Annotated in this window: 42 protein-coding genes (2 of these 42 cut by a window edge); 24 read left to right on the plus strand and 18 right to left on the minus strand. The window is 66.7% G+C overall.

The genetic code is table 11. From position 1 onward, the window contains the following. Positions 1–48, plus strand: partial view of a dienelactone hydrolase family protein gene (locus J0A90_RS15170; protein WP_207031317.1) — the 3' portion only. Its footprint begins 759 nt before the window's first position; the window shows 48 of its 807 coding nt (coding positions 760–807); the start codon falls outside the window, past its left edge; its stop codon occupies positions 46–48. Between the two features lie 72 nt (positions 49–120). Here J0A90_RS15170 and pncB read toward each other — a convergent pair whose 3' ends face one another. Together pncB and J0A90_RS15180 are read right to left on the minus strand one after the other, a co-directional pair. Beyond that, positions 121–1,293 carry a nicotinate phosphoribosyltransferase gene (pncB, locus tag J0A90_RS15175; protein WP_207031315.1) on the minus strand — a complete coding sequence of 391 codons (1,173 nt, stop codon included), beginning with the start codon at positions 1,291–1,293 and terminating at the stop codon, positions 121–123. 62 nt (positions 1,294–1,355) lie between these two features. Then, positions 1,356–1,640 (minus strand): DUF4190 domain-containing protein, encoded by a 285-nt coding sequence (locus tag J0A90_RS15180; protein WP_233076833.1) that lies wholly within the window; start codon positions 1,638–1,640, stop codon positions 1,356–1,358. Positions 1,641–1,804: 164 nt separating this feature from the next. Here J0A90_RS15180 and J0A90_RS15185 point away from each other — a divergent pair, with 164 nt between their 5' ends. Beyond that, the gene (locus J0A90_RS15185) at positions 1,805–3,010 is read left to right on the plus strand and encodes a GNAT family N-acetyltransferase (protein WP_207031306.1); all 1,206 of its coding nucleotides are present in this window, start codon (positions 1,805–1,807) and stop codon (positions 3,008–3,010) included. A 58-nt stretch (positions 3,011–3,068) separates the two neighbouring features. Next, positions 3,069–4,913 carry a monovalent cation:proton antiporter-2 (CPA2) family protein gene (locus tag J0A90_RS15190; protein ID WP_207031304.1) on the plus strand — a complete coding sequence of 615 codons (1,845 nt, stop codon included), beginning with the start codon at positions 3,069–3,071 and terminating at the stop codon, positions 4,911–4,913. Between the two features lie 81 nt (positions 4,914–4,994). Here J0A90_RS15190 and J0A90_RS15195 read toward each other — a convergent pair whose 3' ends face one another. Then, positions 4,995–5,621 carry a TetR family transcriptional regulator gene (locus J0A90_RS15195; protein WP_207031301.1) on the minus strand — a complete coding sequence of 209 codons (627 nt, stop codon included), beginning with the start codon at positions 5,619–5,621 and terminating at the stop codon, positions 4,995–4,997. Positions 5,622–5,802: 181 nt separating this feature from the next. On the opposite strand from J0A90_RS15195, the gene J0A90_RS15200 reads away from it, so the two are divergent. From J0A90_RS15200 to glgB, 10 genes are all read left to right on the plus strand, one after another. Then, positions 5,803–7,098: an efflux RND transporter periplasmic adaptor subunit gene (locus J0A90_RS15200; RefSeq protein ID WP_233076834.1), complete on the plus strand. Its 1,296-nt coding sequence runs from the start codon at positions 5,803–5,805 to the stop codon at positions 7,096–7,098. After that, a complete protein-coding gene (locus J0A90_RS15205) occupies positions 7,098–10,277 on the plus strand; it encodes an efflux RND transporter permease subunit (RefSeq protein ID WP_233076835.1) in 3,180 nt (1,059 codons plus the stop codon). The genes J0A90_RS15200 and J0A90_RS15205 overlap by 1 nt, the downstream gene beginning before the upstream one ends. 509 nt (positions 10,278–10,786) lie before the next feature. Then, the gene (glgA, locus tag J0A90_RS15210; RefSeq protein ID WP_233076836.1) at positions 10,787–12,280 is read left to right on the plus strand and encodes a glycogen synthase GlgA; all 1,494 of its coding nucleotides are present in this window, start codon (positions 10,787–10,789) and stop codon (positions 12,278–12,280) included. Further along, entirely contained in the window at positions 12,277–13,566 is a 1,290-nt protein-coding gene (locus J0A90_RS15215) for an alpha amylase C-terminal domain-containing protein (RefSeq protein WP_207031297.1), read from the plus strand. Before glgA ends, J0A90_RS15215 begins: the two co-directional genes overlap by 4 nt. Continuing rightward, entirely contained in the window at positions 13,563–15,389 is a 1,827-nt protein-coding gene (treZ, locus tag J0A90_RS15220) for a malto-oligosyltrehalose trehalohydrolase (RefSeq protein WP_207031296.1), read from the plus strand. The genes J0A90_RS15215 and treZ overlap by 4 nt, the downstream gene beginning before the upstream one ends. Then, positions 15,386–17,488: a 4-alpha-glucanotransferase gene (malQ, locus tag J0A90_RS15225; protein WP_233076837.1), complete on the plus strand. Its 2,103-nt coding sequence runs from the start codon at positions 15,386–15,388 to the stop codon at positions 17,486–17,488. Before treZ ends, malQ begins: the two co-directional genes overlap by 4 nt. Further along, positions 17,485–20,142: a malto-oligosyltrehalose synthase gene (treY, locus tag J0A90_RS15230; protein ID WP_207031294.1), complete on the plus strand. Its 2,658-nt coding sequence runs from the start codon at positions 17,485–17,487 to the stop codon at positions 20,140–20,142. The genes malQ and treY overlap by 4 nt, the downstream gene beginning before the upstream one ends. A gap of 124 nt (positions 20,143–20,266) precedes the next feature. Continuing rightward, a complete protein-coding gene (locus tag J0A90_RS15235; protein ID WP_207031292.1) occupies positions 20,267–20,698 on the plus strand; it encodes a DUF2934 domain-containing protein in 432 nt (143 codons plus the stop codon). Between the two features lie 117 nt (positions 20,699–20,815). Further along, entirely contained in the window at positions 20,816–23,038 is a 2,223-nt protein-coding gene (gene glgX, locus J0A90_RS15240) for a glycogen debranching protein GlgX (protein ID WP_207031291.1), read from the plus strand. A 45-nt stretch (positions 23,039–23,083) separates the two neighbouring features. Then, positions 23,084–25,306 (plus strand): 1,4-alpha-glucan branching protein GlgB, encoded by a 2,223-nt coding sequence (glgB, locus tag J0A90_RS15245; RefSeq protein ID WP_207031288.1) that lies wholly within the window; start codon positions 23,084–23,086, stop codon positions 25,304–25,306. A 74-nt stretch (positions 25,307–25,380) separates the two neighbouring features. Here glgB and treF read toward each other — a convergent pair whose 3' ends face one another. Together treF and J0A90_RS15255 are read right to left on the minus strand one after the other, a co-directional pair. Next, a complete protein-coding gene (gene treF / locus J0A90_RS15250; RefSeq protein ID WP_207031287.1) occupies positions 25,381–26,940 on the minus strand; it encodes an alpha,alpha-trehalase TreF in 1,560 nt (519 codons plus the stop codon). A gap of 38 nt (positions 26,941–26,978) precedes the next feature. Next, entirely contained in the window at positions 26,979–27,743 is a 765-nt protein-coding gene (locus J0A90_RS15255; protein ID WP_035476059.1) for an SDR family NAD(P)-dependent oxidoreductase, read from the minus strand. Positions 27,744–27,971: 228 nt separating this feature from the next. On the opposite strand from J0A90_RS15255, the gene J0A90_RS18775 reads away from it, so the two are divergent. Together J0A90_RS18775 and J0A90_RS15265 are read left to right on the plus strand one after the other, a co-directional pair. Then, positions 27,972–30,209 (plus strand): mechanosensitive ion channel domain-containing protein, encoded by a 2,238-nt coding sequence (locus J0A90_RS18775; protein WP_207031285.1) that lies wholly within the window; start codon positions 27,972–27,974, stop codon positions 30,207–30,209. A 290-nt stretch (positions 30,210–30,499) separates the two neighbouring features. Next, positions 30,500–30,658: a hypothetical protein gene (locus J0A90_RS15265; RefSeq protein WP_164673677.1), complete on the plus strand. Its 159-nt coding sequence runs from the start codon at positions 30,500–30,502 to the stop codon at positions 30,656–30,658. Positions 30,659–30,992: 334 nt separating this feature from the next. Here the strand turns inward: J0A90_RS15265 and J0A90_RS15270 are convergent, their stop codons facing one another. From J0A90_RS15270 to J0A90_RS15280, 3 genes are all read right to left on the minus strand, one after another. Next, positions 30,993–31,925 (minus strand): LysR substrate-binding domain-containing protein, encoded by a 933-nt coding sequence (locus J0A90_RS15270; RefSeq protein ID WP_207031283.1) that lies wholly within the window; start codon positions 31,923–31,925, stop codon positions 30,993–30,995. Between the two features lie 233 nt (positions 31,926–32,158). After that, positions 32,159–34,183 (minus strand): CocE/NonD family hydrolase, encoded by a 2,025-nt coding sequence (locus tag J0A90_RS15275; protein ID WP_207031281.1) that lies wholly within the window; start codon positions 34,181–34,183, stop codon positions 32,159–32,161. Next, positions 34,180–35,754: a BCCT family transporter gene (locus J0A90_RS15280; RefSeq protein WP_207031279.1), complete on the minus strand. Its 1,575-nt coding sequence runs from the start codon at positions 35,752–35,754 to the stop codon at positions 34,180–34,182. Before J0A90_RS15280 ends, J0A90_RS15275 begins: the two co-directional genes overlap by 4 nt. A gap of 213 nt (positions 35,755–35,967) precedes the next feature. Here J0A90_RS15280 and J0A90_RS15285 point away from each other — a divergent pair, with 213 nt between their 5' ends. After that, on the plus strand, positions 35,968–36,183 hold the full coding sequence (locus J0A90_RS15285) for a DUF3820 family protein (RefSeq protein ID WP_035476064.1): 216 nt from the start codon (positions 35,968–35,970) through the stop codon (positions 36,181–36,183). 241 nt (positions 36,184–36,424) lie between these two features. Here J0A90_RS15285 and J0A90_RS15290 read toward each other — a convergent pair whose 3' ends face one another. The 8 genes from J0A90_RS15290 to J0A90_RS15325 form a co-directional block, all read right to left on the minus strand. Further along, positions 36,425–36,829 (minus strand): hypothetical protein, encoded by a 405-nt coding sequence (locus J0A90_RS15290; RefSeq protein ID WP_207031277.1) that lies wholly within the window; start codon positions 36,827–36,829, stop codon positions 36,425–36,427. Continuing rightward, positions 36,822–37,994 (minus strand): J domain-containing protein, encoded by a 1,173-nt coding sequence (locus tag J0A90_RS15295; protein WP_207031275.1) that lies wholly within the window; start codon positions 37,992–37,994, stop codon positions 36,822–36,824. The genes J0A90_RS15290 and J0A90_RS15295 overlap by 8 nt, the downstream gene beginning before the upstream one ends. Before the next feature lie 116 nt (positions 37,995–38,110). Then, positions 38,111–38,545 carry a cytidine deaminase gene (cdd, locus tag J0A90_RS15300; RefSeq protein WP_233076838.1) on the minus strand — a complete coding sequence of 145 codons (435 nt, stop codon included), beginning with the start codon at positions 38,543–38,545 and terminating at the stop codon, positions 38,111–38,113. Next, positions 38,538–39,269 (minus strand): purine-nucleoside phosphorylase, encoded by a 732-nt coding sequence (deoD, locus tag J0A90_RS15305; RefSeq protein WP_207031271.1) that lies wholly within the window; start codon positions 39,267–39,269, stop codon positions 38,538–38,540. Before deoD ends, cdd begins: the two co-directional genes overlap by 8 nt. A gap of 1 nt (position 39,270) precedes the next feature. Next, positions 39,271–40,512, minus strand: coding sequence for a phosphopentomutase (locus tag J0A90_RS15310; protein ID WP_207031269.1), 1,242 nt, complete (start codon positions 40,510–40,512; stop codon positions 39,271–39,273). Beyond that, complete coding sequence (gene deoA / locus J0A90_RS15315; protein WP_207031267.1) at positions 40,509–41,840, minus strand: thymidine phosphorylase; 1,332 nt, start codon at positions 41,838–41,840, stop codon at positions 40,509–40,511. The genes J0A90_RS15310 and deoA overlap by 4 nt, the downstream gene beginning before the upstream one ends. 73 nt (positions 41,841–41,913) lie before the next feature. Continuing rightward, the gene (gene deoC / locus J0A90_RS15320; protein ID WP_207031265.1) at positions 41,914–42,687 is read right to left on the minus strand and encodes a deoxyribose-phosphate aldolase; all 774 of its coding nucleotides are present in this window, start codon (positions 42,685–42,687) and stop codon (positions 41,914–41,916) included. A gap of 241 nt (positions 42,688–42,928) precedes the next feature. Continuing rightward, entirely contained in the window at positions 42,929–44,200 is a 1,272-nt protein-coding gene (locus J0A90_RS15325) for a NupC/NupG family nucleoside CNT transporter (protein WP_207031263.1), read from the minus strand. Positions 44,201–44,539: 339 nt separating this feature from the next. Here J0A90_RS15325 and J0A90_RS15330 point away from each other — a divergent pair, with 339 nt between their 5' ends. The 7 genes from J0A90_RS15330 to J0A90_RS15360 all read left to right on the plus strand — a co-directional run bounded on the left by J0A90_RS15330 (position 44,540) and on the right by J0A90_RS15360 (position 52,380). Beyond that, on the plus strand, positions 44,540–45,502 hold the full coding sequence (locus J0A90_RS15330; RefSeq protein WP_233076840.1) for a nucleoside-specific channel-forming protein Tsx: 963 nt from the start codon (positions 44,540–44,542) through the stop codon (positions 45,500–45,502). Positions 45,503–45,629: 127 nt separating this feature from the next. Continuing rightward, the gene (locus J0A90_RS15335) at positions 45,630–46,406 is read left to right on the plus strand and encodes a DeoR/GlpR family DNA-binding transcription regulator (protein WP_207031258.1); all 777 of its coding nucleotides are present in this window, start codon (positions 45,630–45,632) and stop codon (positions 46,404–46,406) included. 245 nt (positions 46,407–46,651) lie between these two features. Then, positions 46,652–48,103 carry an NAD-dependent succinate-semialdehyde dehydrogenase gene (locus J0A90_RS15340; RefSeq protein ID WP_207031256.1) on the plus strand — a complete coding sequence of 484 codons (1,452 nt, stop codon included), beginning with the start codon at positions 46,652–46,654 and terminating at the stop codon, positions 48,101–48,103. Next, complete coding sequence (locus tag J0A90_RS15345; protein WP_207031254.1) at positions 48,103–49,680, plus strand: PucR family transcriptional regulator; 1,578 nt, start codon at positions 48,103–48,105, stop codon at positions 49,678–49,680. The genes J0A90_RS15340 and J0A90_RS15345 overlap by 1 nt, the downstream gene beginning before the upstream one ends. 53 nt (positions 49,681–49,733) lie before the next feature. Next, complete coding sequence (locus J0A90_RS15350; protein ID WP_207031252.1) at positions 49,734–50,459, plus strand: haloacid dehalogenase type II; 726 nt, start codon at positions 49,734–49,736, stop codon at positions 50,457–50,459. Positions 50,460–50,620: 161 nt separating this feature from the next. Next, positions 50,621–51,262, plus strand: coding sequence for a LysE family translocator (locus J0A90_RS15355; RefSeq protein WP_207031244.1), 642 nt, complete (start codon positions 50,621–50,623; stop codon positions 51,260–51,262). A gap of 125 nt (positions 51,263–51,387) precedes the next feature. Continuing rightward, positions 51,388–52,380 (plus strand): adenosine deaminase, encoded by a 993-nt coding sequence (locus J0A90_RS15360; RefSeq protein WP_207031241.1) that lies wholly within the window; start codon positions 51,388–51,390, stop codon positions 52,378–52,380. Positions 52,381–52,709: 329 nt separating this feature from the next. Here J0A90_RS15360 and J0A90_RS15365 read toward each other — a convergent pair whose 3' ends face one another. Both J0A90_RS15365 and J0A90_RS15370 read right to left on the minus strand, forming a co-directional pair. Beyond that, positions 52,710–53,828, minus strand: coding sequence for an aminotransferase class V-fold PLP-dependent enzyme (locus tag J0A90_RS15365; protein WP_207031239.1), 1,119 nt, complete (start codon positions 53,826–53,828; stop codon positions 52,710–52,712). A 32-nt stretch (positions 53,829–53,860) separates the two neighbouring features. Continuing rightward, the gene (locus tag J0A90_RS15370) at positions 53,861–55,069 is read right to left on the minus strand and encodes a pyridoxal phosphate-dependent aminotransferase (RefSeq protein WP_207031237.1); all 1,209 of its coding nucleotides are present in this window, start codon (positions 55,067–55,069) and stop codon (positions 53,861–53,863) included. 266 nt (positions 55,070–55,335) lie between these two features. Between J0A90_RS15370 and J0A90_RS15375 the strand changes: the two genes are divergently transcribed. Further along, positions 55,336–57,671 carry part of the coding region annotated (locus J0A90_RS15375; protein ID WP_233076842.1) for an Ig-like domain-containing protein on the plus strand (this coding region is incomplete at its 3' end). 2,633 nt of the annotated region lie beyond the right edge of the window, so 2,336 of the 4,969 annotated nt are shown.

Genomic DNA, 57,671 nt, shown 5'->3' on the forward strand with positions numbered 1-57,671 from the left:
TCCTGGCAGGCGGCGCTGCTGACCTTGGACAAGGCGCTCAACCAGTAGCGTTCGGCGCCCGCGGTGAGTGATCGCGGGCGCTGTCCAAGAATGGCGGCGCCCAAGACGTGCAGGCTCGGCTCAGGTGCGATGATTGAGCGCCAGCACGCGCTGGGCCAGGGCGATCATCTCCGGATCGCCGGTGTGCTTGTCGGGCACGTCCGAGAGCTTGACCACCGGCAGCCAGTGCTGCCCCTCCGGGCGCGCCTCGACCATCTTGATCACCATGTTCATCGGTGTCGCGCCGACGTCGTTGGTGAAGTTGGTGCCGATGCCGAAGGCCATGCCGATGCGGTCCTTGCAGAAGGCGTGGATCCGCTCGACCCGTTCCGGGGTCAAGGCGTCGGAGAAGATGATGGTCTTGCTGCGCGGGTCGATACCCAGGCGCTCGTAGTGGGCGATGGTCTGGGAGGCGAAGTCGATCGGGTCGGCGCTGTCGTGGCGCACGCCGTCGAAGAGCTTGGCGAACTTCTTGTCGAAACTCTCGAAGAACGCCTTCGAGGTGAAGGTATCGGTCAGGGCGATGCCCAGATCGCCGCGATAGACGTCGACCCAGTGCTCCAGCGCCAGGCTGTTGGCCATCTTGAAGCCGAAACGCGCGCCGTGGAACATGAACCACTCGTGGGCGTGGGTGCCGATCGGCTTGACCCCATGGCGCATCGCCAGCATCACGTTGCTGGTCCCGCTGAAGGCGCTGCCGCCGTGGTGGCGCAGCGCGCCTACCACGCGATCCTGGACGTCGAACGAGAAGCGCCGTCGGGTGCCGAATTCGGCGATCTTGAGTCCCAGACGCTGGTACTGCTCGATCTTGCCCCGGGTGCGCGTCTCGACCGTGGCGTCGTCGTCACGCGGCACCTGGCGCAGGCGATACCAGAGCTCGCTGATCAGCGCCATCAGCGGCACTTCCCACAGAATGGTGCGATACCACAGCCCCTCCATGGTCACCGACAGCTCGCTGCCTTGCTGGACGATGGTGACCTCGTCAGGGTTGTAGCGGAAGCCGGCGAGGAAATCGAGATAGGTAGGGTCGAGGTAGGGGCAAGTCTGCTCGAGATAGCGCTTCTCGTCCTCGCTGAGGGTGAGTTCGGCCATGGCGTCGACCGCACCGCGCAGGGCCTCGCCGAAGCCCTCGGGGAAGGCGTGCTCGCCGCGGTTGATGAAGGCGTAGCGCGCCTGCGCATAGGGGAAGCGCTTGATCACGGCGTTCTGCATCGTGATCTTGTAGAAGTCGTTGTCCAGAAGCGAAGTTAGCATGAAGTCTCGTCTACGGCGTGGTCGAGTCGCTGAGCCGGTGCTCTCCGGGTCGCTCGCGGCGATTACATGAAGGCCATGATACCGAACATTGTCGCGACGAAGCCGCCGAACAGCAAAATCCCGGCCAGTGACAGCAGGATCAGCAGATAGCCCAGGATCAGCCCCGCCAGCGCCCAGCTGTCGCCGGACTCCCGGCGCGCGCGGATCTGGCGCCGCGCGAGGTGACCGCAGACCACACCGCCCAGCGCCGCCGGCGGCACCAGGGTGCCGAGCACGCTGAGCGCGAAGGCGACCAGCGCCATCACGTTGGTGGGGCCTGGCGGCGGGGTGGGGTACAGGTCGTTCATGGTATCCATCGTCGTGGCGTCGCTGGCGATGCCCCAGAGTATCGCATGCTTGCCGGACGCTCTCGACGTTTTCGGTGCCGCGCCCCGCGGGCTATCGACTAGGCTGTCAGCGCGGCGCGACGGTGCGAGTGGCGCGGGCGACAAATATTGAGGAGGGAGTCGATATGGCACAGCAGGGAGAGCGTCAGGAAGCCCCGCAGGACGCGCTGCGGGTGACGCGGCTCGACAGCCTGGCGGCGCTGGAGGCGGCCAGCTGGAACGCGGTGGTGGGTACGGGCTACCCGTTCCTGCGCCACGAGTTTCTCGCTGCGCTCGAGGCGTGCGGCTGCGCCTGCACCGAGACCGGCTGGGCGCCGGATCATCTGTTGGTCTATCGCGGCGCGCGGCTGGTGGCGGTGCTGCCGCGCTATGCCAAGTGGCACTCACGCGGCGAGTACGTGTTCGACTGGGCCTGGGCGGATGCCTGGGAGCGCGCCGGCGGCGACTACTACCCCAAGTCGCTGTCGGCGATCCCGTTCACGCCGGCGAGTGGGCCGCGCCTGGGCGTGGTCGCCGATGAGTCGCGCGCTGCGGTGATTGCGGCGCTGGGGCCGGTGCTGCAAGCCAGCGGCATGCAGAGCTGGCATCTGCTGTTCGCCGATGACGCCGAGGTGGCGGCATGGCAGGCGGACTTCGGGGCGCCGCTGCTCGAACGCTGTGCGGTACAGTTCACCTGGCGCGACGCCGGCTATGGGGATTTCGAGGGCTTTCTCGCCCACATGAGCTCGCGCAAGCGCAAGGAGATCCGGCGCGAGCGACGACGTCTGGCGGAGCAGGGCTTCGTGTTCGAGCGCCTCAGCGGCGTGGCGATCGACGAGGCCGCGCTGGACCAGTTCTATCGCTGCTACTGCATGACCTACCTCGAACGTGGCCAGCATCCCTATCTCAATCTCGATTTCTTCACCCGGCTGCGCGACACCCTGGGCGATGCGATGATGCTGGTCAGGGCCAGCATCGATGGCCGTGCGGTGGCCGCGGCGCTCTGCTTCGAGGGCGATGATGCGCTGTACGGCCGCTACTGGGGTAGCGAGGTCGCGGCGGATTTCCTGCACTTCGAGGCCTGCTACTACCAGGGTATCGAGCACTGCCTGGCGCGTGGGCTTTCGCGCTTCGACCCGGGCACCCAGGGCGAACACAAGCTCACCCGCGGCTTCGCCCCGGCGCTGAGCCGTTCGCTGCACTATCTGGAACACGAGGGATTCCGCGAGGCGGTGGCACAGTTCTGCCGCGAGGAGCGCGCCTACGTCGAAGCGTATCTCGAGCAGTGCCGCGGGCGGCTGCCCTTTCGCCAGGCCCCGGCTGCCCTTTCGCCAGACCCCGGCGGGCGATGACGCCGCGGCGAATAACGAAGATTGACGGCGCGCATGCCGTGACGAGGACCGACAAGCAATGGATTTTCTCACTGAAGCCGCCGTGCTGCTGGGCGCCGCGATCATCGCGGTACCGCTGTTCCAGCGCCTGGGGCTGGGCTCGATCCTGGGCTATCTGTGTATCGGGCTGATCGCCGGCCCCTCGGTGAGCGGCTTCATCTCCGAGCCAGAGACGGTGTTGCACTTCTCCGAGTTCGGCGTGGTGATGCTGCTGTTCATCATCGGCCTCGAGCTGGAGCCCAAACGCTTGTGGTCGATACGCAAGCGCCTGTTCGGTCTGGGGTCGCTGCAGCTCGCCGGCTGTGCCGCGCTGCTGACACCCATCGGTCTGCTGCTGGGATTGCCGCCGAGCATCGCGATCTTTCTCGGCCTGACGCTGGCGCTGTCGTCGACCGCCTTCGCGCTGCAGGTGCTCAACGAGCGGCGCCAACTGGCCACCCCCCACGGCCAGAGCGCCTTCGCCATGCTGCTGTTCCAGGATCTGGCGGTGATTCCGCTGCTGGCGCTGCTGCCATTTCTCGCCGGGCGCGTGGATGCCGCGCCGGACGATATCTGGATCATGGCGCGCAGCGTTGCCATCGTGATCGCTGCGATCGTGTTCGGGCGGCTGGTGTTTCCGCGGGTGCTGGCGCTGATCGCGCGCAGCGATATCCATGAGATCTTCACCGCCGCTGCGCTGTTTCTGGTGCTCGGCATGGCGCTGGCGATGGAGTGGGCGGGGCTGTCGATGGCGCTGGGTGCCTTTCTCGGCGGGGTGATGCTGGCGGATACCCCGTATCGCCACGAGCTCGAGGCCAATATCGAGCCGTTCAAGGGGCTGCTGCTGGGGCTGTTCTTCATCGCCGTAGGGATGTCGGTGAATCTCGCGCTGGTGGTCGACAACGTACTGCTGGTGATCGGCCTGGCACTGGCGATGACCCTGGCCAAGATGCTGGTGCTGGCGGTGATCGGGCTGCTGGCGAAGCTGCCGCGCACGGAGATTCCGCGGCTGGCGACGGTGATTGCTCAGGGCGGCGAGTTCGACTTCGTGCTGCTCACCGCCGCCGTTGCCGCCGGGGTGATCGATCAGCGCATCGCCAGCCTGTGCATCGCCGCGGTCACGCTGAGCATGGCGGCGACGCCGTTTCTATATCAACTGGGCGAGAGGCTGGGCGACCGGCTCAAGGAGACGCGCCCCTTCGATACCGACTTCGGTGACGAGACCCCACCGGTGGTGATTGCCGGTCTCGGCCGCTTCGGCCAGATGGTGGGGCGCATGCTCAAGATGCAGGGCATCGCCTTCACCGCGCTCGACCCCAACATCACCCAGGTCGAGTTCATCCGCCGCTTCGGCTCGCGTATCTTCTACGCCGACGCCACGCGCCTGGACCTGCTGCGCGCGGCGGGCATCGACAAGGCGCAGTTACTGGTGATTGCGGTCAATGACGAGCATGCCGCGCTGACCATCGCGCGTTTGGCCAAGACGCACTTTCCCCAACTCAAGGTCTACGCCCGTGCGCGCAACCGCCATCACGCCTGGAAGCTGATGGAGCAGGGCGTGGATGGCGTGGTGCGCGAAACCTTCGCCTCGAGCATGGAGATGAGTGTCGAAGTGCTCAAGGGCATGGGCTACCCGAGCTCCAACGCGATCAATGCGGTGCGTACCTTCCGCGACTTCGACAACCAGCTGCTCAAGGATACCTATACCCATCGCAACGACACCGAGCAGCTGATGGCCACCGAGAAGGCCGCCATGGAGGAGTTGAAGTCGCTGTTTCAGCAGGAGCTCGACCGCGGCCGCGGCAAGGCCGGCGACGAAGAACGAGCCGCCAACGACAGTGAGGAAGACACCGATGACGCAGACACTCGCGCAACGTCTCGTTGAACCGATGACATTGTCTGCGGGCGGGCGCATCGGCTCGGGTTCGGCTAAAGTAGCCGAACGTATCTGGTAGCGTCGCTGCGTTCAGGACTCGTGGGGCAGGCGGGCGATGCGCGCGAAGAAGGTCTCGATCATGCGCGGTCCGATCTCGCCCAGGGCGTACTGGGTCGGATCGCGCAGCCAGTCGTGCATCAGACCGCCGAACATCGATATCAGCATGCGGCAGGCGATCTGCGGGTCGATGCCTTCTCCCAGGCTGCCATCGCGCTGGGCCTGCTCGAGGCGTTCGACCATGGTGTCGTAGCACTCCTGGACCAGCTGGCTCTGCAGTCCCAGCATGTCGATGTCGCCCGAGGATTCGCAGCGGTGGAAGAGAATCGTGTGCACACGCTGGGAGCGCGTGCGTTGCAGCCGTTCCAGTGCGTGCAGGCTGGCCAGGCGCAGGCTGGTCAGGGGTGCGTGCGGGCGCTCGGGGTCTTCGACGTCGTCGAGCAACTGACGCAGCGGCATCTTGACCCGGTCGAGCATGGCGTGGAATAGGTCGGACTTGTTCTTGAAGTGCCAGTAGACGGCACCGCGGGTCATGCCGGCCTGGCGCGCGATCTGCTCGAGCGAGGCGCGCGAGACGCCGCGCTCCAGGAATACGATCTCGGCGGCGTCGAGCAGGGCCTCGCGGGTGGCTTCGGCCTCGGCCTTGGTACGTTTCGGCATGGTGGTGTCGTCATGAGCGTTGATGAAGGCGGCGTGTGGCTCGATCTTTTTCGCGGTGATTTCTGGGTGGCGTCGAGTCCCTGGCGCGAGAATACCCCATTCGTCGGCAAGTTTACATTCATGTATGTATGCCTGTAAGCTCGCAACATTCCCTTAGGTACCCTTTCCAGGACGGAGACTCATGCGCCCTACACTCATGAATCGCCCCATCGGTATCGGTGGCGCGATACTGCTCTCGCTCGTACTGTCCGCCTGCGGCGGTGACGAGTCATCCAGTGCCGGTGACCAGCAGCAGGGGCAGCAGAAGCCGCCGACACAAGCCCAGGTGCTGGAAGTCAAGGCGCGCGATATCGGGCTGTCCAAGACCTATCCGGGCATGATCCGCAGCGATCAGGAGGTCACGGTGATGGGGCGCGTCGAGGGGATTCTCGAGGCGCGTCACTACCAGGAAGGCAGTCTGGTCGAGAAGGGCGACAAGCTCTTCACCATCGAACCCGCCCCCTACAAGGCGACCGTGGAGCAGCGCCAGGCCGACGTGCAGAGCGCTCAGGCCGAGCTCTATCGCGCGCAGCGCGATGCCGAGCGCTACACGCGTCTCTACAAGCAGAACTCGGTCAGCCAGCAGCAGCGCGATCAGTCCCAGGCCGATCTGCGCACCGCCCAGGCGTCGCTGGCCCAGGCCAAGGCGGCGCTGGACAGCGCCCAGATCGACTTGAGTTATACCCAGGTCAATGCCCCGGTCAGCGGCATGATCAGCCTGAGCGAGGTCAATGTGGGCAATCTGGTGCAGCCGCCTCAGCAGCTGGCGACGATCACCCCGCTCAATCCCATCGAGGTGCGCTTCTCGCTGCCCGCCGACGACGCCTTCGCCCTGCGCCGCCAGCGTCAGCACGACGCCGAGGAAGCCGACGCCGCGGTGCTCACGGCGCCGTCAACCGCCTCGGCCACGCGTGAGCCGCTCAAGCTCGCCGGTAAGCTCGACTTCCTCGGCTCGCGGGTCGACGAGAGCACCAGCACCGTCCAGGCCGAAGCCACCTTCCGCAACCAGGATGGTCTGTTCCTGCCCGGCCAGTTCGTGCGCGTCACGCTGCCCAACGTCAAGCGCTACGGCGTCTTTGCGGTGCCCGCGGTGGCGGTGACCGAAGGGCTCAAGGGGCCGCAGGTGTACATTCTCAACGCCGACGGCAAGGCCGAGGCGCGCTTCGTCTCGCTGGGTGAGGTCGCTGGCGACTGGCAGATCATCACCCAGGGGCTCGACAGCGGCGACCGCGTCGTGGTCTCGGGCATCGGCAGCGTCTCGCCCGGTGACAAGATCGACCCGCAGCCGTTCTCCGGCAGCGCGGAGCAGCCCCAGGACAAGGCCGGCGAGAACCCCTCGCAGAAGGCCGATGCCAAGGGTGGCGAGGGCGCCGAAGGAGCCCAGGCCAGTGAGGGCGCCCAGGGCCAGACCGATGGCGGCCAGAACGGAGCCAACTGATGAATTTCTCCAGCGTATTCATCAGGCGCCCGATCTTCGCCACGGTCATCTCGGTCATCATCATCCTGATCGGTCTGATGGCGATGCGGACCCTGCCGATCGAGCAGTACCCGCAGGTGGTGCCACCGACGATCAGCGTCTCGGCGACCTATCCTGGCGCCAGCGCGCAGACGGTCTCCGACACCGTCGCCTCGACCCTGGCGCAGGAGATCAACGGCACCGAGAACATGATCTATCTGACCTCGTCGAGCTCCGACAGCGGTCAGATGTCGATGAGCGTCTACTTCAAGATCGGGACCAACCCGCAGACGGCGCAGATCAACGTCAACAACCGGGTGCAGCAGGCGCTCTCCAAGCTTCCCAGCGAAGTCCAGTCCCAGGGCGTGACGGTGGAGCAGCGCGCCTCCAGCGTGCTGATGTTCGTTGCCGTCACCTCGGCCAGCGACGCCTATGACTCGCTCTACCTGACCAACTACGCCAACATCAACATCACCGATGCGCTCAAGCAGCTGCCGGGGGTGGGGCAGGCCGAGGTACTCGGCAGTCAGGAATTCGCCATGCGTATCTGGCTCGACCCTGACAAGCTGGCGCAGTACGACCTGACGCCGGCCGAGGTGTCGTCGGCGATCCGCGCGCAGAACGCGGTGGTGGCCGCGGGCAAGATCGGCGCCGAGCCGCAGAGCGATCCTTCGCCTTACACTTACACCATCACCACGGAAGGGCGCTTCAGTAGCGTCGATCAGTTCCGCAACATTCTGCTGCGCACCAATCCCGACGGCTCTTCGCTGCGCTTGAGCGATGTCGCCCGGGTCGAGCTGGGCAAGAACACCTACGGCATCCAGGGCTACGTCAACAACAAGCCGATCGCACCCATCGCCATCTACCTCCAGCCCGGGGCCAATGCCCTCGATGTGGCGCGTGAGGTCAAGAGCGAGATGGCGACGCTCAAGCAGCGCTTCCCGCCGGGGCTGGACTACGAGATCCCCTACGACACCACGCTGTTCATCGACGCCTCGGTGAATTCGGTCGAGCACACCTTCATCGAGGCGCTGCTGCTGGTGGCGGTGATCGTGTTCGTGTTCCTGCAGAGCTGGCGCTCGACGCTGGTGGCGATGTCAGTGGTGCCGATCTCGGTGGTGGGTACCTTCGCCGGGATGTATCTGCTCGACTTCTCGATCAACCTGCTGTCGCTGTTCGGGATGATCCTGGCGATCGGGATCGTGGTCGACGACGCCATCGTGGTGATCGAGAACGTCGAACGCATCATGCAGGAGGACGAGGAGGCCACGCCCTTCAGCGCCGCGCTGGAGGCGATGAAAGAGGTCTCCGGCGCGGTCATCGCGACTTCGTTCATCATGACCGCGGTGTTCGTGCCGGTGGGCTTCATGGGCGGTCTGACCGGGCAGATGTATCAGCAGTTCGCGATCACCATCGCCATCTCGGTGGCGATCTCGGCGCTGGTGGCACTGTCGTTCACGCCGGCGATCAGCGCGATCTTCCTGCAGAACCATCAGCGTATTCGCGAATCCAGGATCGTGCGCGCGATCAAGAAGCCCTTCGCGTGGTTCAACAAGGGCTTCGAGAAGGTCACCGACCTGTTCATGGCGATCACCAATTTCCTCATTCATCAGCTGTGGCTGGTGGTGGTTGGGCTGGTCGGGGTCGGCGTGCTGTCGTGGGTGATCTACGCCCAGTTGCCCAGCGGCCTGCTGCCCACCGAGGATCAGGGCGTGGCGCTGGCCTCGGTGTCGCTGCCGGCGGGCTCCTCGATGTCGCGCACCGACGCCTATATCCAGGAACTGAGCACGCGCCTGCGTGAAGAGGTGCCGGGGATCAACTACGTGGTCGGCATCCCTGGGTTCGATATCCTGTCGAGCTCGGCCAACACCGCCAAGGGTACGGTCTTCGTCACCATGAAGCCGTGGTCGCAGCGCGACGTGACTGCGGATCAACTGATCGGCAAGATCATGCAGATCGGGGCCCAGATCCAGGGTGGCCAGACGATGGCCTTCAACATGCCGCCGATCCAGGGGCTATCGCCCACCGGCGGCTTCACCGGCTACCTGCAGTCCTACGGCGGCGACTCGCCGCAGCAGCTGGCGGCGGCGGCCGGCAAGGTCATGCAGGCGGCCAATCAGCGCCCCGAGATCGGCCAGGCGTTCTCGACCCTGGACGTCAACGTGCCGGTCTATCGCGCCACCGTGGATACCGACAAGGTGCGCAGTCTGGGTGTGGATATCTCCGATCTCAACACCACCCTGGCAAGCACCTTCGGTAGCGCCTTCGTCAACTATTTCACGCGGTCCAGCCGTAACTTCCAGGTCTATCTGCAGTCGGAAGATGACTTCCGGCGCAACCCGGAAGACATCAGCAAGGTCTACGTGCGCGGTGGCGATGGCCAGCGGATTCCGCTTTCCGAGCTGGTCACGCTGACCCGCGGAAATGCGCCCACGGTACTCCAGCGCTACAACGTCTACCCGGCGGCCCAGTTCGCCGGTGGGCCGGCGCCGGGCTACAGCTCGGGCCAGGCGGTCCAGGCGATGCAGGAGGTGGTGGCACAGACGCTGGGCTCCGACTACGCCATGGGCTGGTCCGGGGAGGCGTATCAGCAGGCCAACGTGGGCACCGCGGCGACCCTGGCGCTCTCCTTCGGCGTGGTCATGATGTTTTTGATCCTGGCTGCCCAGTACGAGAGCTGGACGCTGCCGCTGGCGGTGGTCTCGGCGGTGCCGTTCGCCTTCATCGGTGCCATCCTGGCGGTGCAGCTCGCGGGTCTCAGCACCAGCGTCTACCTGCAGGTGGGGCTACTCGTGGTGGTGGGGCTGGCGGCCAAGAACGCCATTCTGATCGTCGAGTTCGCCGAGCAGCAGCGCAAGCACGCCGGGCTCTCGGTGATCGAGGCGGCCAAGGTGGCGGCACGCCAGCGTTTCCGCCCCATCGTCATGACCTCGCTGGCGTTCATCGGCGGCACCCTGCCGCTGGCACTCGCCTCCGGGGCCAGTGCGGCGAGTCGGCATCAGATCGGCACACCGGTGGTCGGCGGCATGATCTCGATCACCCTGCTGGCGACGGTGTTCGTGCCGGCGGCCTATGTGCTGATCATGCGCGTGACGCTGTGGCTCAGCGCCAAGCTCAAGCGCCAGCACGAGGACGCTGATGCCGACGAACAGCGCTCTTGAGACAGCGCACGTGAGTCAGCGCGTGTAAGACAGCGCCGGCGCGTTGATTGACGCGCGCGGCGCTGACGATGACGCATTCGCGATCACGTCGAACGCCATATCGACTACCTTGAAATAGAGGCAACCTCACAGTGAGGTTGCCTTTTTTCTTGCGCGCGCCACTGGCGCCGATAACGCTGGCGAAAAGACGTTTTGACGCTCACTGGGGTGCTGCCGTATACCTAGAACAGGTCGCGTCGCACTGGCATCGTCAAGGTGTCACGTCAATGCGCTATTGGTCTGGCTCGCACCTCGCGTGTGAAGGGTTAACACCGGTTATCGCGGTTGGCGGGTGCGAGCGCGCAGGATCAGGGTGCGGCCCAGGTCGTCAATGCAGGCTGACGCAGGTTTTCGGGAGGCTTTACATGGTAAAGGCCGCGGTTCAGGGAAGAAGAGCCCAACACGATGACCCGAATGAGCGGCCACACTTCCGTGACTCCGTGCCGCGGGGGCCCAGTGCGCAGACCCCCTTGCCACGCCTGCGGCCGGCCTCCCCTGGGCGCGACCGGCGCGTGCTGTTCGTCACCACCGAGATCGCCGATTTCATCAAGGCGGGCGGGCTCGGCGATGTCTCCGCGGCGCTGCCGCGTGCGCTGAAGCCGGGGTACGATGTGCGCGTACTGATGCCCGGCTACCGCCAGATTCTGAGCGCCGGCAAGCCTATCGTAAAGGTGGCGCAGCTACCCGCCAGTCACGCACTGCCGGCCTGTGAGATCGGACGCCTGGTGTGCGATGACGGGCTGATCGTCTATCTGGTGCTGTGCCCGTCGCTCTACGATCGGGATGGCAACGCCTACGGTGACGACTTTGGCGTCGGCTGGGCCGATAACGACATCCGCTTCGCGCGTCTGGCCCTGGCCGCCGCCGAGATCGTCAACGATCCCACGCTGCTCGGGTGGCAGGTGGATCTTTTGCATCTCAACGACTGGGCCACCGGGCTCGCTGCCGGTTATGTCCGCTGGCTCGGGCGGCGCTACGTGCCTTCGGTCTACACCATCCACAATCTTGCCTACCAGGGGGTGTTCGGGGCCGATCGTCTGGAGCCCTTGGGCATCCCGCCGAGCGCCTTCCACATCGATGGCGTCGAGTATTACGGCCAGCTCTCGTTCATGAAAACGGGACTCTCCTATGCCTCCCACGTCACCACCGTCAGCAACAACTACGCCCGCGAGATCACCACACCGGAGTTCGGCTGCGGGCTGGATGGGCTGCTCGCCAAGCGCGCCCTCGAGGGGCGTCTCAGCGGCCTGCTCAACGGTATCGACGATCGCTGGGACCCGCGCCACGATACCCATCTGTCGCCCAATTTCGGCATCAACGACTGGCACGGCAAGCGTGCCAACACCCAACGCGTGCGGCGCATGTTCGGCCTCGACCCGAGCGGCGGGCCGCTGTTTGCGGTGGTCTCCCGGCTGGTGGCCCAGAAGGGGCTCGACCTCACCTGCGAGATCGCCGACACCCTGGTCGGCGCCGGCGGGCAGCTGGTGGTGATCGGGCGCGGTGAATATGCCATCGAGCAGTCCCTGGTGGCCCTGGCGGCGCGCTATCCCGGCCAGATCGGGGTCAATATCGGTTTCGACGAGGGCGAGGCGCGCCAGATCTATGCCGGCAGTGACTTCCTGCTGATGCCGTCACGCTTCGAACCCTGCGGTTTGAGCCAGCTCTACGCCCAGCGCTTCGGCTCGCTGCCGATCGCCCACCGTACCGGCGGTCTTGCCGACACCATCCAGGACGGCATCAATGGGCTACTGTTCGACGAGATGACCCTGGAGGCGTATCGCGTCACGCTGCGTCGCGCCTTCGATCTGTTCCATGCCACTGACCTGTTCTACGCCATGCGCCGCGCGGCCATGGCCGGGCGCCTGCACTGGCGTCAGGCCGTGGTGCCTTATCGCCGGCTCTACGCCGAGCTGCTGGCGGAGACTACGCCCGCCACCGGTAGCTACCACGGTAGCGTGCGATGAGTGGCGTCGACAGCGGTGCGACGTCCGCCGCGGCGGGCTACGATTTCGGCGCTCTGCGCTGGTGGCTGATGGCATCGATGGCGCCGCCGCCGGGAGTACCCGACGACAGCGACTGGCGCTGGGACGACGGCGACTGGATGCGGGTACGCGGGGCGCGCCACCAGGGCGATCTGCCGCTCGCCTTCTATTGCCTCGATGCCGCCGAGTGGTACGCCTCGCGCTTCTCGCCGCCGCTGCGCTGGGACGCCCTGATCCAGGAACTGGTGCCCTACGTAGCGGATCTCGGCTTTACCCATGTCGCCCTCGATGCAGCGCTGCTGGCCGAAGGTGATGCCACGATCCGCGGTGTGGTCGAAACCTGTCATATCGCGGGTGTCGGGGTGGTGGTGAGCCAGCCCACGGGCACGGCCCAGAGCCTCGAGCGCTGCCGTCGGCTGCACGTCGACGGCATGTATACGCCGACCGACGAGTACCAGGCCGGCTGCTGCCGGCTGTTCGTCGATGACGGTCGGGCCGATGTGATCCTGGCTTTCCGGCCTGCCTGGCAGGCGGCGTTGAGCGACTATCTGGCGCGTCCGCCGCTGTCGCGCTGTCGCCATCACGCCCAGTGGATCGCGGCGCTGACGCCGGCGCCCAGAGGGCGCGCGCTGCTGGGGCAGATGCCGGCGCCGGGGATGTCACTGGGGACATGGCGCCAACGCGTGCACGGTGACGCCTGGCAACGTTTCGCCAATCTGCGGGCCGCGCTCGGCATGATGTGGGCGCTGCCCGGCGAGAAGTGGCTGGGGATGGGCGTCGAGCTGGGCCAGGTGCTGGCCGAGCCTTTCCCCGAGGCGATCCACTGGCCGCTGCTGTTCGAGAGCCGCCACGCCGGGATGCTGCGGCTGGTGGCCGATCTCAACCGGCTCTATGTCAACGAGCCGGCGCTGCAGATCCGCGACGACGGCGACAACGGCTTCGAATGGCTGGTGCCCGACGATGGCCACAACAGCGTGGTGGTATTCGCGCGGCATGCCGACAGCGGCCACGCGGCACTGATCTGCGTCAGCAACTTCCAGGCCTGCGTGCATCAGACCTATCGCTTCGGTGTCCCGGCGGGCGGGCGCTGGCGCGAGATCTTCAACAGCGACAGCGTCTTCTACGCTGGTAGCAACGTGGGAAACGGGCGCACCCTCAGGGCCTGCCCCGAGCCCAGCCATGGCCAGGCGCAGTCGCTTACGCTGACGGTGCCGCCAATGGCCACGCTCTTTCTACGCCATGAAGTCTGGCATGGAGATACCCCATGAGTGCGCTATCAGCCTCGTCTTCGTCAGACGCCCGTGGCGAAGCCTTTGCACCGCGCTACGGCGCTCACTGCGACCCCGCGGGCGGCGTCTCCTTTCGGCTCTGGGCGCCGAGTGCCGTGCGGGTAATGCTGGAGTGCGAAGGACAGGCGCCGGTCGCGATGGCGCAGGCCGAGGCGGGGGAGTTCGTCGCCCGGCTCGACTGCCCGGTGGGCAGTGCCTACCGCTACCGGGTCTTCGTCGGCGACGACGACACCGGGCTCGCGGTGCCCGACCCTGCGTCGCGGGCGCTGCGCGACGGGGTCGACGGCTGGTCGCTGGTGGTCGACCCCGGCGCCTACGTCTGGCAGCAACCGGACTGGCGCGGCCGCCGCTGGGAAGATAGCGTGATCTACGAGGTGCATCTCGGCGCCATCGGCGGCATGGCCGGGCTCGAGCGACGGCTGCCAGAGCTGGTCGAGCTCGGCGTCACGGCGATCGAACTGATGCCGCTGGCCGAGTGTCCGGGCACTCGCAACTGGGGCTACGACGGCGTGCAGCCCTACGCCGTGGCCTCCTACTACGGTACCCCGCAGGCGTTCCAGGCGCTGGTGGACACCATCCACGCCCATGGTCTGATGGTGTTCGTCGACGTCGTTTACAACCACTTCGGACCCGACGGCAACTTTCTACCCCACTATGCCGAGGCGTTCTTCCGGGACGACGTCAGCACGCCTTGGGGCGCGGCGATCGATTTCCGGCGCCCTCAGGTTCGCCGCTTCTTCATCGACAATGCGCTGATGTGGCTGCTCGACTATCGCGTCGACGGCCTGCGCTTCGATGCGGTGCACGCCATCGGCGACCGCGGCTTCCTGCTCGAGATGGCCGCGACCCTGCGGGCGCGGGTCGGCGGCGCGCGTCACGTGCATCTGATGCTGGAGAACGAGCACAACCAGGCGAGTCTGCTCGGCGGCGACGCCTACAGCGCCCAGTGGGCCGACGACTGGCACAACGTGATGCACGTGCTGCTGACCGGCGAGTCGCAGGGCTATTACGCCGATTTCGTCGGCGACGCCACGGCCAAGCTCGCCACCTCGATGGGCGAGGGATTCGTCTTCCAGGGGCTGGCCACGCGCAAGGGCGAGGCGCGCGGTGAGCCCAGCGCCGGGCTGGCGCCGACAGCCTTCATCGACTTTCTGCAGAATCATGACCAGATCGGCAACCGCGCTCTCGGCGAGCGTCTGAGTCAACTGGCCGATGCCGATGCGCTCGCCGCCGCCACGCTGCTGCTGCTGCTGTCGCCCAAGATTCCGCTGCTGTTCATGGGTGAGGAGTGGGGCTCGCGGCGGCCTTTTCTGTTCTTCACCGACCATCGCGATGCACTGGCCGATGCGGTGCGCGAGGGGCGCCGGCGCGAGTTCGCCGAGTTCGCTGCCTTCGAGGATCCGGCCCAGCGCGAGCGCATTCCCGACCCCAACGCCCCGAGCACCTTCGCCGCTGCCTGTCTCGACATGGCCGAGGCCGAGCGTCCCGAGCATCGCGCTCAGCGCGAGCGCTTTGAAGCCTGGCTGGGGCTGCGCCATACCTGGGTGGTGCCGCGCCTGGCCGGTGCCCGGGCTAAGGGCAGCGAGGTGATCGGTGAGGCCGCGGTAGATGCCTGCTGGCGGCTGGGAGACGGCAGTACCCTGCGTATCGCTATCAATCTGGGCCAGGCCGCGGTGAGTCTCGCCGTGTCGGCGCCGCTGTTGGTCGCTTCGCACGCCGACGTGGCCGCGGCGCTGGGCGTGGGCCAACTGCCGCCGCGGCGCTGCGCGGTGTGGCTGGATGCCCAGGAGGTCACGCTGTGAGCGCGCACGCTACCGACGACGCCTCACTGCGGACCCTGGCCGAAGCGGTCGGACTGGTTCTCGAGTGGGAAGCCAGCGACGGCAGCCACTGTACGCTCGACGCCGCGCGTCAGCGTGAGATGCTGACGCGGCTGGGGTGGCCGGCGGCAGATGCCAGCGAGCTGAGCGAGAGCCTCGCCCGCTGGCGCGCGCAGAGCGCGCCCTACACCTGGCCTGCGCTACCGTCGCTGCTGATCGCCGATGCCGATGTGGCTTTCCCGCTGCCGCTCGTCCAGGCCGCAGGGCTCGGCTTTACCCTGCGTCTGGAGAGCGGTGAGACGCTGGGCGGTGAGCTCGATGCGGCGGGCTGTCTGCCGCCGATCGATGCCTGCGGCTACCACCGCCTGACCCTATCTGGTAGTAGCGGCGAGCGGCTCACGCGGACCCTGGCGGTAGCCCCTGCGCGCTGCTTCACGCCCGCCGACGTGCGCGCCGAGGGGGCTGCGGCACGGCTCTGGGGCGTGGCGGTGCAGCTCTATTCGCTCAGGCGCGAGGGCGATACCGGGATTGGCGATCTGCAAGCGCTCGACGAGCTGTGCGCCGGGCTTGCCGAGCAGGGCGCGGATGCGGTGGCCGTCAGCCCGATCCATGCCCTGTTCGCGGCCGACCCCCAGCGCTACAGCCCCTACGCCCCCTCCAGCCGGCTGTTCTACAACGTCTGGCACGCGGCCCCCGAGTGCGTCTTCGATGCGGCCACCGTGGCCTGGGCGGCAGCGCCCGATCGCGCGGCGCAGGCCCGGTGTTCGCAGGCAGCACTGATCGACTGGCCGGCCAGCGTCGCGCTCAAGCAGGCGCAGCTCGAGCGCCTTTACCATCATGTGATGGAAGCCGAGGAGGCCCAGCACTGGCAGGCGCAGTTCGAGGCCTTCTGCGAGCAGGGCGGAGAGGCGCTCGAGCGCCACTGTCGCTTCGAGGTGCTCCAGGCCGAAGCCCAGGAGCGCGATTGGCGACACTGGCCGTCGGCGTGGCGCGATCCGCGTAGCGCCGAGGTGGAAGCCTTCGCCGACAGTCATGTCGAGGCGGTGCGGTTTGCCGCCTTTCTGCAGTGGCTGATGGCCGCCGGGCTCGAGCGGGTGCAGCAGCGCGCATGCGAGGCCGGCATGGCGATTGGTCTGATCGCCGATCTGGCGGTGGGGGTCGACCCCTGTGGTAGCCAGGCGTGGAGTTTCCCCGGTCAGCTGTTGACCGAGTTCAGCGTCGGCGCGCCACCGGATGCGTTCAACGCCCGCGGCCAGGACTGGGGCGTGGCGGCGTTCTCACCGAGTGGGCTGGTGCACTCCGGCTATCAAGGCTTCATCGCCATGCTGCGCGCCGGTTTCGCCCATGCCGGCGGCCTGCGTATCGACCATATTCTGGGGCTCTCGCGGCTGTGGCTGATCCCCCAGGGCGAACCCGCCGACCACGGCGCCTATCTGCGCTTTCCCCTCGACGATCTGCTGCGACTGGTCTCACTCGAATCCTGGCGCCACCGCGCGATCGTGATCGGCGAGGACCTGGGCACGGTGGAGGCGGGGCTGCGCGACAAGCTCGCCAGCCGCGGGGTGCTGGGTATCGGCGTGCTCTGGTTCGAGCGCTACGGCGACGACTTCCTGGCCGCCTCGGCGTGGCGTCAGGGCGTGCTGGCCACCACCACCACCCATGATCTGCCGACGGTGGCCGGCTGGTGGCAGGGACGTGATCTCGACTGGCGCGAACGGCTGGGGCTGTTCGGCGAGGGTGAGACCCGGGCGACCCTCGATGCCGAGCGCCAGTGTGACCGGGCGCGGCTGGCCGCGGTCTGTGGCATCGCCGAGACGGCCGCGCCGGCCACGGTGGTGGATGCCGCGCTCGGCCACATCGCCGCCACCCCGACCCCGCTGGCCCTGCTGCCGCTGGAGGATCTGCTGGCACTGACCGAGCAGCCCAATCTGCCCGGGACCGTGGATGAACACCCCAACTGGCGTCGCCGGCTACCGCTGCCGATGGCGCAACTGGTGACGCAGGATGCGTTGCGGCGCCGCCTGGCGCAGATACACGACCTGCGCGGTCACGCCGGGTCACGACAAGGAGTGTCATCATGAGACCGATCCGGGCTACGGTGCGGCTACAGCTGCACGCCGGGTTCGACTTTGCCGCCGCGCGCGCTCAGGTCGACTACTACGCCGCGCTCGGCGTCAGCCACTATTACCTGTCGCCGATTCTCACCTCGCGCCCCGGCTCGACCCACGGCTACGATGGCGTCGACCCGACCCGCATCGATCCCGAGCTGGGCGGTGAGGCGGAGCTGGCGGCACTGGTCGAGGCGCTGCACGCCCGCGGCATGGGCATCGTCGCCGACATCGTGCCCAACCATCTGGCGATCGGTGCGGACAACCCCTGGTGGCAGGACATGCTCGCCCGCGGCCGCGCCAGCGAGTTCGCCGACTGCTTCGACGTCGACTGGGGCCGCGCCGATCTCGACGGCAAGCTGCTGCTGCCGCTGCTGGGCGAACGCTATGTCGACGTGCTCGCCGCGGGCGAGCTGACGCTCAGCTGGGCTGAGGCGGCGCAGCGCTTCGAGGTGCGCTATCACGAGCACCGCTTTCCCATCGATCCGGCCCACAGCGCGGCGCTGTTCGCCCTGGGTGGGGTCGAGACGTTCGAGTCCGAAGCCGCAGAGCCCGACGCCATAAAGGCAGCACTGGCGGCGTTCGACAGCCGTCACGAGAGCGGCCGCGCGCGGCTGCACGGGCTGCTCGAACGTCAGGCCTATCGGCTGGCCTACTGGCGCAGCGCCAACGATGCGCTCAACTGGCGGCGCTTTTTCGATATCACCGAGCTGGCCGGGGTGCGCGTCGAGGATTCACACGTGTTCGCGCTGTGCCACGATACCGTGCTGGGGCTGGTGGCGCGGGGCTGGATAGACGGTCTGCGTGTCGATCATATCGATGGCCTGGTCGATCCACGCGGTTATGCGCAGCGTCTGCGCGAGCGTCTGGATGCCATCGCCGCCGAGCGCGGTGAGACGCGCATCCCACTCTACGTTGAGAAGATTCTCGCCGGCCACGAAGCGCTGCACAGCGACTGGGGTGTCGATGGCACCACCGGCTACGAGTTTCTCGACGTGATTTCCGGCGTGCAGCACGACCCCGCGGGGGAGGCGCCGTTCGCCGCGCTGTGGCGCGAGGTGAGCGGACGCAGCGGCGACTTCTCCGCCGAGGTCGCCGCGGCCCGTAGCGAGATGCTGACCGGCCCGCTATGCGCGGAGTTCGAGCGCTGTATCGCCGCCCTCTGCGCCCTGGCGCGCCACCTGCCGGCCACACGCGAGCTGAGCGAGCCTGCGCTGCGCCGCGTGCTCGGCGCGCTGGCGATCGGCTATCCGGTCTATCGCAGCTACGCCGATCGCCACGGCCGCCCGCAGGCCGACGCCGCCGATTTCGACCACGCTCTCGAGAGTGCCCGCGTCCGGCTCAGTGCGGCCGACGCCGCCTGGCTGGCGACCCTCGACGACTGGCTCGGCGGCGTCGCCCCGGAGACGCTCGAGGCACCCGAGCAGGCGCTGCGTCTGCGCGCCATCGCTACCTTCCAGCAGCTCACCTCACCGCTGGCGGCAAAGGCGGTGGAAGATACCGCCGGCTATCGCAGCGCGGTGCTCCTGTCGCGTAACGACGTCGGCTGCGAGGGGGCTCACTTCGCCTACCCGGTCTCGCAGCTGCATGCGGCCAACCGTACGCGCCTGGCGCGCTTCCCGCACAGCCTGCTGGCCACCGCGACCCACGACCACAAGCGCGGTGAGGACGTGCGCGCACGCCTGGCCGCGCTGAGCGAGTGCCAGGATCTGATCCCTCGGCTGCGTGAACTCGCCGATGACCCGCGCCTGGGCGCGGGCGCGGCGGGTATCGGCGGTGGGGATCGGCTGATGCTGTTGCAGATCCTGCTGGCGGCTTGGCCCCTGGGTCTCGCGGCCGAAGACAGCGATGGCCTGGCGGCGTTTGCCGAGCGGGTGATGGCGTGGCAGCAGAAGGCGCTGCGCGAGGCCAAGCTGCACAGCCACTGGCTGGCCCCCGATGCGGCCTACGAGGAAGCCGCGGCAGCAGCGCTACAGCGCGCCCTGGATGGCGGCGAGCTGACCCGGGCGCTGGCGGCGCTGGCGGCGGCGCTCGACCTGCCCGGGGCGATCAACGGTCTGGCCCAGGCCGCGCTCAAGCTGTGTGCCCCGGGGGTGCCGGATCTCTATCAGGGCACCGAGTTTTGGGACCAGTCGCTGGTCGACCCGGACAACCGCCGCCCGGTGGACATGCCTGCGCGGCGCGCGGCGCTCGACACTGATGCCACGCCGGCGGCGGCCTGGGCGCATTGGCGCGACGGTGCGGTCAAGCAGGCGCTGATCCGGCGCCTGCTGGCACTGCGCGCCGAGTGGCCGACGCTGTTTCTCGACGGCGACTATGTGCCTCTCGGGGTCACCGGCCAGCGCGCCGAGCATGTCATCGCGCTGGCCCGGCGCAGCGCTGACGCCACCCTGGTGCTGGTGGTGCCGCGCTTGCCGCGGGCGCTGCTGGGCGCGACCGCTGGCACGACTCTGGCGTGGGGAGATACTCGCGTCGAACTCGCCGCGCTGGGGCTCGAAGGTGCCGGGGTGGCGTGTCTGACCGCGACCTCCGCGCCAGCCGATGGTCTGGCGCTTTCGACCCATCTGGCCGATTTCCCCTGCGGCGCCTGGCTGTGGTGTGACGTGTCGACATCTGCAACGCCGTGAGAGCGGCTTACCGCGCCAGAGCGTCTAGGCTGTTGGTAGCGGGGCCGAACCAGGCCACCGACCCTTGGTCACCGCGAGGCAGGGATTGCCTCATCTTCGTCAATTCGCTTAGGGAGAGATCGTCATGAGCAATCGCGAGCAGAGAGTCAGAATGCTGGCCTACCGGATCTGGGAGTCGGAAGGACGACCGGAGGGTCAGGAGGCGCGTCATTGGGCCATGGCCGAGCGCATCGTCGAGGCCGAGAACGCGCGCGAAGAGGAGCAGGAGTGGGAGCCGGCGCATGACGAATCGCCCATCTTCGAGGGCGAGGAGCTGCCGTTGGAAGCGGACGAGCAGGGTATCGACGAGCAGCGCCTGCCGCTGGACGACCCCGAGACCGAAGCGCTGAAGGAGGAGGACACCGGCGTCGAGGTGCATCCGGTTCAGCCGCCGGCGAAGCCCGCGCCGCGCAAGCCTAGCGCCAAGAAGCCCGCAGCCAAGCCCGCGTCCGATGCCTCGGCCAAGCCCAAGACGCCGCGTGCGCGCAAGCCACGCAAGCCCGACGACGGCGCCTGAGGCTGACGACATTCAGGCCGAGATCGAGACGCACCCGATCGTCACGACGCTGGCCGTCGAGTCGACCCGTACAGGCAGTATCCAGACAACGCCCAAGGTTCTCCCGGAGAGTCATGCATGAGACAGAATGAGTACGAGAATGGCGCCCGGTTCGAGGTCGACCTGCGCGGCGGAGAGGCAGAGAGCAGCGGCATCGCGATCCAGGGGGGCGTGGTGCAGAGTTCGCGTATCCAGGAAGGGCTGCCGTATCCGCTGGGGGCGACTTGGGACGGTCTGGGCGTCAACTTCGCGCTGTTCTCGGCCAGCGCCACTCGGGTCGAGCTGTGCCTGTTCGATGAAAGCGGCGAGCACGAGGTCGAGCGTATCTCGCTGCCGGAGTACACCGACGAGGTGTGGCACGGCTACCTACCCGACGCGCGGCCGGGACAGCTCTACGGCTATCGCGTGCACGGCCCGTACGACCCGCAGGCCGGGCACCGCTTCAACCCGAACAAGCTGCTGATCGACCCCTATGCCAAGCAGCTGGTGGGCGAGCTGGTATGGGACGATGCGCTCTACGGCTACACCATCGGTCACGAGGAGGGCGACCTGAGTTTCGACGAGCGCGACAGTGCGCCCTTCATGCCGCGCTGTCGGGTGATCGACCCTGCCTTCACCTGGGGCCGCTCGACCGAGATCCTGGTGCCGTGGAGCGACACCGTGATCTACGAGACCCATGTGCGCGGCTACACCATGCGCCACCCGGCGGTACCCGAGGAGCTGCGCGGTACCTTCTCGGGGCTGGCAGTGCCGGAGGTGATCGACTATCTCAAGGCGCTGGGCATCTCGTCGCTGGAGCTGATGCCGATCCACGCCTTCGCCGACGACCGTCACCTGCAGGAGAATGGGCTGCACAACTACTGGGGCTACAACACCCTGGCCTTCTTCGTCCCGCACCCGCGTTACATGGCGACCGAGAACATCAGCGAGTTCAAGCAGATGGTAGCGCGCTACCACGCCGCCGATATCGAGGTGCTGCTCGACGTGGTCTACAACCACACCGCCGAGGGCAACGAGATGGGGCCGACGCTCTCGCTGCGCGGCATCGACAACGCCTCCTACTACCGCCTGATGCCCGATGAGCGGCGCCATTACATCAACGATACCGGCACCGGCAACACCCTCAATCTATCGCACCCACGGGTGCTGCAAATGGTCACCGACTCGCTGCGCTACTGGGCCCAGGAGATGCGGGTCGACGGCTTTCGTTTCGACCTGGCGACCATTCTGGGGCGCGAGGCCGATGGTTTCGACGAGGGCGGAGGGTTCCTCGACGCCTGCCGCCAGGATCCGCTGCTGTCTCAGTGCAAGCTGATCGCCGAACCCTGGGACTGCGGCCCCGGCGGCTATCAGGTGGGCAAGTTCCCGCCCGGCTGGGCGGAGTGGAACGACCGTTTCCGTGACGACATGCGTGCTTTCTGGCGCGGCGATGAGGGGCGTCTGGCGGCCTTCGCCAACCGCCTCACCGCCTCGGCCGATCTGTTCGATCACCGTGGGCGCAAGGCGTTCTCGTCGATCAACTTCATCACCGCCCACGATGGCTTCACTCTGCGCGATCTGGTCAGCTACAACGACAAGCACAACGAGGCCAACGGCGAGGACAACCGCGACGGGCATGACGACAACGTGTCATGGAACCACGGCGTCGAGGGCGAGACCGACGACGCCGAGATCCGCGCGCTGCGCATGCGTCAGATGCGCAACCTGCTGGCGACCCTGATTCTTTCCCAAGGTACCCCGATGCTGCTGGCCGGCGACGAGTTCGCGCGCACCCAGGGTGGCAACAACAACGCCTATTGCCAGGATAGCGAGATCGGCTGGGTCGACTGGAACCTCTCCGACGAGGGGCGCGAGCTGCTCGCCTTCACCCAGCAGTTGATCCGCCTGCGCCGCCAGTACCCGATCCTGCAGCGTGGCCGTTTCATGAACGGCAAGCGCAACGAGACGCTCGATATCAAGGACGTCACCTGGCTCACCCCGGCGGCCGAGGAGATGACGGTCGACAACTGGCACGATGCCGAGGCCAAGGCGATCGGGGTGATTCTCAACGGTCACGCCCAGCCCACCGGTATCTGCCGCCTCGGCAACGACATCACGGTGCTGCTGGCGCTCAATGCCGGTGATGACGACTGCGATTTCGTGCTGCCGGCGGTGCCGGGCGGCAGGGCCTGGGTGCGGCGCATCGATACCTTCGACCCGGCGGCGGCGGACGTGAGCTGCGAGATCGGCAGCGAGTATCGGGTCGCCTCGCGCAGCCTGTCGCTGTTCGAGCTGCAGGAGAGCGACGATGCCGCAGCCTGATACCCGGCGACGCCCGCCGCCGCCATGCATCGATGAGGAGTGGGTATGACCCGCCGTGAATCAAGCTCAGCCCGAGCAGCGCATGCCGCGGGCCTCGCGGCCGCCGACCTGGAGGCGCTGGCGCGCGGCACGCTCGCCAACCCGTTCGCGCTGCTGGGACCGCACGCGCGTGACGATGGTCAGGTCGAAGTGCGCGCTTACTTGCCCGGCGCCGAGTCGGTAACCCTGGTCTGTAGCGACAGTGATCGCTCACTGGGGACGTGTCGAACAGGGCCCATCGAGGGGCTGTTCGTGGGCGAGCTGGCGGCACCGAGCGCCTACCGCCTGCGCATTCGCTGGCCCGACGGCGAGCAGCTCTGCGCCGACCCCTACGCCTTCCCGCTGCTGCTCGGCGACATCGATCTGCATCTGCTCGGTGAGGGCACGCATCGGCGCCTGGGCGAGTGTCTGGGAGCCCAGGTGATGACCTGCGACGGCGTCGCCGGGGTGCGTTTCGCGGTGTGGGCGCCCAACGCCCAGCGCGTGGCGGTGGTGGGGGACTTCAACGGCTGGGACACCCGCCGCCACGGCATGCGCTGCCGCTATCCGGCAGGCGTGTGGGAGATCTTCATTCCCGCGATCGGGGCAGGCGAGCGCTACAAGTTCGCGTTGATCGACGTCAATGGCGAGTCGTTGCTCAAGGCCGACCCGGTGGCGCTCTCCACCGAGGCGCCGCCGCTGACCGCCTCGGTGGTGGCGGATGCCACGCCCTTCGACTGGGGTGACGACGCCTGGCTTGCCCGCCGCAGCGAGCGTCAGGCGGCCGACGCCCCGATCTCGATCTACGAGCTGCATGTGAGCTCGTGGCGTAAGCACGGCGGTGACGAGGGCGAAATCTACCGTTGGCCCGATCTGATCGACACCCTGATCCCCTACGTGGTCGAGATGGGCTTCACCCATATCGAGCTGATGCCGATCATGGAGTATCCGTTCGGCGGCTCCTGGGGCTATCAGCCGCTGTCGCTGTTCGCCCCCAGCGGGCGCTTCGGCACGCCGGCCGAGTTCGCCGCTTTCATCGATGCCTGTCACCGGGCCGGCGTCGGGGTTCTGCTCGACTGGGTGCCTGGTCACTTCCCCTCCGACCCGCATGGACTCGCGCGCTTCGACGGCACTGCGCTCTACGAGTACGCCCACCCGTTCGAGGGCTATCACCAGGACTGGAACACCTATATCTACAATCTGGGCCGACGCGAGGTGCACGGCTTCATGCTCGCCTCGGCCCTGCACTGGCTGCGGCATTTTCACATCGACGGGCTGCGCGTGGACGCGGTCGCGTCGATGCTCTATCGCAACTACTCACGGCGCGAGGGCGAGTGGATTCCCAACCACCGCGGTGGTTCGGAGAACCTGGAGGCGATGGGTTTTCTGCAGCACCTCAACCAGGTGGTCGCCGAAGAGGTGCCCGGTGCCGTGGTGATCGCCGAGGAGTCGACCGCCTGGCCCGGGGTCACCGCGCCGGTGGCGCACGACGGGCTGGGCTTCAGCTACAAGTGGAACATGGGCTGGATGCACGACACCCTGAGCTACATGAGCCACGACCCGCTCTATCGCCGCTACCATCACGACCAGCTCACCTTCGGGCTGGTCTATGCCTTCCACGAGCGCTTCGTGCTGCCGATCTCGCACGACGAGGTGGTTCACGGCAAGGGCTCGCTGATCGACAAGATGCCCGGCGACGAGTGGCAGCGCTTCGCCAACCTGCGTGCCTACCTCGCTTTCATGTGGCTGCATCCCGGCAAGAAGCTGCTGTTCATGGGCTGCGAGTTCGCCCAGGGGCGGGAGTGGAGCCACGACCGCGAGCTGGACTGGTGGCTGCTGCAGTACCCCAGCCATGCCGGCATTCAGCGTCTGGTGCGCGACCTCAACGCTTTCTACCGCGAGCGCCCGGCGCTGCACGCCCGCGATACCGAGGCGGCGGGGTTCCGCTGGGTGATCGGCGACGACAACGTCAACAGCGTGTTCGCCTGGTGGCGTTTGGATGGCGACGGGCAGCGGGTGCTGGCGGTGGCCAACATGACCCCGCAGACGCTGACCGGCTACCGCATCGGGGTGCCCACCGCGGGGCACTGGACCGAGCGCTTCAACTCCGATGCCGAGCACTATGGCGGCAGTAATATCGGTAACGCCGGTGGTCTCGAGAGCGAAGCGACCGCCTGCCACGGCGAGGCGCAGTCGCTGGTGCTGACGCTGCCGCCGCTGGCGGTGATCGCGTTGCTGCCGCCGGCGTGAGGTTCGTCCGGGCCGTACCTCGCCGTACCTCGGTCCGGGTGAGCGCTACCGCGCTCCGCGGTCCGGCATAGATCCTAGCCGACGACCATGCCGTCACGCTGCGCCAGCAGCGCCCGGGTGACGCCGTTGGTCCAGCCAAAGCCATCCTGCAGCGGGTATTCGCCGCCGCGCGCGAACTCGGCCCCGGGGTAGAGCACGTACTTTTCCACCAGCTTGTGCTCGCGCCGGTAGAGGTCGTAGACCAGCGACAGCCAGCGCTCGGCCAGATCCTCCGCCACGTCGTGGAATCCGTAGTGGCGAAAGCCCTCGATCGCCATCCACTGCAGCGGTGCCCAGCCGTTGGGGTGGTCCCACTGCTGGCCGCTGTCGTTGATCTCGGTGGTGACTAGCCCGCCGGGGGCGAGCAGGCGCTGCGCCACCACGTTGACCACGCGTTCGGCCTGGCCGGGTGAGGCGAGCTGCAGGTAGAGCGGCACCACGCAGGCCGCGGTGAGATGGATGCTGCGGCAGCCGCGCTGCCAGTCGTAGTCATAGTAGGCGCCGCGCTCCTCGCACCACAGATAGCGATCGATCGCCATGCGCCGGCGTTCGGCACGCTCGCGGTAGTGTCCGGCCTCGGACTCTTCGCCGACATCGGCACACAGCTGCCCGAGCAGATACTCGAGGTGGTAGAGCAGCGAGTTGAGCTCGACCGGAATGAAAGCGGTGGTGCGGATGGTGTGCAGCTCGCGGGTATCGTCGAGCCAGCGGCCGCTGAAGTCCCAGCCGCTCTCGGCGCCGGCGCGCAGATCGCGGTAGACCTGCTCCGCCGGGCGCGACGAAGCCTGGGCCAGCTCGTAGTCTTCGCGATAGGACTCCTCGCGCGGGGTGGCGCGGTCGTCCCAGTGGCGGTTGAGCCAGCACTCGTCGTCGAGGCGCACGCAGCGGCGATGGGCCTCGCCCGGCTTGAGCTGGGCCTCGCCATGCATCCAGAAGGCATACTCGCGCTTGAGCTGCGGCAGGTAGTCGACCGCACGGCGCTGGCCGCGCTGTTCGAGCAGCGCCACCATCATCGAGAAGATCGGCGGCTGCGAGCGGCTCAGATAATAGCTGCGATTGCCGTTGGGCATGTGGCCGTAGCGGGCGATCAGATCGGCGCAGTTGTCGGCCACCGCGCACAGCAGCCGATCTTCGCCGCTGGCGGCGAGCCCCAGCATGGTGAAGTAGGAGTCCCAGTAGTAGAACTCGCGAAAGCGCCCGCCGGGTACCACATAGTCGTGGGAGAGCGAGAGCAGCGACGACCATAGCGGATGCTCGCGGGAGTTGCGCGTGAGTGCCGGCCACAGGCGATCGATATGGGTGACCATGTCGTCGCTGGTGTCCGCCTCGTAGCCGCTGCAGGCGATCGGGTCCTCCTCGAAGTGGGCATCGACGAAGGCGCGCAGATCGAAATCGGGGTTGTCGCGCTGGGCTTCGTAGGCCTGCATGATCTGCTGCGGCGGCACCCGCGGTACGCTGTCGGCGAAGGTTTTGGAGTCCTCGAACAGGTGCGCCAGCGCTACCGCTTCGAACAGCTCGCCGAAGCGGTCATGCGGGGTGACGGCGGCGTCGTGGTAGGTGTCCCGGTCGGTGGTGGCCTGGAGGCTTGTCGGCATCATCGCTCCTCTGCGGCACGCTCAGCGGTAAAGTGGATCTACTCTTCATACTGCCAAAGTAGGCCCCCGTCTACCGGCAAGGACGTTCCGGTCATGTAATCGGCATCCTCTGAGGCGAGAAACGCCACCACGCCGGCGACGTCTTCCGAGCGCCCTAGGCGGTTGAGCGGGATATTGCCGAGCAGATGTCTGAGCTTCTCGGGATCCTCGTCGAGGGCGCTGTTCATGGGCGTCTTGATCGCCCCGGGGGCGACGCCATTGACGGTGATTCCCAGCGGTGCCAGCTCGATCGCCAAATTGCGCGTGAGCATGCGCAGCCCGCCCTTGGCCAGGCAGTAGCTGGTAAAGCCAGGGAAGGGCAGATCCTCGTGCACCGAACTCAAGTTGATCACCCGCCCGCCGCGGCCGACACCGCGCAGATAGCGCACGAACGCCTGGGTGGTGAAGAATACTCCCTTGAGATTGGTATCGAGCACCTTGTCGTAGTCGGCCTCGGTCACCTCCCAGAAGGGCGCATCGATCTCCAGCCCGGCGTTGTTGACCAGAATATCGAGCCGTCCCAGCGCCTCGACGCTTTCGTCGATCAGCCGGCGGTTGGTCTCCACCTGGGAGATATCGCCGGTGACGATGGCGGCGCGGCGCCCGTGCCGACGCACGCGCTCGGCGGTCTCCTCGGCGCGCTCGGAAGGACGGCTGCCGCTGACCACGATATCGGCGCCCTCCTGGGCCAGGCGCTCGGCGATGGCGCGGCCGATGCCCTGAGTGCTGCCGGTGACCAGTGCTACCTTGCCTGCGAGACGCATGTGCTGCTCCTGCTGTGGGGACCGGGTGCGGTCCGCAACGTGAGTAAAGTCGTAAGGCCTGAGGAAATCGTAGGACTTGGGATTGAAGATAGAGCATCTGCGCCGATGGCGCGGCGATGCCGTGCTTCGGTAGGGCGTCGATGTGGTGCAACGCCGCGCCGGTGGCGTTGTTCGTGCGCCGTGCGGATAGCATGATGGGATCCGGAAGAGACGACGACAGGAGTCACTGTGAGAGCATGGATACGAGGGGGCCTGGGCGTGCTGGTGGCGCTGCTGGTCGCGCTGAGCCAGCCGGTCATGGCGCAGTCCCTGGCCTCGCTGGTCGGGGCTGAGGAGAAGCGTGCGGCGACCTCGCAGGCGCCCAGCGCCCAGGAGTTGGAGAGTTCGCTGGACCAGATCATCGCCACGCTGGAGAACAGCGAGCAGCGCCAGGCCCTGCTCGACAGCCTCAAGCAGCTGCGCCAGGCGACCGCCGCCGAGGCCCAGGACGAACCTGCCGCCGGCGGCCTGCTGGGGGCGCTGGCGCAGTCGTTCTCGGTGCTCGAACGCGATGGTCTGGACAACCCGATCAACTACTGGGGCTATCGGGTCGAGCAGGCCGGCAACGATCTGGAGCGGCTCTGGGGGGATGGCGGCCGCGTACCCATGGCGCTGCTCGATCTGCTCTGGGTCACCGCGCTATGGGTCGGGGTGACGCTGGGGGTGTCGGCGCTGTGGCGCGCGCTGGTCAAACGCCTGGGGCTGCTCTGGACGCTGCCACAGGAGCCCACTACTTGGATGCTGGTGCGCCACCTAGCACGACGAGTGGTACCGCTGGCGCTGGGGTTCGGCGTGGCGCTGGTGGCGGTGCACCAGGCGACCTCGGATACCATCGGCGTCACCCTGGCCATGGTGATGGCCTATGTCACCCTGTGCGGGGCGGTGTTCGCCGCGGTGTGCGAGATCGTCTTCTCGCTGTTCGGCAGCGGGCATCGGCATACCGCGCTGCGCATCCTGCGCCAGCGCGGGGCGCCCTGGCTGTTCGCCCTCGGCGCCTTGGTGGCACTGGGCGATGCTTCCAACTCGGCCGCCGTGGTGGAGCCGCTTGGGCGTGGGCTGATGGCGTTCGTGTCACTGCTGGCCAACGTCTGCGCGGCACTGCTGCTTGCAGCCTTCGTCCTGCTCTTCCGGCGGCCGTTCCGTCACCTGATGCGCAACCGCCCCTACACCCAGCGGCAGGAGCGCCGCGCCACTACCGAGCTTCTACGCCTGTTCAGCCGCATCTGGCACATCCCCATCCTGGTCATGGTGTTGGTCTCGCTGATCGCCATGGTGACCTCGGCCGAGGACTCGCGCAGCGCCTTCTTCCGTGCGCTGGTGACCGCGGGCATGATGATTGCCACGCTGGTGATCTCGGGGCTGATCCACCGTCAGCGCGAGAAGAGTCAGGACAAGCGCCTCTCGGAGTACTCGGCCCGTCTGATCCGCTTCGGCTTCACCCTGGCCCATCTGCTGGCCTGGCTGGTCTTTCTCGAACTGGCGATGCGGGTCTGGGGAACCTCGCTGTGGGCGGTGAGCGGCAGTGCCGGTATCGGCCAGCAGATCGCCCGCAGCCTGCTGGGGCTGGGGCTGACCTTTCTGGTCGCCTGGCTGGTGTGGATCCTGGCCGATACCGCGGTCCAGCACGCCCTGCGCAAGAGCAGCCGGCGCCACGGCCGGCGCGCCAATGCCAGTGCCCGGGCGCAGACGATCACGCCGCTGTTGCGCAACACCATCTTCGTCACCATTGCGGTGATCGCCGCGATCATCGCCCTGGCCAATCTCGGCGTGAACGTCACGCCGCTGCTGGCAGGTGCCGGGGTGATCGGTCTGGCGGTGGGCTTCGGCGCCCAGACCCTGGTGCAGGACCTGATCACCGGGCTGTTCATCCTGATCGAGGATTCGCTGGCGATCGACGATTTCGTCAACCTCGGCAGCCACATGGGCACGGTCGAGGCGCTGAGCATCCGCACCGTGAAGCTGCGCGACCTGGATGGGATCGTGCACATCATTCCATTCAGCCAGATCCAGGGCATCCAGAACTACTCGCGTGAGTTCGGCATTGCGCTGCTGCGTATCCGCATCGGCCATCAGATGAAGATCGACGACGCGATCGAGACCATGCGCAGCATCGCCGACGAGCTGCGCAACGACCCGATGATGCGCCACCACATCTGGTCGCCGTTGGAGGTACAGGGAATCGAGAGCTTCGATGCCGGCGCCGCCATTCTGCGCATCCGCATGCGCACCGCACCGGTCATGCAGTGGGACGTGGCGCGGGCGTTCAATCTGCGTCTCAAGCAGCGCTTCGATGAGCAGGGACTCGACCTGGGCATGCCGCGGATGAGCGTGGTGATGGAGGAGAGCCGTGCGGCGCAGGGGGATACGCCGTCCGACGACTCGCTGCGCGAGGCGATCACCAATCCTGGCGAGCCCGATCCGCAGTAAGGTGTGTCCAGTGCTAAGAACGCCTTTTACAACCGCTAGATGATATGGGCTTATCCGGCGGCAGGGCGTCGCGAGGGCGCTGAGCAGGGTGCGGTAACGGAGTGATCCGCGGGATTTGGCCAAAGTCGTGTTGCGAAAGCAGGGGTGTAAGGTAAATAATCGCTGCCAAATTGCTACGCTGCGTCAGAATTCAAGTTTTTGTGTATCCGGACGATAACGCAGGGTAACGATCGTCACCGGCGCGGGCGCGCGGTGGCCACCAGGCAACGAACCGACAGGCAGGGCACGTCATGACTCTTCTCAGCATCTTCGCGATCGCCTTCGGTTTCGGCGCCTTTGGGCTCTTCGTGGCGCTGCGCCTGTGCCGCAGCGACAAGAACACGCCGGTGGCGCGCGAGCGCGTCGGTGCCACTGACGATATGCCGAACGCCGCGCGTCAGCGCGCCTGAGGCACGCACTCTCCTCGATGGCGTTACTGCGCTTGCGGCATCGCCTCGCTCAGATTGAGTGCATACGGTAGTTGTTTGCATACGCTAGGCCGCGCCGTCATGGCGCGGCTTGCACGCTCCGGCGAGGCGCTGCGCTTTCAAGCTATGTCGCGTCCGCGCTTCACCGCTCTACCTTTCCTGACCTTTCCTCGCTATCCCACTGTCTCGGCGTTCCTATCCCACTGTCTCGCCGTCTCACTCATACGGCGTCATCGTCTCACTCGCACTGTCTCTGCCTGCGTCACGGCCCGAGTGGAACGTAGTGGTGTAGTGATGTAGAGGCGCAGTGGCGGCGTCATTCCTGCGAGCGAGCCGGGCCGGCATCGGCCAGCACCCAGTCGCGAAAGGCGCGCATGGGTTCGGTCAGGTGGCGGTGGGTCGGCGTCAGCAGTGCCAGCCGCCCGCGACTGGGCAGGGTGTCGGGCAGCGCCTGGACCAGATGGCCCTGATCGAGCTCGGCCGCGAGCAGCCGCATCCAGCCGAGGGTGACCCCCTGACCGGCGAGGGTGGCGTTCATCAACAGCTGAAAGCTGTTGGCGCGCAGGGTGTGCAGCGGCGGCTGCCAGGCGAAGCCGAGAGCGCGATACCAGTGCTCCCAGGTCAGCCAGTCGCGGTAGTGATCCTCCACCACCATCAGGGTGTGGCGGGCGAGCAGGTCGGCGGGGTCGGTGATCCCGCCGTGACGAGCCAGATAGACCGGGCTGCACACCGCGGCGACAGGCTCCTCAGCGAAGATCGGGCTGGCCTCGAGTCCAGGCGGGTCGACTTCGTTGGGGATGTGGTAGTAGATGCCGAGATCGAATTCGGCCAGATCGAGCCGATAGGGGTCCTCGACGGTGAGCACGCGAATCTCGATCTCAGGGTGCGCCTGCTGGAAATCGGGCAGCTGCCGCGCCAGCCAGATCGAGGCGATGGTCGGGCTCGAGGCCAGCGTCAACTGGCGGTCGTCGCCGCGCCGGCGCAGGCGTGCGGTCTCGTCGCGCAGTTCGCGCAGCAGCCGCTGTACCACGCGGAAGTAGTGATCGCCGGCCGGGGTCAGGCGCAGGCCGTCGTGCTGACGCTCGAACAGCGGTCGGCCGAGATCCGCTTCGAGGCGCTTGATCTGGCGGCTGACCGCGCTCTGGGTCAGGCTGAGCTCGCTGCCGGCCTGGGTGAAGCTCGAATGGCGCGCGGCCGCCTCGAAGGCGCGCAGGCAGGCCAGCGGGGGAAGCACGTCGCGAGTGGGCATGGGGCGTCCGGAACCGAGGTCTCTCGGCTCCGGAGCATAGCATGAGTCATTCATGCCACTGCCGGCGCGTGAGGCCCTAGGCTTTGTACGAAAACTACCTGCGCTCGGCAATACGGTGTTAAAAATCGGCTCAAAATGCTCATTTACACTCCGTAAACTCCGCGTTTTCGCCGATTTTTGCCTTGTCTTGCCTTCGCTCGCTGACTTTTCGTACAAACCCTTGGCCGGGACACTCAGATGGCGCGACGTGGAATGTTGCGACGCCAGCGCTTCTCGCTGACCAGTGTCTCGCCCTCGTGGGCGATCTGCTCGGCGCTCAGGTAGAAGGTGGTCTCGTCGCAGTGCAGATGATAGCGGCTGGTCACCGCCACCGAGAACTGGCCCGCGCCCTCCTCACGACTGGCGCGATAGGTCCACTCGATATCGGCGCGGGTGCGGGTGGCGTCGCTGGGGTGGCTCGAATAGACCTCTTTCGCGCGCTGCTCGACGCGCAGGCTGTGATCTTCGAAGCGGATATCGCCCATGTCGTCCTCTACCGTCACCGTCACTTCGCCGCTGCCGACATCCTCGCTGAGGGTGCGTCGCGGGTGGCCCGGGCGCAGGGTCTCGATCCGGCATGGCGCCGCGCTCTCCGGTGGTGCGAACGGCATCGCCACGTAGGGCGCCTGGCAGATCGGCAGTGACAGCGTCGGCGTGCCGGCCTCGAGGGTGAGATCGGCGCGCCGCCGCGGCGACCATACCAGCGGGAAGCTGGCGCTGGAAAGCGCCAGGCGCAGACGGTGCCCTGGGGGCAGCCGGTAACCGATCAGATCCAGCGCCAGGTCGATCTCCATGCGCTCGCCGGGCACCGGCGGGGTGAGCGTGGCGGGGTCGTCGCGCAGGGCGAGGTTGAGGGTGGCGTAGCTGATCAGCGCGCTCTCGCCGCTGGGAGCCACATCGCACAGGCGCACATGCAGCTGGCCACAATCTTCGGCGCTGCTCAGGCTGGCGCGCAGTCGCGGCTGGCCGAGCAGATCGAGCCCCTCGGCGTAGGGCGCGGAGTCGAAGGTCAGCGCCAGGCCGTCGTCGCGGCGCTGATCCGGCGGGAAGTCGGCGCCGAACCACAGCGGAATGTATTCACCCTGTAGCGCGCCGGCGGTCAGCGGCGAGGCGATCGCGCGCGCCGCGCTCAGATGTCCTTCCCGTGTCAGGCCGGCATCACCCAGCACGAGCGGCTGCCACGTGATTTCTTCGGCCGGGGCGGGCCAGGCGCTGGTCTGCACCCACTGGCCCGGACGCTCGAGATACTTGGGCGCCGGCGGCAGGCCATCCTGCAGGTAGAAGGTGCAGGGCGGCTCGTCCATGATCCCGGTGTCGATATCCTTGAGCCAGTAGTCCCACCAGCGCAGCGCCTCCTGCAGAAAGCCGATGGCCGGGTCGGGAATCGCGAAGTGGGGGTACTTGTGCATCCAGGGCCCGAGCAGCGCCTTTTTCGGGCAGGAGAGGTGCTCCATCATCCGCGGAATGGTGTTGATGTAGGAGTCCGCCCAGCCGCTGATCATGTAGACCGCAGCCTCGATGTCGGCATAGTTCTCGCAGATCGAGCCGTGCTGCCAGTAGGCGTCGCGCTGCTGGTGGCGCAGCCAGGGCTCGGCCAGCAGCGGCATGTTGTCGAGCCGGTGTTTCCACATCTCGCGCCAGCGCTCGCCGACCAGCGCCGGATCGGGCACCGCAGCCGAGAAACTCAGCATGGTCGCCGCCCAGCCCAGATTCTCCAGCAGCATGTTGCCGCCCTTGTAGTGGATATCGTCGGCGTAGCGGTCGTCGGTGGAGCACAGGGTGATGATCGCCTTGAGCGGTTCGGGTCTGAGCGCGGCCAGCTGCAGGCTGTTGAAGCCCCCCCAGGAGATACCCATCATGCCCAGCTTGCCGCTGCACCACGGCTGTGCGGCGATCCAGTCGATCACTTCCAGCGCATCGGCCTGCTCCTGGGGTGCATACTCGTCTTCCATCAAACCGTCGGACTCGCCGTTGCCGCGCATGTCGACGCGCACGCAGGCGTAGCCATGGCCGGCGAGCCAGGGGTGGGTGAGCTCGTCGCGCGCCGCGGTGCCGTCGCGCTTGCGGTAGGGCAGATACTCGAGAATCGCCGGCACCGGGGCCGCTTCGGCGTTTTTGGGTAACCAGATCCTGGCTGCCAGTCGGGTGCCGTCGGCGAGCGTGATCCACTGATTCTCGATCTCGCGAACGCGGTGGGGAAAGTCCTGCTTGATCTTCATGCCGGGTCCTTGGCTGTGCGGGAAGGAGTCGAAGGTGTCGCCACGGCGCCGAGCCGTTCGGGGTGCTTGAGCCACACCCACAGCGAGCCGGAGGCGAGCAGCACGATCAGCATCGACGGCAGGCCGCCGAGATTGGAGAGCATCTTGATGCCGTCGATCCCGACGAAACTGACCATCACCCAGGAGACGATGCCGACGATCACGCCCCAGATCACCTTCATGGCGACCCCGGCGTTGAGATCGGAGTCGGCGGTCAGGCCGCGGGTGCAGAGATTGCCGATGGCGTCGGTCTGCGAGTCGGCGGCAGTCACGTAGGAGATATAGGCGATGAACAGCAGCAGCGGCACCCACACCTGGGACAGCGGCAGGTGGCGGAAGAGCTCGTAGAGCACGTTTTCCACCCCGCGCTGATCGAGCACGGCGTAGAGGTCGACACCGCTCTCGCCGGCTCCCAGATGAGACTGGAAGTAGAGTGCGGTGCCCGAGAAGATCAGGATCCAGACACAGGCGAACAGCGCCGGGTAGAGCAGATTCACGCGCAGGAACTGGCGCACCGTGTAGCCGCGCGAGATCTTGCCCAGGAACAGCGCCGCCACCGGCGCCCAGGCGAACCAAACCGCCCAGTAGAAGATCGACCACCACTGCGGCCATTGATCGTTGCCCGCGGCGCCGGTGAACAGGCTCTTGGTGAAGAAGTTGTCGAGATAGACGCCGAACGACTCCACCCCCAAGGCCAGACAGAAGACCGTGGGGCCGACCACGAACACGAAGGCGCCGAGTATCAGCAGCAGCGCCGCATTCAGCGACGACAGCCGGGCGATACCCTTCTGCAGGCCACTGGCGGCGGAGAGCACGAAGGTGACTACGATGACGGCGATGATCACGCCCAGGCGCAGCGGGCTGGTCTCGCCACCCAGGTACTGACCCACGCCACCGGCCAGGGTCAGCGCCCCGGTGCCCAGCGACGACGCCATGCCGGCGACCAGGGCATACAGCGACACCGCATCGATCAGCCCGGAGAAGCGCTTCACCCGCGGCCCGAACAGCGGCTCCAGCATGCTCGAGATCGAGAAACGCAGGCGCAGGTTGTAGAAGGCCAGGGCAAAGATCAGCGCCGGCACGGCGTAGATCGCATAGGGGGTGAAGGACCAGTGCAGGAACAGGGTCGACATGGCGAACAGCATGGCGTCACTGGAGCCGGCCTCGATGCCGGAGGACGCCGGTGGCCCCATATAGTGATAGAGCGGCTCGGCGGTGGTCCAGAACAGGACCCCCACCGCCAGGGTGGTGCACAAGGTGATCGAGAACCAGCGCAGCGGCGAGAGCAGCGGGGTGGCCTCGGCGCCGCCGATGCGCACGCGGCCGAGGGGTGAGAAGTAGACGATCAGCGCCATGATAAGCAGATAGAGACTGCCCAGGCTGAACAGCCACGAGAAGTTGTCGAGCACCGCGGCGTTGAGTGCGCTGGCGGTGGCGAGGAAGGCGTCGAGATCGACATAGCTGGCGATCACGGCGCCCAGCAGGATCAGGAAGGTCGGCCAGAACACCAGCGGCCGCAGCGAGGTTTGCATACCCATCTCCGGTTATCGTTATCGTGTGGCGGCAGGCGCGCAGCATGCGCTGTCGTCATGTGGATATACCCTAACCGCTGCTACCGGCCGCCTTTCAAGCGGCATCTCGGTATGGGGGTATGCGCTCGACGCATGCCGTGCCGGCAGGCAGCCGCGCGACGATCCCGGTAGGATGGGCTGCCTGCGAAATGGCGGAGCGACCCAGGAGCGACGATGGAACCCGAGGATCTGAAAAAGCTGGTGAGCGTGCGCATGCCGTTCGGCAAGTACGAAGGCCGTCTGATCGCCGATCTGCCCGGCCCCTATCTGGCCTGGTTCGCCCGTGAGGGCTTTCCCCGCGGCGAGATCGGTCAGCTGCTGGCGCTGATGCACGAGATCGACCACAACGGCCTCAGCGGTCTGCTCGAACCGCTGCGCCGCCGCGGTTAGGGAAACGCTACATAAATCGACGAGCGAGATGAAGCGCAAGGCGTATGGAACACAGACTCGAAGCAACGCGTAGAGAACGCCCGTAGGGCGGCCCGTCAGGGCAAGTTGCCGAAGGCAACGCGTCACGCGAGACATAACAAGGGGTTAGGCGAGTGTTCGACCGGGCTGGCGCACCAGTACCACGCAACGCAGCGATTCGTTGGGGACGCCGAGTCCGCGCAGGCATTTATGCCGCGTTTCCTTAGGCCAGTAGCCTGCCGAGCAGATGGGCCACCACCAGCCCCACGCTGACGGCCACGGCAAGCCACAGGCGGCGGGGCCGGCGGCGCTGATACTGCTGCAGGGCGACATCGAGCTTGCGCGTCAGCAGCGCCTGGCGGGTGGAGGAGGCGCCGGGCGGCGAGAAGTCGTTGGCGGCGTCGCCGTGCCAATGCGGAGCGTGGGTCAGCCCCAGGCCGGCACGCAGGCGACCGATATCGCCGAGCAGTTGGTGCATCTCGTCGTATTCGGCGCGACGCTCGGGCGAGCCTAGCGCGGCTTGGGCATCCGCCTTGAGCGACTGATTGGCGCAGCCGCGGATAGCGCGCTCGATCTCTTCCGCGCTGGCGGTGGGCGAAACGCCGAGACGTAGGTAGAGATCACGCATGCTGCATCAACAGGTCGTAGGCGTTCTTGATGCGCTGGAAGCGCTGCGAGGCGAGGGTGATCCGCCACTCGCTCTGGCCATGGAAACGGTCGGGATGGTGGCGCTGAGCCAGGCGCCGATAGGCGAGTTTGATCTCCCGCGGTGAGGCGCTGGTGTCCAGCTCCAGTTCGATCAGCGCGCGGCGGATGGGGTAGGAGGGCGCGTCGAAACCGGCGCGCTGGCGCTGCCGGCTCTGCTCGCGCTGCCACTGGCGCTGTTGCTCTTGGTGCTGACTTTCCTGCTCCTGGCGCTGTCGCTCTCGGCGCTGGCGTTCCTGGTACTGGCGCTGCTGCTCCTGGCGTTGACGCTGTGCGGCTTCTTCGCGCTGGCGCTGAGCCTGTTCGCGACGCAGGGCTTCCGCCTCGGCCTGGCGCCGCGCCTGTTCACGCTGCTGAGCCTGTGCCTCGGCCTGGCGTTTGGCGTGGGCCTGGGCGCGGCGTTCGCGCTCGGCCTGTGCGGCGGCCTCGCGCTGCTGCTCACGCTCGCGGGCCTGTTGCGCCTGCTGGCGTCGCCATTGTTGCTGCTGCTTGTGCTCGCGCCACTGGTTCTCGGCCAAGCGTCGGACCCGGTCGCGCCAGGAGGCACGGGGCTCGCCGGCGTGCGCCTGGGTCGAGCCGGTATCGCCGGCTTCGGCCTCTGCGGTGTCCTCGGCTTCCGGCTCGGCGGGCTGCCAGTGGCTGCGGTGGCTGAGATCCTCGGGGGCGGCCAGGGTGCGCCCGGTGACCTCGCGGTAGAGCGCGCGCAGGGTATCCGGCGAAACGTCGCAGAGATCGGCCAGAAAACGCAGGATATGGTGGTTGCGCAGACTCAGCGCGCCGTCACTGGTGGCAACAACGACCGCCTGGCGTAGAAAGGCGATGATCGGCCCGGACTGCTCCTTGGTCAGCACCTCGGCGGCGAGCTGAACGTCGCCCAGATCCTGTCGCCGGGCCGCCGCCAGCAGCGTCTCGAGATCGCGGCGATGATGCGCGCGCGCGGCCAGGCGCTCGAGATAGCGGCGGTCTTCATCGAGCGGCACGTGCTTGTTGGCAAACACCCAGCACAGCAGCAAGAGCTCGGCGCTCTCACGCTGATGGGGGCTCTTGACGAGCAGCGACTCGAAGGCTGAGAAGCCGGTGGCGACCATGGGCGTTCCGCATGAGCCGATGCGGCGCATCGGTTAGCTGTTGTTTGTCGCCGAGTATACCCAAATCGCCCCCCTCGACGTCAGCCTCGAAAGCAGCGGCCAATCGACGCTGCGCCTCAGCGCATGCCCGAGGGCTTGGCGAGATTCTCCGGGCCGAAGGAGTCGGGCAGCAGTGTGTCCATGGTGTAGCGCTTGAGCGGCTGGCCGTCGCCGTCGAGGACCACGATCGTGGTCTCGGGAGTGGCGAATTCCCGGATGCGCTGACGGCAGTCGCCGCAGGGGGTGCACAGGTGCTCGCCGGGGCCGATCACGTAGATGTCGCGGATACGCTGCTCGCCGTTGGAGACCAGGGCGGCGATGGCGCTGGCCTCGGCGCACAGCCCCTTGTAGTTGGCGCTCTCGACGTTGCAGCCGACGTAGGTCTGGCCGCTGGCACTGATCAGCACCGCCCCCACCGGGTGGGCGGAGTAGGGTACGTAGGCGTTGGCACGCACCGCGAGTGCGGCCTGGCGAATGCTTTCGGGCACCGTGATGTCGCTGGGCTCAGTCATGGCTCGGTTCCTGGTCGTCGCGCAGCAGCCCTTCCAGGGTGATCGCCATCATCTCGGCGAAGCCGGTCTGGCGGGTCTGGGCGTCGAGCGCTTCATGTTTGAGGATGTGGTCGGAGACGGTGCACACGGTCAGCGCGCGGGCACCGAATTCGGCGCACACCCCATAGAGCCCGGCGGCTTCCATCTCCACCCCGAGGATGCCGTGGCGCTGCATGGTGTGGAAGAAGGCGTCATCCGGGGTATAGAACAGATCCGCCGAGAACAGGTTGCCCACCTTGACCCGGGTGCCGCGCTCGCGGGCGGCGTCCACCGTGTGGCGGGTCAGGGCGAAGTCGGCGATGGCGGCGAAATCGTGGCCGCCGAAACGGGTGCGGTTGACGCCGGAGTCGGTGCAGGCACCCATGCCGATGACGATATCGTTGACGTCGACATCGTCGCGTACCGCGCCGCAGGAGCCCACGCGTACCAGTCGCTGGACGCCGTACTCGGTGATCAGCTCCTTGGCGTAGATGGAGAGCGAGGGGATGCCCATGCCGCTGCCCATCACCGAAACGCGGCGGCCGCGATAGGTGCCGGTGAAGCCGAGCATGTTGCGCACCCGGTTGACGCAGACGACATCGTCGAGAAAGGTCTCGGCGATGAACTCGGCGCGCAGCGGGTCGCCCGGCATCAGCACGGTGTCGGCGAAGTCGCCCTCGCGGGCTTCGATATGCGGGGTTGGCATGTCAGTCTCCTGAAGGTCGTGCGGCCAGCAGCGAGGTGCCGTGGTCCATGGCGTCCAGGCCGAAGAATTCGGCCAGGGTCTGGCCGATATCGGCGTAGGTGTCGCGGGCGCCGAGGTCGCCGCTGGGGCCGCCGCTGGCGAGCAGTACCGGTACCTGCTCGCGGGTATGGTCGGTGCCGCGCCAGGTCGGGTCGTTGCCGTGGTCGGCGGTGAGGATCAGCAGGTCATCGGCGCTGAGCTTGGCCAGCAGCTCGGGCAGGCGGCGGTCGAAGGCTTCCAATGCGCTGGCGTAGCCCTCGGGGTCGCGGCGGTGGCCGTAGAGGGTGTCGAAGTCGACGAAGTTGGTCATCACCAGCGTGTCCACGGTAGCGGCCCGCGCATCGTCGATCGCCGTCAGGGTCTCTGCGAACAGCGCCTCGAAGCCGTGCGCCTTGCGCACCTCGCTGATGCCGCAGTGGGCGTAGATATCGCCGATCTTGCCTACGCCGAGCACCTGGCCGCCCCCGTCGTGGAGCTTTTGCAGCACCGTGGGGGTGGGCGGCTCGAGGGCGTAGTCGCGGCGGTTGCCGGTGCGCTCGAAGGTGTCCGGGGTTTCGCCGACGAAGGGGCGGGCGATGACGCGGCCGATGTTGTAGGGCATCAGCAGTTCACGCGCGATCTCGCACAGCCGATAGAGGCGCTCGAGGCCGAAGTGGTGCTCGTGGGCGGCGATCTGGAATACCGAATCCGCCGAGGTGTAGACGATCGGCTTGCCGCTGGCGATGTGTTCGCTGCCGAGGGCCTCGATCACTGGCACCCCGGAGGCGTGGCAGTTGCCGAGCACGCCGGGCAGCTCGGCCTGGTCGATCAGCGCCGCCAGCAGCTCGGGTGGGAAGCTCTCTTCGTGCTCGCGGAAATAGCCCCACTCGAACAGTGCCGGCACACCGGCGATCTCCCAGTGGCCGGAGGGGGTGTCCTTGCCCGAGGAGATCTCGCGGGCGCAGGCCCAGCCTCCGGTCGGCTCCGCCGGTGGCGTCACTCCGGCGGCCCAGCCGCCGGTGGCACGGTGATGCGCGTGATAGAGGCCCAGCCGCGCCAGATTGGGCAGCTCGAGCGGACGTCCGGCGTCGGCGCGATAACGGGCGATATGCCCCAGGGTGTCGGCGCCGGCATCACCGAAGGCCTCGGCGTCGGGGGCGTTGCCGATCCCGAATGAGTCGAGCACCAGCAGCACGGCACGGCGGGGAGTGACGGATGCGTTCATGGCAGATCCTCCTGGCGCAGGGTGGCGTGAACGAGCGGCGGTATCTCGGCTGCGCCCGCCTTTAGACGAAAGGCGTCGACCAGCCGCGCGCTCAGGGCCTCGGCTGCCTCGCGATCAGCGGCGTGAACCCGCAGCAGCGGCTCACCGGCGCTGAGCGTCTGGCCCAGCTCGGCGATATGCGATAGCCCCACCCGCGGGTCGATGGCGTCATCGGGGTTGCGCCGCCCGCCGCCCAGCTCGACCACGGCGAGCCCCAGTGCGCGGGTGTCGATGGCGTGTACGACGCCGTCGGCGGGGGCGGCGATCTCGTGCACGACCGGCGCCGAGGGTAGATAGTGCGTGGCGCGCTGGGTGAAGTCGGCAGGTCCGCCGAGGCCATGGACCATGCCTGCGAAACGCTCCAGCGCGGCGCCGCTGTCGAGGGCCTGCGCCAGTCGCCGCGTGGCGTCTTCGGCGTCTCCGGCCAGCCCCGACTGGATCAGCATCTCGCTGGCCAGTGCCTGCGTCACTCGATAGAGCCGGCTGTGGCGATCGTCACCGCGCAGTACCTCGAGCGCCGCTGCTACTTCCAGGGCATTGCCGGCGCAGCGGGCCAGCGGCTGATTCATGTCGGTGAGCAGCACGCTGGTGGGGGTGCCGGCGGCGCAGCCGGTGGCGACGATCGCCTCGGCCAGCTCGCGGGCGGCTTCCGGGGTCGGCATGAAGGCGCCGCTGCCCACCTTGACATCCATCACCAGGCTGCCCAGGCCGCAGGCGAGCTTCTTGCCCAGGATCGAAGCGACGATCAATGGCAGCGACTCCACCGTTGCGGTGACGTCGCGCACGCCGTAAAGGCGCTTGTCGGCGGGGGCGAGCGCACGGGTCTGGCCGATGATGGCGACGCCGACATCCTGCACCAGGCGGCGGAAGGTGTCCTCGCTGGGAGCGATATCGTAGCCGGGGATCGACTCCAGCTTGTCCAGGGTGCCACCGGTATGGCCCAGGCCACGCCCGGAGATCATCGGCACATGACCGCCGCAGGCGGCGATCCAGGGTCCCAGGACCAGCGACACGAGGTCGCCGACGCCACCGGTGGAGTGCTTGTCGAGCACCGGGCCGGCGAGATCGAGATCGTCCCAGCGCAGCACCTGGCCGGAGTCGCGAACTGCCTCGGTCAGCGCGGTGGTCTCCGCCTCGCGCATGCCATTGAGATAGACCGCCATGGCGAAGGCGCCGATCTGGGCGTCGCCGATGGTGCCGTCGGCGATCCCGCGCATGACCAGATCGAGCATCGATCGATCGAGGGTCTGGCCGTCGCGCTTACGTCGAATGATCTCCTGAATCAGCATCGTCGCTCCTCGTGGGCCGTTGGCACCGTTCGTCCTTTCTGCTCGTCCTCTCCGCTCGTTCTTTCCGCTCGACTCAGTAGCCGCTCTCCGCCGACGTGGCGGCCTTGCCCGAGAGCGTGGCGAGCAGGGCGTCGAGCAGCCCGGAGGCGCCGAAACGAAAGTGGGCCGGGGTCAGCCAGTCCGCGCCCATCAGCCGCTCGGCCAGCGCCAGGTAGGTCTGGGCGTCTTCGCTGGTGCGAATACCGCCGGCAGCCTTGAAGCCCACGTCGCGGCCGCTGTCGCGGATCGCGCAGAGCATGATCTCCGCGGCCTCGAGAGTGGCGTTGATGGCGACCTTGCCGGTGGAGGTCTTGAGGAAGTCGGCGCCAGCATCGAGGGCGATCTCTGCCGCCTGGCGGATCAGCTCGGGGCGCTCGAGCTCGCCGGTCTCGAGGATGACCTTGAGCAGCTTGTCGCCGCAGGCCTCGCGGCAGGCGCTGACCAGCGCACGGCCGGAGGCGGTGTCGCCGTTGATCAGCGCCTTGTAGGGGAATACCACATCGATCTCGTCGGCCCCGGCGACCGCTGCCGCCCGGGTCTCGCGCGCGGCGCGCTCGGCGTTGACGCTGCCGTCGGGGAAATTGGTCACCGTGGCGATCCGTACCCGGTCGCGCAGCCCCAGTTCGCGCAGCTGGCGATCGGCGGCGTCGATGAAGGCAGGGTAGACGCACACCGCCGCCGGCGAGCCGAAATCGGTCGCCGTGCGCCGACATAGTGCCTCGATGCGTGCGGCATCGTCGTCGGCATTGAGCGAGGTCAGATCCATCATCGCCAGCGCCTGGCTGGCGGCCTGTTGGAGCGTCTTCATCCGGCTATCTCCTTACGCTTTGTCTGAAAAATGCCTGCACTCGCCCATACGGCGTTAAAAATTGACTCAACATGCTCATTTACACCTCGTAAACTCCGCTCTTTCGTCAATTTTTGCCTTGTCTGGCCATCGCTCGCCGGTTTTTCAGACAGAGCTACGCACAGAGAGAAAAAGAGGTCGGCAGCGTGGGAGCGGGGCGGCGTCGGTCGCTGCCGCCCCGGCTCGTATCAGGCCGGCGGGCTCAGGCGGTGCCGGCCAGGGCCAGGAAGATCCCCGCCAGGGTCGCCGACATCAGGTTGGACAGGGTGCCGGCGAGCACCGCCTTGAGCCCGTAGCGGGCGATCTCGTGGCGGCGATTGGGTGCCAGCGTGCCGAGGCCGCCGAGCAGAATCGCGATCGAGGAGAGGTTGGCGAAGCCGCACAGGGCGAAAGACAGGATCGCCGCGGTGTGTGCCGACATCGCCTTACCGGTCTCCGCCACCAGGGTGTCGCCGCTGATGTAGGGCGCCAGATTGATATAGGCGACGAACTCGTTGACCACCAGTTTCTGGCCGATGAAGGAGCCGGCCAGGGTGGCTTCGTGCCAGGGGATGCCGAGCAGGAAGGCGAGCGGCGAGAAGAGCCAGCCGAGGATCATCGACAGGCTCAGCGAATCGACGCCGAACCAGCCACCGACACCGCCGAGAATCCCGTCGATCAGCGCGATCAGGCCGATGAAGGCGAGCAGCATGGCGCCGACGTTGGCGGCCAGCATCAGCCCCGAGGAAGCCCCGGTGGCCGCGGCGTCGAGCACGTTGGCCGGCTTGTCCTCGGCCTCTAGCACCTCCTTGGCCTGGGCGGTGTGGTCGTCCGGGGTCTCGGTCTCGGGCATCAGGATCTTGGCGAACAGCAGCCCGCCAGGCGCGGCCATGAACGATGCCGCGATCAGGTACTCCATGGGGATGCCGAGCTCGGCATACCCGGCGAGTACCGAGCCGGCCACCGAAGCCAGCCCGCCGCACATCACCGCGAACAGCTCGGACTTGGTCATGTTGGCGAGGAATGGACGTACCACCAGCGGCGCTTCGGTCTGGCCGACGAAGACGTTAGCGGTGGCCGAGAGGGACTCGGTGCGCGAGGTGCCGAGTACCTTCTGTAGCGCCCCGCCGAGGATGCGCACCACCCACTGCATGATGCCCAGGTAGTAGAGCACCGCGGTCAGCGAGGAGAAGAAGATGATGATCGGCAGCACCTTGATGGCGAAGACGAAGCCGATGTTGCTGGGATCGGCGAGATTGCCGAAGAGAAAGCCGATGCCATCGTTGGCGTAGCTGATGACCTGACTGACCGCCCCGGAGATGGCCCCGAGCACGCTCTTGCCCACCGGCACGTAGAGCACGAAGGCGCCGATGCCGGCCTGAATCAGAAAGGCGCCGGCCACGGTGCGCAGACGGATCGCCCGGCGATTGCTCGAGAAGGCGAGCGCGATCAGCAGCAGAACGACGACGCCGACCAGACCCATGATGAGTGTCATGTTGTTGTCCTTGGTGTTGGTCTCGGAGAGGGGGAATTGCGGTTCTGTGTGCGCTTTTTAACATTTTTATGTTTGTCCAGTCACTTATTGTTTTTATTCTGACAACGCCATAGAGTGAGCGGCATCATCACTCCTTGTCTGTCTGGCCGCTCCATGGCATGGCGGCCGGGCTGCGCGCCGAGCAGGGCAGCCTGCGTTCGGCGCTGGCAGGGCGGAGATGAACCTGACGCTGAGGCGCACCGGCAGTGACGCTGCGACAACAATTCTGGCGCGATAGCAATCCTGGCGCGATAGCAATGACGCCATGACAACAGACAACAACGAGGCATGGGAGAAGACATGAACGGGAACGGCATGAGCAAGGCCAGCGTCCTGCTGGCGCTGTGGGGGCTGGCGGTCACGCCGGCATGGGCAGCCGACGACGCGAGCGAGCAGGGCAGTGCGCCGGTGATCGAGCAGGAGACGCCAGCCGAGGGGCCGCAGGCGGTGGATGAGACCGCGGATGGGCCTTATCTCTCCGACTGGTACCACCAGAACCTGACCGTCATCGGCAGCAAGAACATTCGCTTCGGCCCGCAGCAGATCGACGATATCTATCTCGAATACGAATTCTTCGGCCGCAAGGGGCCGCTGGATCTCTACGGCTATATCGACTTTCCCAAGTTCTTCGGCATCGGCAACCGGCCCGATCGCGGCATCTTCGACAAGGGCTCGCCGGTCTTCATGGAGCTCGAGCCGCGGCTGTCGATCGACGACATGACCGGACAGGACCTCAGCTTCGGACCGTTCAAAGAGTGGTTCGTCGCCTTCGATTACATCTTCGATTGGGGCCATAACAGCGAGAATCGCCAGAACACCCTCTATGCGGGTCTGGGCACCGATATCGACACCGGCTCGCCGCTGGGGCTCTCGTTCAACTTCTACAAGCGTCGCCAGTGGGAGAACTACGGCGCCGCCAACGAGAACTCCTGGGACGGCTATCGCGCCCAGCTCAACTACTCCTACCCGCTGGGGACGTTCGACAACGGTGCCTCGCTGGTCTATGTCGGCTTCACCAACCACGACTTCGGCTCGGACCTGGGCGACGGCAACTCGGTGCGCACCAACGAGTCGACGGTGGCCACCAACGTGCTGCTGTACCAGTTCACCCACCTGCGCTTCATGGCGGTGGCACGCTACTTCCATAATGGCGGGCAGTGGAACGACGGCGTCACCGCGCCCTTCCCCAATGCCAGCGGCGAGAGTTTCGAGCTGCGCTCTACCGGCTGGGGTTACTATCTGGGCGTCGGCTGGCAGTTCTGATCGGTCTGCTTGTCGATCCGTCGTGTCATCGGGGAGCCTGCGGGCTCCCCGATGTGTCTGGGTGGAAGCGGCCTGACGCCGAGCGAGGATCAGCGATGATGGCGGTTGTTTGGGGGAGAGCGAACCTATGAACGGACGTAGTGCGCAGCGTCTCGAGCGGCTGAGCGAGGCGCTCAAGCGTGCCGGCACCCTGCCACTCGCCGAGGCGGCGGCGCTGTGCGGGGTCTCGGAGATGACCATTCGGCGTGATATCGCCGCCAGTAGCGGTGCCATCGCCTCGTTCGGCGGCCATCTGGTGATGGCCGACAACCCGCAGTTCGCCGCCGCCTACCATCTCGATACCCAGAAGGATCGCTTCGCCGCGGCCAAGGCGCGGCTGTGCCGGGAAGCCGCCGCACGCGTCGAGGAGGGCGATACGCTGTTCATCGACTGCGGCACCACGCTGGTGTCGCTGTGCGCACAGCTGCCGCGTCAATCGAACGTGACCGTGGTCACCTACGCGCTCAATGTCGCCAACGCCTTCAGCCAGCTCGACTTGCCCAACATGCGTCTGGTGGTGCTGGGCGGGCTCTACTATCCGGCGTCGCAATCCTTCGGCGGTCAGGACGTCACCACGGCGATCCGACGTCTGGGTATCAATAAGGCGTTCATCTCGGCCGCCGGGGTGCAGATCGACAAGGGCGCCAGCTGTTTTCACTTCCATGAGGTGGCGCCCAAGCAGGCGGCCATCGAACACGCCGAGCGCAGCATCCTGGTCGCCGACGAGAGCAAGCTGGAGGTGATGCGCCCGGCGTTCTTCGCCGAGCTTGCCGAGTTCGATGCGGTGATCACCAGCGGCGAGCCGGGGCGTGCCTGGCAGGCGCGTGTCGCTGCCGCAGATGGGCCTGCGGTGAGCGTGGTCTGAACCGTCTGCAGGCAGGGTATGAAAGACGCTATGTTGACGCCGCCCGTGCGCCAGGCGTCTACCGACCCGCTGATTGCTGTGATTGATACGCTAGCGTGTTGAGATATTCCTGCTTTTCGTAGGAAGATTTTGGCTGGCTGGGCACTTACCATCCGGGTAAGCGTTTTTCCTTATCGTCTTCGGGTCGGATAGTCCGCGGTGTGCCGCCGGAATATCCGCCCGATGTCTGCTGCAGGAGCCCTATTATGTCTTTGCCCGTTCCCTCCGCCAGTGCGCCTTTCTATCCCGCTGCCATCGCCGGCCATGACAGCCAGGCGGGGGAGCGCTATACGCTGCGCTCGCCAGCCAGCGGTGAGCCCATTGCCGAGGTCGCCGACTGTGGCGCCGAAGCCGCGCAGGTGGCGGCAGACAACGCCCAGCGCGGCTTCGAGCAGTGGCGCCGGACCACGCCGTTCGAACGGGCGGCGCTGCTGAAGGCGTGGCACGCGGCCATGCTCGAGGCCAAGGAGACCCTGGCGCTGACCATGGCCCGGGAGATGGGCAAGCCGATACGCGAAGCCCGCGGCGAGATCGACTACGCGGCCGGCTTCATCGAGTGGTTTGCCGAGCAGGCCAAGCGCATCGATGGCGATATCCTGCCCAGCCCGCATCCGGACAAGCGCCTGTCGGTGCTGCGCCAGCCGGTGGGGCCGGTGTTCGCGATCACGCCGTGGAACTTCCCGGCGGCGATGATCACGCGCAAGGTGGCGCCAGGGCTGGCGGCCGGCTGCTCGGTGATCGTCAAGCCCGCCGAGCAGACCCCGATCACCGCGCTGATGCTGGCCGAGCTTTGGCGTCAGGTGGGTGGCCCGGCAGAGGTGTTCCAGGTGATCACCGCCGAGCGTCCGGCTGCGATCAGCGAGGTGCTGATGAGCGATGCACGTATCCGCAAGCTCACCTTCACCGGCAGCACGCCGGTGGGCAAGCGGCTATACGCCCAGTCCGCCGCCACCATGAAACGCATGTCGCTGGAGCTGGGCGGGCACGCGCCTTTCCTGGTCTTCGACGATGCCGATATCGACGCTGCGGTGGCCGAAGTGATGGCGAGCAAGTTCCGCAACGGTGGCCAGACCTGTGTCTGTACCAACCGTATCTATGTCCAGCGCGGTATATTCGATGCCTTTGCCGAGCGTCTGGCCGCCGCGGCCGGGTCGCTGACGATCGGCAATCCCGAGGACGAGGCGACCCAGGTCGGGCCGCTGGTCAGTCAGGCGGGTCGCGACAAGGCCCAGGCGCACATCGACGATGCCCTGGTCAAGGGCGCGCAGCGGTTGACGCCGGCGCCGCATGTCGACGGTCTCTACGTCGCGCCGACGGTGCTGGCCGGGGTGACGCCGGAGATGCGCATCATGCAGGAGGAAACCTTCGGCCCGGTGGCACCGTTGATCGCCTTCGATGACGAGGCGGAGGCGATCGCCGCCGCCAACGACACTCCGTTCGGCCTCGCGGCCTATTTGTGGACGCGGAGTCTGGGGCGCGCGGCGCGCGTTTCCGAGGCGCTCGATTACGGCATCGTCGGCGTCAACGACGGCGCACCGTCGGTACCGCATGCGCCCTTCGGCGGGGTCAAGGACAGCGGTCTCGGGCGCGAAGGTGGTCACTACGGCATCGACGAGTACCTCGACTGCAAGTTCGTCTCCACACGCCTGGATAGCTGATGGTCGAGGCGCCCTCGCTGCTGCCGGCGGAGCTGGATCTGGCCACGGCGCTGCGCGAGACCAAGTTGCGCCACGCCCGCGTGGTGGCCGGGGAGCGTTCGCTCTCGCGGCCGCTGCGCTGGGTCCACATGGTCGATCACCCGGATATCATCGCCTGGGTTCAGCCGGGCCAGCTGCTGCTGACCACCGGCTACCACTGGCCGGATGAGCCGGCGGCGGAGCGCGCTCTGATCGAGGCGCTGGCGGAGAAGGGGCTGGCCGGCGTGGCGCTGGCGGTGCCGCGTTTTCTCTCGGCGTTTCCGGCCACCAGCCGCGAGGTCGCCGAAGCGCTCGACTTTCCGCTGCTGGAGATACCCTGGGATGTGCCCTTCAGCCAGATCACCGAGGAGGTGCACGCCTGGCTGATCGCCCGCCAGGGGCAACTAATCGCGCGCGCCGAGCGCATTCATCGCGATCTCACCCGTTCGGCGTTGACCGCTGGCAGCCTGGGGGATATCGCTGTCGCTCTGAGCGAGCTGCTCGGGCGGGCGGTGCTGTTCACCGGGCTCGAGGGCGAGTGGCTTGGCGGCAGCAGCGAACGTGACGCCTGGCCCTTGCCGACGCCAGCGGCGCAGCAGGCGGCGGAAGCGATGACGGGCAGCCAGGCGTGCTCGCTGGACGATCCGGGGCGTGACGGGCAGCGCTGGCTGGCCTGCCCGGTGCGCATTCAGGAGGCGCGGGCGGCGCTTCTATGGATCGATGAGTCCGGCGCCCGGGTGAGCGAACTGGAGCGCCGCGCGGCGGAGCAGGCGGCGCTGATCTCGGCGCTGCATCTCTCGCACCAGCGCGCGCTGCAGGCCCAGGAGTCTCGGCTCGGTTACGCCTTCGTCGACTCGCTGCTGGAGGGGCGCTTCGAGGCCACGCCAGCGGCGCTGGAGCGCGCCACCCTGCAGGGTTGGGAGCCCCAGGCGGCGTATCAGGTGTGCGCCATTCTGCTCAACGAGCCGGTGCCGCTCAGCCCCGAGGGGCTCTCCCGGCGCGAGCGCTGGGAGCGCCGTCTGAGCCGCTATCTGCAGGGCATCGAGCAGCCGCCGCTGATTTCGGTCTCGCTCAACCAGCTGCTGTTTCTGCTGCGTAGCGACGTCTCGCCCGCGGCGCTGTGGCGGCGGCTGGGCGATGGCGAATCGGCGATGGCGGTCAGCCGGCTGGTGCGGGGCGCCGCGGAAACCGCCAAGGGCGCCGACGACGTGGCGCGGTTGACCGCTACGCTGCGACCGGGGGAGCTGCGCGACTTCGAATCGATGCTGTTCAGCCGCGTGCTGGAGGGGGACGACGACGCCCGCAGGCTGTTTCTGGCGCGGATCACCGAGGCGCTCGATCCGGGCGAACGAGGCACCAGCCTGCGTCAGACCCTCGCAGCGCTGGCCGATCACGGCTTTCATCTGGCGCAGACCGCGCGGGCGCTGGATATCCATATCAGCACGCTGCGCTATCGCCTGGAGCGTCTGCGCGAGGCGCTGGGCATGGATCTCGACGATACCGAGGTGCGCCTGCAGCTGCAGGTGGCGATGCGCCTGTGGGCGCTGAAGGACGACTGAGCGCTCGCCAATACCGGCGAGCCCAATGACGACTACCGACAAGAGGCCGAGCGATGCAACTGACCGATTTCGATACCCTGACCTTCGATGTCTACGGCACCCTGATCGACTGGGAGAGCGGCATGGTGGCGGGGCTGCAGCCGCTGCTCGAGCGCACCGAGCTGAGCCTGAGCCGAGACCAGGTGCTCGAGGCGCATGCGCGCCACGAGTCGAGCCAGCAGCGCTATACCCCACACCTGCAGTACCGCTGGCTGCTGGCGGTGGTCTACAAGCGGCTGGCCGAGGAGTGGGGTGTAACGGTGACTCACGACGAGTGCCTGGCCTACGGCGACTTCGTCAAGCAGTGGCCGGCCTTTGCCGATAGCGCGGCAGCACTCGGCTATCTCAAGCAGCACTACAAGCTGGTGGTACTCTCCAACGTCGACAACGAAAGCTTTGCCTACAGCCAGCGCAAGTTGGAGGTCGAGTTCGATGCGGTCTATACCGCCGAGGACATCGGCTCCTACAAGCCTTCGCCGCGCAATTTCGACTATCTGCTGGAGAAGCTCGGCCAGCGCGGCATCGACAAGACGCGCATTCTGCATACCGCGGAGAGCCTGTTCCACGATCATCAGCCGGCCAACCGGCATGGTCTGGCAAACTGCTGGATCTACCGCCGCCACGATCAGCAGGGCTTCGGCGCGACCATGGACCCGGGCGAGATGCCGCGGATCGACTTCCGCTTCGACAGCATGGCGGCCCTGGCGGACGCGCACCGCGAGCTAGTGGGTCAGGCGTAAATCATGATCGAGAACTGCTTGTGCTTGCCTCACGGTGTCTTTTACGACTGGCCGTGAGCAGGCGGTGATTGGACCAAAGGTTGCAGTAGGCTTGGTGACGAAAGTGTTCGATCATGGCGGAAATCCCTCACGCTTGTCGCGACGTCATCGTTGGAGTTGATATGGAAATGCTACACGGTCTGGTGGTGATCACCTTCGTCCATCTGCTGGCGGCGGCTTCGCCGGGGCCGGATTTCGTGCTCGTCACCCACCAGACGCTGAGTTGCGGCCGGCGGGTGGGGCTTTTGTGCAGCCTGGGCATCGCGCTCGGCCTCTCCATCCATATCGTCTACTCCGCCTTCGGGCTGGCGGCGGTGATCGCCAACTCGGCCGAGGCGCTGTGGGCGATCAAGCTCCTCGGCGGCGCCTATCTGCTCTATCTGGGCATCAAGGGGCTGCGCTCGCGCCCGGCGCTGGGCGAGGCCGGCGCGGCTGCCGGTTCGGTACCTGCCCTCCCGCGTTCGGCCTGGCGCGTCGTGGGTGCCGGCTTTCTGTGCAATGCGCTCAACCCCAAGGCGCCGATCTACTTCGTGGCGCTGTTCACCATCGTGCTGTCGCCGGCGATGCCGCTTTATCAGATCGCCATCTATGGCGCCTGGATCATGCTGCTGCAGCTGGGCTGGTTCTCGGCGGTGGCGCTGTTGCTGTCGACACCGCGCATCCAGCACGCCTTCCAGCGGGGCAGCCACTGGATCGACCGCGTGCTCGGCGCGGCGATGATCGCGCTGGGCGTCAAGGTGCTGATGACGCGGGTATCGAGCTGATCCTGGCCGCTCTCACCCTTGGCCTGGGGCCGCTCGGCGCAAGAGTGCGATCCACGCCGAGCCTTTGCCTCTCGTCGGGGTTTTGGGCATCCTGCTCGCACCCATTCAACTGCTGAGGAACGCGCGTGAAAACCTGGCTACGTGATCTACCCAAGGTCGAGCTGCATCTACATATCGAGGGGTCGCTGGAGCCAGAGTTGATGTTCTCGCTGGCGGCGCGCAACGGTGTGAGCCTGCCCTACGCCACGGTGGAAGACGTCCGCGAGGCGTACGACTTCAGCGATCTGCAGTCGTTTCTCGATCTTTACTATCAAGGCATGCGAGTTCTGCGCACCGAACAGGACTTCTTCGATCTGGCGATGGCCTATCTCGAGCGGGCCCATGCCGAGGGCGTGGTGCACGTGGAGCTCTCCTTCGATCCGCAGGCGCACCTGAACCGTGGCGTCGAGCTGGCGGTGCCGTTCGAGGGGCTCAATCGCGCCCGGCGTCAGGCCGAGCGTGAGTGGGGCATGACCAGCGCGCTGATCATGAGTTTTCTGCGCGATCGCGATGCCGCAGAGGCGATGGCGGTGCTGGAGAAGGCGGCGCCCTACTACGAGACGATCGATGCGGTGGGCCTGGACAGCGCCGAAGTGGGCAATCCGCCGACCAAGTTCAGCGCGGTGTTCGAGCGCGCCAAGGCGCTGGGCATCCCGCGGGTGGCGCATGCCGGTGAAGAGGGCCCGGCGGCCTATATCAGCGAAGCGCTGGATGTGCTCGACGTCTGCCGCATCGATCACGGCGTGGCCTGCCTGCAGGACGCGGCCCTGGTCGAGCGACTGCGCCAGATGCAGATGCCGCTGACCGTCTGCCCGCTCTCCAACGTGCGGCTAAAGGTGGTGGCGGAGATGTCCGACCACCCGTTGCCGCAGATGCTCGAACAGGGTCTGAAGGTGACGCTCAACTCCGACGATCCGGCCTATTTCGGTGGCGGCGTGCTGGAGAACTATCTCGCCTGCGCCGAGGCTTTCGCCTGGGATCGCGCGACCTTCAAGCAGCTGGCGGGCAATGCCATCGATGTCGCCTTCATGCCGGAGGCGCGGCGGGCGGCGCTGCTGGCGCAGCTCGACGCCTGCTAAGGAATCACTGTATAAATGCCTGCACGAGCGAATGGCTGCGTTACGCGGTACTCGAAAGCTCGCCTAACCCCATGTTATGTCTCGCGTGACGCGTTGCCTTCGGCAACTTGCCCTGACGGGCCGCCCTCCGGGCGTTCTCTACGCGTTGCTTCGAGTCTGCGTTCCGGGCGCCTTGCCCTTCATCTCGTTCGGCGATTTATTCAGCGTTTCCCTAATGGCGTGATGGCCTGACAAGCTTCACTAGGTCAGCACAGCTGAAAAAAGGACGCGGTATCGAGCCATCGATACCGCGTCCTTGTCGTAGTGGCGCTGGCCTCGGCCCGGTCGACTCAGAATGCGTCCAGCGCCTGTGCGAAGCGGCTCACCGCGCCCTCGACGTCTTCCAACTTGTCCAGCCCGAACAGGCCGATACGGAAGGTCTGGAAATCGTCCCCTTCATCGCACATCAGCGGCACGCCAGCAGCGATCTGCACGCCCTGGGCGGCGAAGCGCGGGACCAGATCGCTCTCCCGGGTATAGCTGACCACTACGCCTGGCGCTTCGAATCCTGCCGCGGCGACACTGGGGTAGCCACGCTCGGCCAACAGCGCTCGAATCCGCCGGCCTAGTGTCCATTGCGCCTGCTCGAGCGTGTCGAAGCCGTCCTGCTCCATCTCCTGGATGGTGTGGTAGAGCCGCGTCAGGCCATCGGTCGGTAGCGTGGCGTGGTAGGCGTGCCCGCCATTTTCGTAGGTTTCCATGATCCCCAGCCAGCGCTTGAGATCGGCGGCGAAGCTGCTGCTGGTGGTGTGTTCGATGTGCGCCCGCGCACGTTCGCTGAGCATCACCATGGCGCAGCAGGGCGAGGCGCTCCAGCCCTTCTGCGGGGCGCTGATCAGCACGTCCACGCCGGTCGCCTTCATATCGACCCAAGCGGTGCCCGAGGCGATGCAGTCGAGCACGAGCAAGCCGTCGACCGCGTGCGCCGCCTCGGCCAGTTGGCGTAGATAGTCATCCGGCAGCAACACCCCGGCTGAGGTTTCGACGTGCGGAGCGAAGACCACGGCCGGGCGTTCTGCGTGAATGGCGGCGACCACTTCGTCGATCGGGGCTGGGGCGAACGGGGACTGAGACTTGCTGCCCTGGCGCCGGGCCTTGAGTACCTGGGTGGCGGCGGCGATACGGCCCTGGTCGAGAATCTGGGTCCAGCGGTAGCTGAACCAGCCGTTGCGCACGATCAGACAGCGGGCATCGGTGGCGAACTGGCGCGCCACGGCCTCCATGCCGAAGGTGCCGCTGCCGGGCACGATGATGCTGCTGTGGGCGTTGTAGGTGCGCTTCAGCAGGCGCGAGAGCTCGCGCATGACCTGCTGAAAGCTCTGTGACATGTGGTTGAGCGAGCGGTCGGTGTAGACCACCGAGTATTCCAGCAGGCCGTCGGGGTCGACGTCCGGGCGAAGTGCCGGCATGGGCGGGCTCCTTGATAGAGAATGAATGGAAATCAGCGCGCGACGGCGAGCAGCGTGCGCAGATAAGGCACCAGGCGCGCCAGCGCCTCCTCGGCCAGTGCTGGGTCGATGGCGAAGCAGATGCGCAGATAGTCCTCCCCCTCCGGGCCGAAGGCGCTGCCGGGGGCCACACCCACCTTGGCGTCTCGCAGCAGTTGCACCGCACGCTCGAGGCTGGTGCCCGGCACCCCGTGCACCTTGAAGAAGAGATAGAAGGTGCCCTGGGGGGTGAAGACGGTAACGTTGTCCAGCGCTTTGAGCCCCTGGACCAGGATATCCCGCGATGCCTGGCAGCGAGCGATCTGATGGGCGATGAAGTCATCCCCGGTCTCGAGTGCCACCTGGCAGGCGCGCTGAATGAAGGGGGCGACACCGGTGGTGTTGTACTGACACAGCCGGGCGAAGAGGGTTTCCATGCCGCTGGGGCAGACGACCCAGCCGGCGCGCCAGCCGGTCATGCACCAGTTCTTCGAGAAGGTGTTGGTCACCAGCAGACGGTCGGTATCGTCGCACAGCTGCAGAAAAGAGGGGGCCGGCCCCTGACCGTCGTAAACGAAGTGGTTGTAGACCTCATCGGCGACGATCCACAGTCCGCGCTTGCGGCAGAAGTCGCGCAGCCGGCGCATATCTGCCAGGGGCATGCGCCAGCCGGTGGGGTTGGAGGGCGAGTTGATGAAGATCGCTCGCGTGCGCTCGGTGACCGCGGCGAACAGGGTGTCGAGATCGAGCGTGATGGCGCCATCGGCATGGAACTCGAAGGCGACCGCTACATTGACGCCGCCGCAGATCGCCACCACCTGCTTGGCGTTGGGCCAGGCAGGCGAGGGCATGATTACCTCGTCGCCCTCGTCGAGTATGGCCTGCATGGCCATGACCACCGCATTCATGCCGCCGATCGAGACGCAGAAGCGCTCGGGCGCCACCTCCACATCCCAGTGACGTCGATGATAGTCCGACAGTGCCTGTCTCAGGCCCGGTGTGCCTTGGGAATAGCCATAACGGGTATCTCCCGCCTCGAGCGCCGCGATGGCGGCATCGCGGATGGGAGCGGGCGTGGGTAGATCGCCTTCGCCGATCCACAGGCGGACCACGCTGTCGTCATGCCGCGCCATGTCCGCCACGGTCACGATCTGGTTGTCGGGCATGTCGCGTACCCGGGAAGAGCTGAACGGCTGCAGGGCAGCGGGGATCACGTCGGGCATGAGGGTGGGCACCTGGTGGCATCTGCTCGCTCGATCATATCGGGGAAGTCGCGAGCTGGCTAACCGTCAGCGTGGGAGTTTGCCGGCTAACAAACCCTAACAATTTGGTTTTCCTGAGTTTTACAAATGCTAGGCTACGATTGATGAAAACGGGTGACGTGATTAGAAAATTAGTCTTGCATGTACACGCGAAAGGATTAAATTCCGCTGAAATAGCGTAACAATATGTTTCGCGAATGCTTCTTGTTACAATCGGGGGATGTTCGATGGCCGCTCTGCTTACCGTGGTCCGGGTTGATGGCAATGTCTTCGTACTGGATCCGCGTAAGCTGCTGGTCCCTGGCATGGAGATTCCCGAGGGCGCGACCCTGGTGGCGCCGGATGGCGGCCGTCTAATTCTGGCGGACGGTGCGGTGCTGCCACTCGATGCGGGGCAGCCGCTGATTCTCCAGGTCGTCGATGACGTCCCTACGCTGCTGGTGGCGGACGCCGGCAGCGCCGATAGCGATATTGCCGCACTGCAGGCAGCTATTGAGGCCGGTGTCGACCCGACTGCCGTTCAGCAGGCGCCGGCAGCCGGTAACGCCGGTGGCGGTGGCGGTGGCGGCAGCCTCTCCGGTGAAGGCGGTTTCTCCAACCCGTTCGACATCGCGCGGGTGGGCCGCGAGGAGAGCAGCAGCTATAGCTACAACGCTGCCTTTGCGGATCCGGGCGCTCAAGTGGTCACCCCCGCGAGTTTTTCACCCACCGCCGCCGATGCCCCCGGAGGAACCGATGCTGCGGCAACCAATCAGAATCCGGTAGCGAGCGCCGGTACCCAGACCACTGGCGAAAACGCCACCCTGAACGCTCAAGTGCCGGCGGCCACCGATGTCGACGGCACGGTCGAGAGCTACCAACTGGTCAACGGTGTTGGTGACAACAACGGTTCGCTGAGCTTTAACAGCGACGGCAGCTATACCTTTAACCCGGGTGCTGACTTCGACAGCCTGGCTCCGGGCCAGAGTCGCGACGTCACCTTTACCTACACCGCCACCGATAACGACGGCGGCGTCAGTGCCCCGCAGACGGTGACCATCACCGTGACCGGCACCAATGACGCACCGGTCGCCAAGGCTGATACCCAGACCACTGGTGAGAACCAGGTACTCGAAGGTAGCGTGCCGGCGGCTACCGATGTCGATGGCACCGTCGAGAGCTATCAGCTTGCGACCGACGTGGGCCAGGGCAATGGCAGCCTCAGCTTCAATAGCGACGGCAGCTACACCTTCAACCCGGGCACCGACTTCGACGGTCTGGCCGCTGGCCAGAGTCGTGACGTCACCTTCACCTATACCGCCACCGACAACGACGGTGGGGTGAGTGCGCCGCAGACGGTGACCATCACCGTCACTGGCACCAATGATGCGCCGGTCGCCAAGGCCGACACCCAGACCACCGGCGAAAACGCCACCCTGAACGCTCAGGTGCCGGCGGCCACCGATGTGGATGGCACGGTCGAGAGCTATCAGTTGGTCAACGGTGTTGGTAACAACAACGGTTCGCTGAGCTTCAATAGCGACGGTAGCTACACCTTTAACCCGGGGGCAGACTTCGACAGCCTGGCCGCTGGCCAGAGTCGTGACGTCACGTTCAGCTACACCGCCACCGACAACAATGGCGGCGTCAGCGCACCGCAGACGGTGACGATTACCGTCACCGGCACCAACGACGTACCGGTGGCCAAGGCGGATACCCAGACCACCGGTGAAAACGCCACGCTGACTAGCCAAGTGCCGGCAGCGACTGACGTCGACGGCACCGTCGAGAGCTACCAACTGGTCAACGGTGTTGGTAACAACAACGGTTCGCTGAGCTTCAATAGCGACGGCAGCTACACCTTCAACCCGGGTACCGACTTCGACGGCCTGGCCGCGGGCGAGAGCCGCGACGTCACCTTCACTTATACCGCCACCGACAACGACGGTGGGGTGAGTGCGCCGCAGACCGTAACCATCACCGTGACCGGCACCAACGACGTGCCGGTGGCCGTTGCCGATACCCAGACCACCGGTGAGAACACCACGCTGACTAGCCAGGTGCCGGCGGCCACCGATGTGGACGGCACCATCGAGAGCTATCAGCTGGCGACCGGCGTGGGCCAGGGCAATGGCTCGCTGAGCTTCAATAGCGACGGCTCCTACACCTTTAACCCTGGTACTGACTTCGACAGTCTGGCCGCTGGCCAGAGTCGCGATGTCACCTTCACCTACACCGCCACCGACAACGATGGCGGCGTCAGCGCCCCGCAGACGGTGACCATCACCGTCACTGGCACCAATGACCTGCCGGTCGCCAAGGCGGATACTCAGACCACCGGTGAGAACGCCACGTTGAGCGCCCAGGTTCCAGCGGCGACGGATGTCGATGGCACCGTCGAGAGCTATCAGCTGGCGACCGGCGTGGGCCAGGGCAATGGCTCGCTGAGCTTCAATAGCGACGGCAGCTACACCTTCAACCCGGGCACCGACTTCGACGCTCTGGCCGCGGGTGAGAGCCGTAACGTCACCTTCACCTATACCGCCACCGACAACGACGGTGGGGTGAGTGCGCCGCAGACGGT

The organism is Salinicola sp. DM10 (assembly GCF_017306975.2).
Taxonomy (GTDB): domain Bacteria; phylum Pseudomonadota; class Gammaproteobacteria; order Pseudomonadales; family Halomonadaceae; genus Salinicola.

What these genes read in the sequence shown, in the direction of transcription:
- J0A90_RS15235 (WP_207031292.1), top strand. Translation starts at nt 20,267, where the DNA reads ATGAGCAATCGCGAGCAGAGAGTCAGAATGCTGGCCTACCGGATCTGG.
- J0A90_RS15185 (WP_207031306.1), top strand. Translation starts at nt 1,805, where the DNA reads ATGGCACAGCAGGGAGAGCGTCAGGAAGCCCCGCAGGACGCGCTGCGG.
- J0A90_RS15325 (WP_207031263.1), bottom strand. Translation starts at nt 44,200, where the DNA reads ATGACACTCATCATGGGTCTGGTCGGCGTCGTCGTTCTGCTGCTGATC.
- J0A90_RS15265 (WP_164673677.1), top strand. Translation starts at nt 30,500, where the DNA reads ATGACTCTTCTCAGCATCTTCGCGATCGCCTTCGGTTTCGGCGCCTTT.
- J0A90_RS15350 (WP_207031252.1), top strand. Translation starts at nt 49,734, where the DNA reads ATGCAACTGACCGATTTCGATACCCTGACCTTCGATGTCTACGGCACC.
- J0A90_RS15310 (WP_207031269.1), bottom strand. Translation starts at nt 40,512, where the DNA reads ATGAACGCATCCGTCACTCCCCGCCGTGCCGTGCTGCTGGTGCTCGAC.
- J0A90_RS15285 (WP_035476064.1), top strand. Translation starts at nt 35,968, where the DNA reads ATGGAACCCGAGGATCTGAAAAAGCTGGTGAGCGTGCGCATGCCGTTC.
- J0A90_RS15270 (WP_207031283.1), bottom strand. Translation starts at nt 31,925, where the DNA reads ATGCCCACTCGCGACGTGCTTCCCCCGCTGGCCTGCCTGCGCGCCTTC.
- J0A90_RS15215 (WP_207031297.1), top strand. Translation starts at nt 12,277, where the DNA reads ATGAGTGGCGTCGACAGCGGTGCGACGTCCGCCGCGGCGGGCTACGAT.
- J0A90_RS15255 (WP_035476059.1), bottom strand. Translation starts at nt 27,743, where the DNA reads ATGCGTCTCGCAGGCAAGGTAGCACTGGTCACCGGCAGCACTCAGGGC.
- deoA (WP_207031267.1), bottom strand. Translation starts at nt 41,840, where the DNA reads ATGCTGATTCAGGAGATCATTCGACGTAAGCGCGACGGCCAGACCCTC.
- J0A90_RS15190 (WP_207031304.1), top strand. Translation starts at nt 3,069, where the DNA reads ATGGATTTTCTCACTGAAGCCGCCGTGCTGCTGGGCGCCGCGATCATC.
- J0A90_RS15200 (WP_233076834.1), top strand. Translation starts at nt 5,803, where the DNA reads ATGCGCCCTACACTCATGAATCGCCCCATCGGTATCGGTGGCGCGATA.
- J0A90_RS15280 (WP_207031279.1), bottom strand. Translation starts at nt 35,754, where the DNA reads ATGCAAACCTCGCTGCGGCCGCTGGTGTTCTGGCCGACCTTCCTGATC.
- J0A90_RS15355 (WP_207031244.1), top strand. Translation starts at nt 50,621, where the DNA reads ATGGAAATGCTACACGGTCTGGTGGTGATCACCTTCGTCCATCTGCTG.
- J0A90_RS15275 (WP_207031281.1), bottom strand. Translation starts at nt 34,183, where the DNA reads ATGAAGATCAAGCAGGACTTTCCCCACCGCGTTCGCGAGATCGAGAAT.
- glgX (WP_207031291.1), top strand. Translation starts at nt 20,816, where the DNA reads ATGAGACAGAATGAGTACGAGAATGGCGCCCGGTTCGAGGTCGACCTG.
- J0A90_RS15335 (WP_207031258.1), top strand. Translation starts at nt 45,630, where the DNA reads ATGAACGGACGTAGTGCGCAGCGTCTCGAGCGGCTGAGCGAGGCGCTC.
- pncB (WP_207031315.1), bottom strand. Translation starts at nt 1,293, where the DNA reads ATGCTAACTTCGCTTCTGGACAACGACTTCTACAAGATCACGATGCAG.
- J0A90_RS15290 (WP_207031277.1), bottom strand. Translation starts at nt 36,829, where the DNA reads ATGCGTGATCTCTACCTACGTCTCGGCGTTTCGCCCACCGCCAGCGCG.
- J0A90_RS15345 (WP_207031254.1), top strand. Translation starts at nt 48,103, where the DNA reads ATGGTCGAGGCGCCCTCGCTGCTGCCGGCGGAGCTGGATCTGGCCACG.
- J0A90_RS15295 (WP_207031275.1), bottom strand. Translation starts at nt 37,994, where the DNA reads ATGGTCGCCACCGGCTTCTCAGCCTTCGAGTCGCTGCTCGTCAAGAGC.
- J0A90_RS15205 (WP_233076835.1), top strand. Translation starts at nt 7,098, where the DNA reads ATGAATTTCTCCAGCGTATTCATCAGGCGCCCGATCTTCGCCACGGTC.
- deoC (WP_207031265.1), bottom strand. Translation starts at nt 42,687, where the DNA reads ATGAAGACGCTCCAACAGGCCGCCAGCCAGGCGCTGGCGATGATGGAT.
- treY (WP_207031294.1), top strand. Translation starts at nt 17,485, where the DNA reads ATGAGACCGATCCGGGCTACGGTGCGGCTACAGCTGCACGCCGGGTTC.
- treF (WP_207031287.1), bottom strand. Translation starts at nt 26,940, where the DNA reads ATGCCGACAAGCCTCCAGGCCACCACCGACCGGGACACCTACCACGAC.
- deoD (WP_207031271.1), bottom strand. Translation starts at nt 39,269, where the DNA reads ATGCCAACCCCGCATATCGAAGCCCGCGAGGGCGACTTCGCCGACACC.
- cdd (WP_233076838.1), bottom strand. Translation starts at nt 38,545, where the DNA reads ATGACTGAGCCCAGCGACATCACGGTGCCCGAAAGCATTCGCCAGGCC.
- J0A90_RS15370 (WP_207031237.1), bottom strand. Translation starts at nt 55,069, where the DNA reads ATGCCCGACGTGATCCCCGCTGCCCTGCAGCCGTTCAGCTCTTCCCGG.
- treZ (WP_207031296.1), top strand. Translation starts at nt 13,563, where the DNA reads ATGAGTGCGCTATCAGCCTCGTCTTCGTCAGACGCCCGTGGCGAAGCC.
- J0A90_RS15195 (WP_207031301.1), bottom strand. Translation starts at nt 5,621, where the DNA reads ATGCCGAAACGTACCAAGGCCGAGGCCGAAGCCACCCGCGAGGCCCTG.
- J0A90_RS15340 (WP_207031256.1), top strand. Translation starts at nt 46,652, where the DNA reads ATGTCTTTGCCCGTTCCCTCCGCCAGTGCGCCTTTCTATCCCGCTGCC.
- J0A90_RS15365 (WP_207031239.1), bottom strand. Translation starts at nt 53,828, where the DNA reads ATGCCGGCACTTCGCCCGGACGTCGACCCCGACGGCCTGCTGGAATAC.
- J0A90_RS15330 (WP_233076840.1), top strand. Translation starts at nt 44,540, where the DNA reads ATGAACGGGAACGGCATGAGCAAGGCCAGCGTCCTGCTGGCGCTGTGG.
- J0A90_RS15180 (WP_233076833.1), bottom strand. Translation starts at nt 1,640, where the DNA reads ATGAACGACCTGTACCCCACCCCGCCGCCAGGCCCCACCAACGTGATG.
- glgB (WP_207031288.1), top strand. Translation starts at nt 23,084, where the DNA reads ATGACCCGCCGTGAATCAAGCTCAGCCCGAGCAGCGCATGCCGCGGGC.